Here is a 53,180-nt window from a genome sequence, read left to right as displayed (position 1 = left end):
GCGTAGGTGGCGTTGTTGAAACAGAGGAGTACTATAGGATAATGTTCCCTAAGGGTAAGGAGTTTAGGTACGTATTCACCGCCCTAGCTAATCTACTTCAGGAGTCAAACCTTGTCATTGATTCTGAGGGCATTAAGATGAAGTCCATAGACCCGAGTAAGGTTTCCCTAGTAATACTTAACATACCTGGCTCGGGCCTTGAGGAGTACACGGTGACGAAGGAGCTTAAGGTTGGGATCAGCTTCGACCTTATTAAGAAGATTCTGAAGAGGGTTAAGGCTAGGGAGAAGGTTGAGTTGGGCGTTGATACGGCTAAGAATAGGTTCTTCATAACGATATACACGAAGAAGGGTAGGGAGGGCGGTTTCTACAGGAGGTTTGGCTTACCAATAATTAACATTGCCGAGGAGGAGGTGCCAGAGCCTAAGCTCGAGTACCCTGTGAGGATTAGGATGGACATGGACATATTCGTCGACGTACTTAGCGCAGCCAGCGAGTTCTCAGACTCGGTGAGGTTCATAGCTAAGGAGGACTCGTTGTCCATAGTTGCTGAGGGTGAGGGTGGTAAGGCAATCGAGACGACTTACTCCAGTAGCGATGAGGTTTTCTACGAGTACTCAGTACAGGGCTCACATGACTCCACGTACTCTGTCGAGTTACTGCTCGATTTCATCAAGCCCATGAAGCAGATTGGTGAGACTGTAACAATCGAATTCGATAATAATAAACCGTTGAAACTAACGATTGATTTCGCCATTGGATCCATTCAATTCTACCTAGCACCCAGGGTAGCGTAATTACCCACAAATAAAAATTAAGCGATCACTCATGATCACACGCTGTATTTAATCGATACATAATCATGAGGAGGGACAATCATCGGTACTAATTGGGAGAGGTTGGCGTCAAGCGATAATCCCTTAACTGAGCCCTCCCTCGGTTTAAAGTCAACATTAAAGTCAACGGCATAATCACTCCAATTACCTATGAATATCAATCCATGACCATCGAGAGACTCAATCCTAGTTGCTATGTGTGTGGGCATTATGGTCCTGACCTCATAATCATTACTAAGAGTCACCCTACCACCATTAATATTAACGTTCAGGTCACTGATTACGTATGTGCGGTTTAGACTCAATATTAGGGCTATGAAGTGCTCATTAACGTATATAAGTACCCAATTGAGGTAAGGCATGACCTTAACATCCATGGTTATGTGCAACGGCCACGCCACTGGATTAAGCAGTGATAGGAAGGTTAGGTACTTCAGTTCCTCATTCGATGAGAGCATCAGTTCATCAAATACCCTAAGGCTTAGTAATGGCATGTTATACCTATTAAGTGCCACGGACAATTTAGATAGGTCCTCAGGGTCTAGCTCATGAATTCTCCTGTAATAACCATATAATGTGTTTACTGCCTTATCATACTCATATAACCTATTCGCTAGGCATATTAATTCATCGGGGCAATTCCTTCTCAACTCGTTCCTGATTTTCATAAGCTCCCTCTTTAGGTCTGTGATTAACTTAACGCTTCTCTCCCACCGTAACCTCCTATACGTATTTAAGTACTTAATTATTAATTCATCATCACCACAATGCTCCACTTCGGCATTAATTAACTCATAGGCGCTCCATAACCACGATGCGTAATCACACCTCAGCCTTAAGTAAGTACCTGCTCCCAGCTTTAAGGCGTAGCTTTGTATTGATGTGAATATTTCCACGTACATTCCACATCATTATTACTTCAGTATAGATAGCGGTGGTATGTACCTATTATGTTCTATTATTGATCCTGGGTAAATCACAGAGTTAGCACCCACCCTAGCCTTAGGCCCTATAATGGCTCCTAACTTAGCTATCGACTTACCCTTAATAATCACCGGGGATAGGTGCGAAACCTCAACACCACTCGGCAATACATTTAGGGTCACAACACCAGGCTCTATCGTGCTTTCATCACCGACTATGGAACTGCCTATGAATGAGCCCCTACCCACCGTAGCCCTATAACCAATGAGCGACTCTGTTATTTCAGCGTCAGCGCCTATCACGGACTCCTCCTCAAGCGATGTGTTATTCCTAATTAATGCATTATTACCGACATACGCATTCCGACCAATGTACACGGGACCCCTAATTATTGCGCCGTGGTCTATCCTGGCACCCTCATCAATGATCACAGGTCCCTCTATGACAGCCCTTGGTGAAACATCGGAATTCTTACTAATCCTAGTCTCCCCTAGGTCACTCAATAGGTACTTTATGGCACTCAATAGATCCCAGGGATAACTAACATCGACGAACCACCCACTCCAAAGAGCTATGTTAATGTTACCCCTGAACTGCCTCAGGGCATCGTTAATACTCCCATTGAAATCCTGGAGCGAGGTCAGGAACTCCTTCTCAGCAATTAATATCCCCGTCCATGCATAGCCCGATTTATGCTCACTCACCTTATTAATCATCACCACATCATCCGCCTGAACCTCAAAATAACCCTGTAAATCTGATAATGGCGTCATTAATATGGTCACGGGCTTACCTGAATTAACATGGCTATTCAACGCAAGTTCGTAAGCATCCTGCGGCATTATGACATCGCCAAATGATATTATTGTCGTACCCCTACCAACTACCTCATTAATCATCTTCAACGCACTGTCAATATCATCACCCCTCTGCCCAACGTTTTCCATCGAGATGCCACCAAAGTATTGACCAACTTCATTACCCACCTTATTTGGGTCTCTGGATATTACGTAAATTGTCTTCAACCCTAAACGAACCAAGTTATTTATTGGGTAGTAAATGAGTGGCTTACCTAATAACCTAATGAGTGGTTTATCAATGTAGGGCGTTAATGGCTCCATATTAGTGCCTCTACCGCCGCCAAGCACAACCCCAATGACCTCCCTATGATATGTCATACTGCTCATTCCACGGTCACCGTCTTAGCCAAATTCCTCGGTTTGTCTGGGTCATAACCACGCGCAACAGCCGTGTAATAGGCGAGTAATTGCATTGGTACTATGTATATTATTGGAGCGATCCTATAATCAATGTTTGGTAACTCAAATGTTACGCTCAATAACTCCCTAAACTTACCAACGTACTTCTCAGGAACAAAGCCTATGGTGTAAGCATCCCTAGCCTTCATCTCCATGACATTGCCGAGAAGCGCATCCACGTTGTCATCATCGAGTATTGAAAATACGACTGGATATCCCTCCTCAACCAGCGCTATTGGACCGTGCTTACTCTCACCGGCTGGGTATGCCTCCGCATGTATGTATGCTATCTCCTTCAGCTTTAGAGCACCCTCCATACTTAGCGGGACGCCAATGCCCCTACCCAGGTAATATGCGTTGTTCCTACTCTTCATGTACTCACTTAATGCCTTTACCCTGCCCTCTGTCCTGGCTATGACATTTTGAAGAAGCCCTGGCGCCTTATTGAGGGAGTCCATTAGATTTCTATACTCGCCCTGGTCCAACCTACCCATGGCAATACCAGCCTCAGCGTGAGTATTGTAAGGATTACCAACTGTGTGGTGAAGGTCTTCGTGGCAGCAACGCCTATTTCAGGGCCTGCCCTCGTGTAGAGCACGTAGTTTGACTCCCTGGGTATTGCACTATCAATTACGTTTGATACAGCGACTACCTTAGCACCCCTCTCCTTAAATGCCCTCACTGCAACTAACGTGTCTATGGTCTCGCCTGACTGGCTAATGGCTATTACCGCATCATCCTCATTGATGGTATTAACATACTTCTTGTACTCAGAGGATATTACCGCATGTATGTCGAGACCAAGCATTGTCGTGAGCAGGTAATCACCGATAAGGCCTGCGTGGTATGACGTACCAGCCCAATTATTAATACTCTCCTCGAATTTAGAAGAAGGTTGACCACATTATCAAACTCCCTCTCATTGATCCCAGCCAATGTGGAGCTTATTGCGAAGGGCTGCTCATGAATCTCCTTAAGCATGAAGTGCGGGTAACCCTCCTTACTCGCCATCTCCGGCGTCCAACTAATGAGCCTAATCCTCTCCTCAACATTGACTGGGACACCATCCTTCTCAATGTAGACCTTACCTGGCTCGATATACCCATACTCGCCATCCCTAAGTACTATCACCATATTCGTGAACTCCAGGAAGGCAGGTATGTCACTGGCAACGAAGTTGGCACCATTGCCGATACCGATGACGAGGGGTGACGTGTTCCTGGCGAAGTAAAGCCTATTTGGCTCCTGGGCTATTGCGACGACAAATGCGTAGGCACCCTTCAACCTCGACAATGCCGCCTTAAATGCGTCAAAGGGCTTATAACCAAGCCTTAGATACTCCTCGATTAGGTGAGCAACGACCTCAGTGTCGGTCTCGCTCTTAAAGACGTGACCCTTCCTAATGAGTTCCTCCTTAAGTTCCAGGAAGTTTGAGATTATGCCATTATGAACAACGGCAACACTGCCCGTGCAGTCTGTATGCGGATGTGCATTTTCATCACTTGGCTTTCCATGGGTAGCCCACCTGGTGTGCCCAATGGCCGTGGTGCCACTGACCTCATCAAAGTTCAACCTCGCATTAACCTCCACGATCTTACCCTTACCCTTCCTAACCTCTATGGAATTACCCTTAATAACGGCAATACCCACGGAATCATAACCCCTATACTCAAGTCTCTCAAGGCACCTCCTAACTACCTTACCAATGGGCTCCCTAAGGTTATTCGGTAGCGACGTAATACCAATGATACCGCACATAACTCAAGCACTTAATCTTGAAATAAAGTATCTAGAAATAAATATTTAGTCTCTAGGTAATGAGCCCCAGTTCAATCTCGAGCACAGTCAGCAATCTGCACAGTATTGATGATGTATCCATGACATACTTGCCAATCTTCACAACATCATCAGCAAGCCAGTAAGTACGTTCCTCAAATGATCCCCTGGGAAATGCGCCAATCATTACCAAGGGTCTCTTAAAATTCCTCACATAATCAATGAATGACCTAAGGGATAATTCCTTACCCCTTACATCATCAAGGAGTATCTTACGGTCTGGCAACTCCATACTTAGCACATAATTGATTCCACTCACGATCTTCATTAATGGTTTACCAACGGGTGGTACCCTACCCACCTCAAATAATTGACTCATTAAACCAATGAAGTTGTCATAATTACGTGGTGGGCGTATTTCAGGGTCAACATCAATTACCAAATCATTTATTGTATGTATGTATGTCTTAACTAACTTATTACGTGCAAGTAAACTACCCTGAATTAGGAGAAGAGCTTGATGAACTATATCGGGTCTTCCCCTCTTCTCGGCGTTAACTAACCTAATCATCGCCCTATGATGCCTAGCCCTATCAAGGATCAGGTACTTCGGGTTCACGTCTCTTCTTTTTGCATCTTTAATTATTACAGGGTCATTTAATAATTCCTTGGGCACTGTCTCGAGAGAGGACTCGGTAAGTAGCAATATTATCTTTTCCACGGTATTGTATTAAGCGGCGCTAATTTAAGGACTGACCAGCGTCTACGCTTTGGAGGTTAAATACTGTCGTACACTCACTATACATGCATTTTATAATTCCATGGAACTTCTTAGATATGGCTAATATTCTATAATTATCCGGGGTAGTATACGCAACCAGCGTCTTGGCGCCCCTTCTCTTTAGGTCATTTATTGCATAGGCAACCAGTCTTGTGCCAATACCCCTGCCCTGATAATCATCCTTAACCACGATGGCCATTTCATAACAACCATCACTCAGGTAAACAGTCTCCAAAACACCAACCAATTCATTGTTTAGGAAGGCACCGTAAACGATGTTACGCGGGTCTGAGAAAACGGATTTCACATACCTCTCGAAATCCTTAAAGAAGCCCCTGAATCTATAGTAGATGCTTTCATTACTTAATGAATTATACAAATCAATAACCATCTTCATATCACTGCTCCTTAACTCCCTGAATTCAAGCTTAACCAATTGCTTCACGACACTCATTCCTGATCATGCTCAATTACCATTGATCCTTTAAATTTCTTTCTCTTCAAGTGTAAAACATGCCTAGTAGAAGTATCATATGCAAAGAAATGATGATGAATACGCACGAACATTATTACATGGAATAGAATTGAATACTTAAGAATATGATACAAAGCCACTAACATTAAATATTGATCATGCAATTATCGAGACACTTAAATAAAATATTAATTTATGGCTGAGCCCTGCCTTATTTACTACCGCCTCCAGCTCCTCCACCACCAGCTGTCTTACCCTTCGTCACGCCTACTGTTAAGCCTAACCTACCCGTTGTCCTGGTTCTCTGACCCCTAACCTTAAGTCCAAGGTTATGCCTAATGCCCTTCCAACTCCTCAGCTTCTTCATCAGGTCAATATCCTTCTTAGCCACTAATACCAAGTCCGCACCCAATAAGTGCATGTTTCGCCCAGTCTCTGGATCCTTAGGCCTATTCACGAACCAGCCAGGTGCAAATTGATTTAGGTTTCTCACGGCCCAGTCAAGCTTCCTAATCGTCTCATCATCAAGCTGGCCCAGTCTGATTGATGGGTTTATCCCTAGGTACCTACATATTGCATATGCCGTTGATATGCCGATACCCCTTATCTTAGCTAGGGCATAGGCCACGGGCTTAAATCCGTCTAAATCAGTGTCTCCAACCCTAACTATCTGCCTGACTTCCTGGGACATTCGGTTCTGGTGCGCCTATGGGTATTTAAATTTTAGTTTATAGTATAATCTCGCCCTCCCTGTATATTGGTTCCATTACCTCCCTATACGGCCTATCTTCGTATTTTTGGCTATGAATACGGAGTCCTTTATGTAAACACCATCCCCAATCACAGACCCATCCTCAACCCTAGCCCATTTACCAATGTACGTATTACTACCAACAATACTTCCTGCTACGTAAGCACCATCGCATAACGACGATCCCTCAAAGATGAGTGAATTCACGATCTTGACAGTATTTCCAATTTTAGTGTTCCTATGTATTATGGCGTTTGGTCCAATCTCCGTATTATTCCCAATAGTGACACCAGGTCCTAGGTAAACGGGTGGTTGTATCGTAACCGTTGATGGTAAGTCAATGTTTATGCAATTATTGCTACCACCTCCACACCTACTTGCTAAGACACTAAAGTTTGCCTTCATGTAGTCCTCAGGAGTCCCAATATCAAACCATAAACCATTATGTATATATCCATAAACCTCACCCATCCTGAGTAGCCTTGGTATAACATCAATAGCGAGCTTAACCTGGTTCTCCGGGTTTTTCAGAATTAACTTAACAACGTCCTTAGTAAAGACGTAGAAACCGGCATTTATTAAGTTGGAACCAACGTACTGCTTAGGCTTCTCAATGAAGTTTATTATCCTATTAGTCTCGTCTAATTGGGCAACACCATACCTGGACACATCATCCACCCTGGTCAGGGTTATTGTGGCTATGCCGCCCATCTTCTCGTGGAAGTTCACGAGGGCATCAGCATCTATATTGCTGAGTATATCCCCATAAACCACGAGAAAAGTATCCGAGAGTTCATACTTATCATTAATTAATGCTATCGGACCCGCATCACCAAGTGGTTTGTTCTCCATCACGAATATTAACCTATCCTTAAAGTTGCTCCATACCCTCTCCATGTGTTCCCTTATTAAGTCGCCCATGTACCTTATTGATATGAAGATCCTGTTCAGGGATATCCTGGTTATGGACTCCATGATCCAATCAATAATCTCCTTATCGAGTACCGGCAGCAGGGGCTTTGGGCGTGAATAACTAAGGGGTCTAAGCCTTGTTGCTAATCCGCCAGCCAGTATTATTACATCATAACTCTTCATATATAACATCTCGTTGCCTAGATATTTATTTTTTTATTGTATCATCAATTAGACCAAGGTTAATAATAATTAATATTAATAAGGCATGTTTACAACCTAAAGGGGTTGGTGTGAGTACGATACCTGATGTCTGTCATTGGGATCATGAGTGCGTAACAAATTCTGTGGCATTAATCCTCATGCAATTACTGAAGGGGTTTGTACCCAGGGACTTGGCAGGTAATAGCGCATTTCGTAACTTAGTGTCCTGTACAGACGATAAATGCACCTTAACCCTAAGTGATTATTACTCAGTAATTAAGGGCTTGGATGATGCGAGTATTAAGGATGGTGTCGCCAAGGTCGTTAGTCTCATAGACCTGGGTGATGTGCCAGGTCTAATACAATTATTAATTAATATGGATTTAGAGCCAGGTATTATCACTGTTGATGAGAATGTGAGCATTAACATAAAGGGTGAATTGGGCGCTAGGGTTAATGAGGCCCTTGGGATAGCCCTATACTCAATAGCTGCCTATGACAATGCCATCACCAGGTTTAGCGCTGCTGCCGCGATTTATGAGGGTCTTGGTAATGTTAGTAAGGCGCGCTTTATGGAGGCTATGTCGAAGATAGCGAGGGCTGAGGACCTTAGGGTCAAGGCCTCAAGGCTTCATGAGGAGGGTAAGCACGATGCGGAGAAGGACATGATTGAGGACGCATCTAAATTATACGCATCATCTGTCGTGAGCTTTAGGGAGGCTGTGGGTATTGAGGAGGCGAGGCTAATGAGGTGTTGAGTATGATGGATTCCTCGGAAGTTCTTGCTAATTACTACTTCACACATGGTGATATAGCCAGGGCCATGCAGTACTACGACGCGTGCAGGGGTGTCTTAAATAATGCTCAGGGCTTGGGTGAGGATTACCTAAGTGCCGTGAAGGTGAAGGGTGATTTGTGCTCGGCATTTTATCTGCTGTGTAAGGCTATTGAGGAGGGTGATTGGAGGATTTATGAGGAGGCTGGTGATAAATTCCTTGAATTAATAAATGAGGGCTTGATTGATGAGCTAACCACCGAAGGCGCAGTAATGTCATACAGGGGCGCCATAGATGGTGTTGAGGAGATTGAGGATGCTGTTAGGATATACTCAAAGTACGTTAAGGCCGTGAGTAAGTACTTTGACAACATAGTTAAGGATAGGTATGGCGACTTTAATGCATTCATTGAGGAGTTTCGTAAAGGCGATTACGAGGGGCTTGCCCATGCACTTAATACTGATGTTAGCACACTTAAGCTGTATGTCGTTGGTAAGGTAATAATAGACGTGGTTAAGGAGGAGGGTTTAAGCGAGGATACAGCCCTCGAGGTCCTCGCCTACCTGGCCGGGCTTGGTTTAAACCCCCTCGACATGGGTATCGATGAGATGATTGAGGAACTGCAGGGCTTCGTCACGAATGAGGAATTCCTCAATAGGGTTAGGGACTTATTAACTAAGATTAAGGATAAGCTCAACAATATTATTGGCAATTAAGGTGATTAATAGGGGAGTGGCTTTATTAATCCATGACATTAATCCCACATTGTGAATATTGAAGAAGTCTTGTCAGAAGCCATAAGGATTGTTACACCAAGCCCTGAGGAGAGGGTTAGGGTTATCGACACAGCAAATGAGGTTGTTAAATTACTGACGAATGGGTTATCAAGGCGTGGTTACAGGGATTTTACTGTATCAATACAGGGTTCCATAGCAAAGGACACGTGGTTACCCGGCGATAGGGATATCGATATCTTCATTATTTTGCCCAGGGATTACATTGATAGGATTAGGGATGGTAGCATAACCAATGATTTAATAGGTATAGCCGTCGAGAATGATATTAAATGGAGTATTAGGTATGCTCAGCATCCATACATTCAACTACTAATTAATGAATTTGAAATAGACGTAGTTCCATGCATACGCATAAGCCCTGGTGAAAAGCCATTAACCGCAGCCGATAGGACACCATTACATACAGAGTTCGTAAATGGTAGGCTTGGCCATAGGGCTACCGACGTCAGGCTATTGAAGGCATTCTTCAAGTCAGTGGGTGTTTACGGTGCCGAGATCAAGGTCCAGGGATTTAGCGGCTACGTGAGCGAACTATTAATAATATACTATGGTTCATTTCTCAACACAATCAAGGCCATTAGTAATTGGTCAACAAGACACGTATTCATAGACATGACAGGCGCGTACAATGAGAGGGATGCCATAAGGAAGTTTAAGTCACCTGTCATAATAATAGACCCTGTCGACCCAAGTCGAAATGCCGCAGCATCAATAAGTAGGGAGGTACTAGCCACGGCCATAGCAGCGTCACGGGAGTTCCTTAGGAATCCACGGGTGGAGTTCTTCATGAGGGTGCATAAAGCCGTGAAGCCCACTTGGGTATTACCAACGGTGGTCATGAGAATGCCTTACCCAGGGAATACATCTCCGGACGTTGTATGGGGTGAAATTAGGAAGCTTTTGTCATCATTAAATAGGAATCTTAAGAAACTTGATTTCGAGGTTATCCGATCAACGGCTTGGAGCGACGATAAATCAGTAATCCTCCTAATAATAACCCTAAGCGAGCTTGAGCTCCCACCGTATGAATTGCATGAAGGCCCGCCTGTTAATTCAAATGCCGTTGATGGATTCATTAGGAAGTATGTTAATGAACCAAGCGTTGTTGGTCCATTCATAAGGGGTTCACGCTGGTTTGTGGTTAGGAAGAGGAGGTTCTACGATGCTGTTGATGCAATTAAGTACTTGGTATCTACCATATCGTTAAAGCATTTAAGGGCTTCCATCACTAATGCGATGTACGTAAAGATAAGGTCGGTTGATGACTTAAACAATTTTGAACAGGGCGAGAGGGCTATAATTGAGGAGTTTCTTTGGTCACGTCCCTGGTGGTTAACCTAATTTTCTCTCAATTTTTTTACAAGCGATATTTTTTTTAAGCACTTTGGTAACAAATTAATGAGTATGTCAAGCACGCCCGACCTCGAATTAATGACCTTTAATGGAGTTAAGGAGCTGCTCAACTATGTAAATAGCCAAATAAGCGATCTTGAAAGGAGGATTAAGGATATTGAGGGAATGATGAGCGAATTAAGGGTTAAGGCCGATAAGTACATGGCGTTAATGAAGATGATTGAGGAGATTGTTGGTAAGGGTCAGCAATTATCATTATCAACGGCGATAGAACTCACGGGCCTTAAGATAATCTTCGACCCAAGGCCAATCGATGAGTATGAAACATTAGATGAGAGTAGGAAGGCGATGGCCGATAGGTTAGCTGCATTAATGAGGGTTAAGGACGTACTTGACATTATCGCTAGCAAGCTTGGCGATAAGGCTGACGTACCCATACTCGTTGAGTTAAAGATGGGTATTCCAGTTAAGATAATATTCAGGAGTTGGTGAGTCTAGTTGAAGTTGCAGGTGGCGTTGGACCTAACGGAGCCCAGTGCGGCCATTGACTTAGCACGTAAATTATGCAGTGCAGAGGTTGTTGATATTGTTGAGGCGGGGACTCCCCTAATAAAGGCGGCGGGCGTATTAACCGTCAGTGCATTAAGGGTTGCCTGCCCAAATGCGGAGATAATGGCTGACCTGAAGACCATGGACGTAGGCGCTCTTGAGGCCAGGTTAGCCATTAACGCCGGCGCAAGCATAGTGAGTGTCCTTGGGGCCGCGGCTAATGAGACAATTGGTGAGTTCATTAATGAGACAAGGAGATTTGGTGCTAAGTCATTAATTGACATGATAAGTGTTAAGAACCCTATGGCGAGGGTCGAGGAGTTGGTTAATGCGGGGTTAAGGCCTGACTACGTTGGTCTTCACCTTGGTATTGATGTCCAAAGAAGTAGGGGTTTAACAGTTGAGGACTTAATAAGCGAGGCCGTAAACATTAGGAATAATTATGGATTGGCAGTCGCAATAGCGGGTGGTATTGATGAGAAGGTGGCGCCTAGGATTAAGGGTACCAACATCGACATAGTGATTGTCGGTAGAGCAATAACGCAGGCCCCAGACCCTGTAATGGCTGCTAAGAATATTAGGAGATTGCTCGGTATTGATTAGGGCTTCTTAAAAACGTAGATTAACCGCGTCAATCCACCATGAACATACTGCAAGCCACTAATCACTAATTCAAAACCTATATTCAGGAACCAGTCAAGAGAATCAACGTAGGTAGGGTGTGAAAAAGCCACATAGCCGCCATTCCTTAATACCCTGAACGCTTCCTTAGCAAAACCCCTGTATAATGAGTCTAGGTCCACATCGCTTATTGATAATCTATTATATGGAGGGTCTGTGGCTATTGCGTGAATCGACCCATCCTTAATGGGACTTAATAATGAATCAGAATTCACGGAATCGGCATGCACATTGTTGTTTAATGAACCTAAGTACTTCGGGTTAATGTCCATCCCAATCACATAAGCGCCAACTAACATAGCCTCCTGGGCAATCACTCCGGTGCCAACGAATGGGTCAAGGAAAACCCCATCTTCTTCGGTCCTTGCTAAATTAACGAGGAGTCTTGCAATGTGTAGATCGATAACGGCAGCATCACCCTGCCTACCCCTCTTCAGGACTCTGTACCTTGACCTATCAAGTTCTATAAGGGGTTCTTCACTAATGCCATTACTGATAAAGACGCGCTTTATTAATGCCGCCCTACAAATCCTCCTCTTTAATGCCTCAAGATCGCCCCTATAATCTACCACTAAATCTCTAGAATCGTCAATAAGGTCCGGGTAACCACCTGATAGCTCGGCTATTGCCTCTAACTCACCGTACGCTAACGCCTTTAGGTCCTGACTTACCTCCACCCTTAGCCTTACCATACCTATTTCTTAAAATACCCAACGTAATTAATGTTATTAACCCTACCACAGTGTAGATCATCAAATCGAAGAGTAGGGTGTACGTACCCACCTTACCAAACATGTAACCTGCCAAGTCGCTAGCCACCATTAGTAGGAATACGGTCAAGAGCACGTCAGCCGCTATCCTACCGAAGGCTTAATCCTAAACTTTATGTAAACCTCAATTACATTAACCGTGAGTATTGCCCCAACTACAAGCCCAATTAAATCAAAGGCATTCAATGTACCCCAGAGTGGTATTGTCTCGTGTAGCATGTAGTACGTGGATAGTGAGTATATTATTACGAAGAATATCGAGAGGGCTGATATGAAGAACGTGGCCTCATACATCCTGAGAAATCGAAGGAGGCTCTCATGAAGATTAAAGCCGTAGAGTATAAATGCGGCACCCAGCAGTATCGTTATGCTCGCTATAATCATCGTCCTAACCACGGCGGGTATGTACGGCCACACGCTATAAAACGCGCCATAAATCAGTAATAGGGCTCCAGGCACGCCAAGTGCGTACCTCCTATACCTAGGCTCACTAAATAACTTACCAATGTAGTACCTGGCTAGCACAGCAAACTCCTCAAAACCCCTCGTCTGCTTAACCACAATCCTCCTAACAGAGACCACAGGTCTCCTTGACTGTATAAGTGGTACAACAACCTCATCAGATGGTCCATCGGAAACTACGATAAATCCATCAGCATCAAATACCTGGAGCACTCTATCGACTTCATTGAGTATTTTCATGTCTGCGGTAACGTCTTCTGAACTTGTCCCCGTAACCACGGCTATCTCTACGTTTTCGGCGCCAAACGTTGAAATTAACGTGTCATAGAGCTGTATTGCGCCAAACATGGCGTTGGCATCAGAATCATCTGGATACCTAAGTATGTACTCAGTGGCCACCTTGAGCACGTTATTCCTACCAATTATTGGCGTGGGAACGCCAAGTCTCTCGCCTACATCATTATCCCTATCAACGTAAAGTACTATTAGCCTTCTAACGAGCTTAGACATGGCTTACTTCTCATTATCTTCCTCAAACTCCAGACCTAATAAATCATTCAGTGATACTCTCTCACCTCTCATCAATTTCTGAAGACCCTCTTCCGCCCTCTTCTTCGCCTCCTCCTTAATTTTCGCCTCCTCCTGTTTCTTCACGGCTAAGTTCTTCGATTTACGCGCCGCAGCCAATAGTAGTTGGTACTTATTCAATTCATCATTTAACTCCCTTAAACGGCCCTTAACTCCTTAATTTCAGCCGACTTACTCAATATTGTCTTTTTCAACTCATCTCTCCTAGCCTTAAGTGAATCTCTCTTACCCTTTAGCTGAACAATCTCATTCACAATGGACTCCCTCTTCTTCTTCAATTCCTGTATCCGGGCCTTAATGTTAGTAAGGGCATTATTATAGAGATCCCTCATTTGCTGGCCCAACTCCATCCTCTCCTTACGCATCTTCTCAATCTCCTGAGAATCACGACCTATATACTCCTTAATTCTCGAGAGTACCTCGGCCGCACTCAACTCCTTCTCCAATTGCTGTATTGTCCTGAAGAACTCCCACTCCTTCTCAGGATCCGTGGGTGATATCTCATGCTCAAACTCGAGCTTATCAATCAACTCTTTCAATTTCTCCCTATCAACAGGTTTACCACCAACCAAGTCATTAATCATTTTAGCCAACTCCCTATACTTCCTTACTCTATCAATCAACTCCTTAATCCGATTAAGCAACTCGGTCCTCCTCTCCTTAAGCTGCTTCAATGTATTTACCACATCATCCCTATTCTTCCTCAACCTAGCAATCTCATCCTTGATACTCTTTAACTCAGTCCTCTTACTATTGAGCTGGTTTATTATGGCGTTCAACTCCTCCCTAACCTTATTCAACTCATTACGAAGGCCCTCCCTCTCCTTCTCCTTGGCCTCAATTTCGTTCCTAACCTTAAGAATTTCACCACTCAACTCCCTAATCTTACCCTCTAATTCCTCCTCATTTAAAAACGCCATTCAGGTAAGCCACATTAGGAAGGGTATTAATAATGCTTATCCCGGGTCTGTTAAACTTCAATAAGGGAAGAAAATATAAATCACTTATGTAAAACGGGTTAGAGTATGGTTGAAGTACTTAAGTACGATCTAGTGATAATTGGTTCCGGCCTAGCCGGTTTAAGGGCCGCATTTGAAGCGGCTAGGGTTTCCCAGGGCAAGATAAGAATTGCAGTATTATCAAAGGTCCACGCAATGAGGAGCCACTCCGTTAGCGCCGAAGGCGGTGCAAGCGCAGTCCTATACCCAAAGGAGACAGGTGATAGTATCGACCTACACGCCTACGACACGGTCAAGGGTAGCGACTTCCTGGCAGACCAGGACGCAGTTGAGCTACTGGTTCAGGAGGCGCCTAAGGAAATAATATTCATGGATCACCTGGGCGTTCCCTGGTCGAGGATGATAAGGGTAGGATACTTCAGAGACCATTTGGAGGCATGTCGATCCCGAGGACGACCTTCGCTCAGGATAAGAGTGGCTTCTTCTTAATGAGCACGCTATACGACAATGTACTCAGGTTCGATAATGTAGAGATGCTCCACGAGCACTTCGTAACGTCACTGCTCATGGATAATGGAGTGTTCAGGGGCATCACGGCCATAGACCTAAGGACTGGCGAGTTCAAGGTAATACTGTCCAAGGCAGGTATAATAGCCACCGGCGGTAATGGTAGGGTCTACAAATTCACGACAATGGCCTGGTCCTCAACAGGCGATGGATACTCACTGGCCTACAGGGCTGGGTTACCACTCGCTGACATGGAGTTTCCGCAATTCCACCCAACGGCCCTAGTACCTAACGGCATCCTAATAACCGAGGGTGCCAGGGGTGAGGGTGGCTACTTAATCAATAAGGAGGGTGAGAGATTCATGAAGAGGTACGCACCAAGTAGGATGGAGCTAGCGCCAAGGGACATAGTTAGTAGGTCAATAATCACGGAGTGCATGGAGGTAGGGGATTCATGGATGAAGAGTCAGGGCTATGCTACGTATTACTAGACCTTAGGCACTTAGGCGAGGAGAAAATCAACAAGAGGTTACCGATGATTAGGGAGATAGTAATTAAGACGCTGGGTATTGACCCAGTCGATGAGCCAATACCGGTTAGGCCAGCGATGCACTACATGATGGGCGGCATACGCACTGACCTATACGGTCAGGTCCTACTCGATGGTGTGAATACTAGAGTTCCAAACCTATGGGCCGCCGGTGAGGCAGCAAACGTAAGCGTCCACGGAGCAAATAGGCTAGGTAGCAACTCACTAAGTGAGTGCCTTGTCTGGGGTAGGTTGACTGGCGCAGCGGCGGCTAAGTACGCAATGTCTGCACCAGACTCAATGCTTGAGTACAGCGGCGACATAGCTACTAAGGTGGCTAATGAGGAGAGTAGGATATTCGATAAGCTATTGCATAAGGAGGTTGGTGCCGAGAACCCATACGCCATTAGGGAAGAGTTGAATAGAACAATGGACACGTACGTATACGTCTTCAGAGACAAGAGCGGCCTAGAGGAGGCATACTCAACGATTAAGAGATTGAGGGAGAGATTCTCGAACGTGAGGATTGAGGATAAGGCAGGTACTACAACACGAACCTAAGGGACATACTTGAACTCGACTTCCTACTCGAGCAGGCGGAGTTAATAACCGTCGGTGCACTAACGAGGACGGAGTCAAGGGGCGCCCACTACAGGCTAGACTACCCGAAGAGGGATGACGCCAACTGGCTAAAGCACACACTATACTTCTACACGGTAGACGGGCCAAGGCTAAGCTTCGTACCAGTAAGGATAACACGCTGGAAGCCTGAGGAGAGGAAGTACTAAGGACTCAATAAAGAGGTAAAAGTAATTAAAGGGCATTGACTAATCCTCTTCGTGAAGTATAGACTAATGGATGTTTTGGCATGCCCGTACGATAAGACATTCCCGTTAACACTGATCGTGCTTAAGGAGAGGGAATACCCTGAGAGGAAGTATGAGTGGAATAAAAGACCATTCTGCGAAGAATACTGCGCGCTTAAGAATGTCTTTATCAAAAATCATCCGAACCCACAGGAACTACCCTGCGACGAATGCATTAAGAAGGAGGTTGTTGAGGGCATACTATACTGCCCCAAGTGCGGTCGTTGGTACCCAATCAAGGATGAAATACCAATACTATTACCCGACGAGCTAAGGAATAAGGAGGAGGATAAGGCCTTCCTGGATAGGGTTAAGGATCAATTACTTAAGGTCAATCCCGAGCTTGGGAACAAAATATTGAGAGAGGGAAAGCCTATCAATCTATCGGCATAACCATTAACTTAAATAATAGTGCCAACAAATGATATTACTATACCAAGCATTATGTAAAGGACCAGCCACAGAACAGCATTACCCCTAAAATACCTACTCATCAATGTACCGAAGACCCCAAGCATCAGCACCGGATCACAGGTATCCAAAACACCCTTACCAAATACATCGTGAAGTCTGTGACTAAAGCACCCAGCAACGACACAGCGCCAAAGATCAAACCCTTAATCAACGCATCATAAATAGCCCTCCTGTGCAGGCTAGTCCTCAACAACGAACCCCTCCTCATCAACATAGACCTCTCAATGTGACTCAGGGAACTCCTCTCCTCGATGTACTCAGCCATGAATGCGGTCACCAGGTTAATCACGGTAACAATGGTCACCAACTTAACAGTGCTTCGCATGCTCTCGCCTAGTATAAGCGTAGTTAATACGCTGTCAAGGAATCCGAGCACCAAGTACCTACCGTCAATACTCGCCATACCTACCTCTCCTTAAGTAGCTGGGGATTGAGCTCAAGTATGTACTCACCAACGATTACCTGGTCAATACTCCTAATGGCACCGCCAAGGTCCTCAATAACCCTCCTCGCATCATCGTAATTAATGTCATCACCCTCGATAACGATTACCAAGCCCAGCACCTCAACATCCGTGTCGGTCACGGTTACGTTGACAGCCTTAACACCACTAACCCTACCCAACCTATTCGCAAGCTCCACCGTGGAGACACTACTCGGTATGTCAACGTCGAGCACGACCCTACGTAGACCACCCAATTTAGATCAGGAATAATAAGAATAGCCCCTACTTAAGTGTTTAACCCAATGTCGAGAAATAAATTTTAAATGAGGCACAATTATTAATCATAATATGTCTTGGAGGCCAAGTGAGGACGTAGAACGGGATAAGGAACGAGCGGCGGAGTATGAGAAACTATACAGTGGATTCACATTCCAGGGGCCATTAACCGTCGAATTAAGGACCGGGATAATAATTGCGGCGAGGTTCGCAGACAAGCTTAGGCGTGCGGCCTTCGCGGCGTTTTCAAAGACCGTTCCTGAGGACGTAATACTTAGGGATATCGCCGAGCTGAATAAGGCGGTATATGACGAGATGATAAAGAGGAATATCGATAAATTGGCCCTGGTTAGGATTAGCGTGGTTGTCTCATATGACCAGAAGGCGAATAAGCTTAACTTCTCTGACTTGAAGATTGAGAGGTTGTACGCTGAGGATGAGGTTAATAAGATGATTGAGGAGAGGTGTGGTGAGTTGGAGAGGAAGATTGAGGAGATTAGGAATATACTGAGCTCCGTATAAATCGCGATTGATAATACCTCCATTAAAAACCACGTAATCCTCACTAATAAGCACGGAAATACCCAATATTTGGATTAACCTCATGATGAATTAAACCCTTAATGACTTTAGCACCAATGATCAATGATTATAGACCAGGTACATACCTACGTGGCACCTTAAAAACGCCGATTAGGGACTATGCTGGTCATTGGAAAAGCTTGGCTTGGCATGGTCTGCATGATACAGACAACAACGGGAATGCGTAATGACGTCCTACAGAACATGTCATTCACAATAGTGCTTGGCGGAAACGATGCATACGTAGCATCAATAAGCCAGGCCCTACAGCTGACTCAGGAGGACGCCAGGTGGTTAACAACGGCACTACTACCGCACATGCAGGGACTAACCACGAAGGCCCTAATAATCACGGGACCAATCAAGCGCCTAGGCTACATAGAGCTGGAGCCAACCGTGAAGGGGATCCAGTAATTACAATCTTAAACCAGGATCATCCACATGCATAGTACCAGGCTATGATATGAAGATATTGTTTAAACAATATTTGAGGATCATGAGACAATAAGCTTTAAAAATGATCAAAATGCCTAAATGCATGATGAAAATATGGTGAGAGACTCAATGATCAGACACTCCCGGTCTTAATACTCCTAGCCATGCTCATAGGCCTAAGCACACCAGCAATAATACATGCAGAGTCAAACAACACAAACATAGGATACGTAAAATACACCCTTCTTTGTGATAACGAACTTCAAAGCGGACCGCTTAACTATACGGTACTCTGTGCCACCTCACCTAGAGGTATTATTTACGACCCACTTAATGGTTATATCTACATTGCGGATGATTATGCCAACACGGTTGACGTGCTTGACCCTATGAATAATAGTATAATAGCTACAATACCGGTTGGGCTATATCCATACTATATTACCTATGATCCTAAGAATGGGTACCTATACGTCACAGATAACTTAGTAGGTGTTAGTATCATCGCGACGAAGCCTATGCCGACTAGTAATATTATTACGCCTGTAACTAAGCCATCAGTCATGTCCACGGCATTGGTTGTCGGGGTGGTGGTTGTGGCCATTATCGTAGTAGCGGCTGCAGTGATGTTGAGAATGAGAATGAGGAAGTGAGGATGCACTAAGCATTAAATCAAAATCATTAAATTATTCCTTAAACATACTCCCTTTAAACAACCCACACAGACACATTGATGGGCCAGGAACTCTTCCTAATACCGGGCTTAGTATTTATGCGCAGGTACCTAAGGCGGAGGAAACAACTAAGGAGAGGCCCTGGCTCTCTAATGTTAGGTTGAGCCCACCCCTTGGGGAGGATGGTTTCATACACATTAAGCTCTATATAGCCAACGACAGGGCCTGGTCGGTAGCGCTAACATAACTACGGCATTATGGAAAAACAACATTGATATGCTAATACCCATTGACGTGGAAACTTCCACGAGGTTAAGGGCAAAATAACCATATTGAGGGCTTGGGAACTGAAGCAACCGCATGAAGCCCTAAGGCATGAGGAGACTCATAAACGAGTTAACACAGCCATAACCACACCCCTTTTAACTAATCACCTTTTAAACCATGATGTACTTACTAACTGAACTACTTGAGTATGCAATAGCCATTGAGCAATAGCCGTAATTGCCTATGGCATGATTAGGGGCGGGATTGAGGTCAGGAGGTTCATTGCTGTCGGGGCAGCCCTAATACTGGCCTACGTATTACCAACACTCCTCGGCCTGGCACCGCCCGGATCCCCAACGTACTTAGTCCTCTACCATGACGTCGAGAAAGCCGAGGAGTACTGGGGCTTGGTGTTCATGGCTACGGCTAAGGCTGGGTTTGCCTGGGCAATAGGCATGACCATACTCAACATCATAGAGGCAATAAGCAGCTTTGGAATCGGCGTGCTCCCGCTTCAGGAGTTTGAGGTCCTGCAAAGCATGGGCTTCATTATTGACCCAATTGCCGACGTGATATTCGCAGTGATGCACGTAAGCCAGGTAATGATTGCAGTCCTCCACACAATAGCCTACCTGGCCTGGTTCAGCTACGCAATAGCCCCAATTGTTATTGGGGTGGCGATAATCCTAGTGGTTGTTGATGAGTTAGTTTGCCTGTGCTTTTATAGTGATGGTGGTTGGTTGTTTAGGGTATGGTGGGTTTTTCGTGTTGTTTATGTGATTATGTGTTTATTTTGTTTAATTTACATATTTTTATTTATTGTTAATTATGGGTATTTAATCAATACTTATTGTTTGTTCTTTCTATTTCTAGTTCAATTACTTAATTATCTGGTGAAAGCTTATATACGCTTACCTCATTATCAGGCATATGGCACATTTCAATTTAGGAAGTGAGGTTGGTAAGTTACTGTTAAATATTGTCAATACTACCATGGACCAGATACCACCGCCAGCTAGGTTTAGTGATTATGATGCCCAAGTGCTTGTGAAGTATAGGCCGTTGCTCGAGTCAATGACTGAGGACGTCGTTAAGGGTTTCTACGACGTGTTGTTCTCCCATGGACCTACGGCTGCCGTGTTCCAGCCTGGCGAGAGACCATTGCGCGAGAGGACGCTTAGGGATTGGTGGGTTAGGACGCTGAGGGGGCCGTTTGATGAGGATTATTGGCTTTGGCAGGCTTACGTGGGCATCATCCACTATAGGAGGGGTGTTACGCCGCCTATGTTCATGGGCATGTGGGGCTGGATCATAGATAATGTGATAAGGAAGTTAAAGGTGGACCCCGAGCTCGTCTCAGCGCTTGTTAAGCTTGGCGTAACCCAGTCATCGCTTATGGTTGGTGGTTACTACGATATTGTTGAGTATGCGTTGAGTAAGGTTGATATAGGTAGTGACTTGCTTAGGAATCTCACTATTTCAATTCTTGAGGAATTGACGGCAAGCACTAAAAAGCAGTAGGGTTTCCCGTTTCTGTTAAGTAATGTCTCATTAGGAATCTATAAACGGTGTCGAAATACTTGCCCATGAGTTTCTTGAACATGTGCAACACCTCACTGGGTATGGCGTCCCTTAACACCTCATCCTTACACATGAGGATTCAGTAAAGAATATTCACGCTTTGATTTAAACTCTAGCACTACATTATTTCTACGGTTACTCAGCGGGTAGATTACCCTCCCTGACCTGCATTATCTCCTTAGTTTCAAATCCCTGTTTAACGGCCACTACAAAGAGTATTACTGATGCGACCAACGCGATTATGTAGTCCCATGGGTATTGAATATAACCCGCACCCAGGGAGCCCACGTATGATAAGGCACCGAATATTATCATGTAGCTTACGAACCACGTACTCGCCCTAACCTCCTTACCTACATACCCACCCCTCGACCTGTGGTATAGATATGCAATACTACCAATAAGTAATAATGCGAATATGGCCCAGTAAATGTAAAACGGCAGCGCGCCATTACGAATCCATAATACATTATTAATATCAACACGAGCCAGTAAATCAATGAGAATAAAATGGCCTCAGTACGGCTAATACCAGCGGTCCTGCCATAACCTAGGATTAGCAGTGGTAAGCCAAAGGCCGTTATCACAAATATGTAGCCCAGGTATGGCCAGCCAGTCCAGTAGATAAGCATTGATGATACAACGAAGCTCAGTAACCCAATCAGTAATGGTGTTGGTGCCTTATACGGCCTATCAATATCTGGCGCCGTCCTCCTTAGTATGACCAGTGCTGGGCCTCCGGCTAGGTAATTTATTATTGTTGCTGTTGTCGATATATTGACTATTTGGTACCAGGTTGGGAATGGCAGTAGGAATAGTACGGCTATTAGGTAAGTAATTATAAATGAGAACCACGCGTCTGGAATCTCCTGTGCAGATTGCTGAATATGCTGGATAATAACCTTGCCTTGAAAGCCCATAGAAACTCCTCGCTGTTGTGCCGATATAAACACCCATGGTGCCCGCAGGCGATATCCATGCATCAATCAGTAATACTATGGCCCACGATATTAGTAATGCGATACCGCTTGCATATAGTTCTGAGTAGAATGGTGAACCTGCCCAATTGGAGTTTATTAAGTCGCTCCAGTCGCCAGGCTTTATTGGAATTACATACTGACCCTTACTATTGGCAGGTATATCTTACCCCACTCGATACCTCCAATGAATGCCACCTCCAACGCCATGTATAGTATTGCCACGAGTATTATCGATAAAATCAGCGCCAGCGGTACATCACGCCTTGGATTCTTAGCCTCACCAGCATACTCAAGGGCCTGCCTAAATCCCTCATATGCCCAAATAATACCGCTGGGGATCAATGCCGTGAATACAGCCGCCCAACCCAGGGGTGCGAACCCACCATATGCCGTGAAATTACCTGGGTGTAGATATAGCGTCATTAGGAGTATTACCGTGATTGTCGGCACTATGAACTTCCAAATCGTTATTGCGGTATTAACCTTACCAAACACGTTAACACCAATTACCTGTATGATCGTGAAGACGCCTATTAATGCGGCTGCCGTTAAGATACCCAGCGGTGTTAGATAGCCAGACGCGGTACTGAATAATGGTAGGTATTTATTCGTGTACATTATTATTGCCTCGGCCTCCATGGATATGGTGGTGGCTGATCCAATTAGGTACGCCCAGCCAAGTAGGTAGTTAGAGATTGAGCCATGCACATAGTGGTCAATGCGGACGAGGGAACACTGAATGGGAATATTGAGCCAAGCTCGGCGTATGAGAGGCCTATGAATATGAAGAAGACGCCGGCTATGAGCCACGATATTAATGAGGCTGGGCCAGCATATGCAGCGCCGGCTAGTGCAGCGAATAACCAACCGCTGCCAACCATCCCCGATATTGACAGGAACAGCAGGTCCCAGAACGTTAAGGCCTTTCTTAGCTTTATACCCGTACCTATTGCAGAACTTTGTTCATTTCCTGTATTTCCGGTGAAGGGAGGTCACGATATTGGTGAGTTTAGAAATTTTTTTAAACCTTATCCCGATGAATTGCTTTCGCCGGAATTCTTCGATTGTTGTTCTGGGACTGCCTTAATGTTTAGGGTCTTGTAGAATATCTTCTCATTAAGCCAGTTTATGTTTGATGCCACGTAGTCAACCTTCTTCCTCATCTCGTAATCCCTGGGCTCCAGGCTCAGCAGATCGAGGTATAGCTCCTCCATCACCTGCTTAGCCCTTAATGCGAAGTCCAGGTTATTCCTAATCATCTCCTCAGTAGCCTTCCTACTGAGCTCACCAGTGAAGTCAGCAATACCGTTTATATATGGCTCAGCATCAACGCCCAACTCGCCTGGGCTCGGTATCCTATTTTCGGTTATGAAGAACCACATGGTCATTGCCTCAACATACTCCTGGAGACTGATCACGGCGTTATTATAGTACATCGGGTACCTGGCAATTAAGTCCTGAGCTTACTAGTGAGCTCCTGCATTTCTCCAATGTACTTACGCGCAGTCTCCACGTCACCCCTAATCAATGAATATATTACAGACTTCGAAAGCCTATTCACCCTAACCCCAGTCTCGATAACCTCGTCCTTAACCTCCTCAAGCTCTCTTAACCTAGCCTTTAGGGTCTCGGTATCAATCATACGGCAGTGACAATAACTCAACCCTTATAAAAATCAATTGCCATTAATAATCAATGGTATTTCCCGTATTTGGCGGTGACATACTAAGCGACATACTAGGTCTGATCCTCAAATCCTCCGACCTATACCTAAGGGTTTCAAAGGCCATTAGCGTTGTCGATGGTAAGGTTAGGGTGATGGGTCATGAGGTTGATAATTTCTACGTAATAGCCATTGGTAAGGGCTCAATAGGGATGGCCAGGGCTATCGAGGATGTGGCCTATGATAAAATTATTGATGGGATTGCGGTTGTTCCCAAGGGAACGCCAGGTAATCTGCGGAAAATAAGAATTATCGAATCAACTCATCCATTACCAACTGAGGCTAGCGTTAACGCCGGGTTGAAAATACTTGACCTAATAAGTGATGTCAGGAGTGGTGATTATGTACTATTCCTAATAAGTGGTGGTGGTTCAGCCTGGTGGAGGTACCCATGAAGGTCTAAGCCTTGAGGATATTAGGGAAGTCAATGACTTACTCCTGAGGAGTGGTGCCACTATACAGGAGATCAACACCGTGAGGAAGCACCTATCAATAACCAAGGGTGGTAGGTTGGCGAGGGAGGTGATTAGGAGGGGTGGTAGGGTAATAACCCTGATCGCCAGTGATGTGCCTGGTGATGACCCGGCAACTGTAGCCAGTGGGCCCACGGTGCCCGACCCTACCACGTATAAGGATGCAATAACCATACTGAGGAACAGGGGTCTCTGGGATAGGGTGCCTAGTGCGGTCAGGAACGTCCTGGAGCAAGGCCTTAATGGCTTATTGAGGAGACGCCTAAGGAGTTAATTAACACGTGGAATTACGTAATTGCGAGCAACATGGACGTGCTCACTGACTTGGCAAATTACGTGAAGTCGCTTGGCATGGAGTCGTTAATACTTACGTCTAGGATGGATGGAGAGGCGAGGGAGGTCGGCAGGTACCTGGCTAGTATAGCTCTTGAGGCTAAGTTCAGGGGCGTCCCAATAAGGAGGGGCTTCATACTGAGTGGCGGCGAGCCGACAGTGACTGTTGTGGGTAATGGCAGGGGTGGGCGCACCACGGAGATGTGTGCTGGCTTTGCCCTGTCCGTCAGGGGCGTTGAGGGTGTCTCCATGATTTCTGTAGCCACTGACGGTATTGACGGTAATATGGATGCCGCAGGCTGCGTTGCTGATGGGCACTTAATTGATGAGGCGGTGAAGTTCGGTATAGACTCCATCAGCGAATTGCGCAATAATAATACCGCTGTAATATTTGAAAAAAACGAATACCATAATACGAACGGGGTGGACCGGGAGCAACCTAAACATAGTCACGGCAGTATTTATCTCAGGTTATTAAAGTAATGGGAAGGGTTCGACCTCCTCAATTCTCCCTGGATCAACGCGTAATTTACCCATGACCACCTCGTCGAAGTAATCCGTCGTAACTACGGCATTCGCAACACCCTCCTTAAGGTTAAACTCCTTAATTATGCCAAAGCCTGCCAGGAAACCCCTACGTGATAATCCAACGAATATATTACTAAAGAGCCTAGAGGGTATCTTAACCACGCCACCCTGCCTGGCGACCTCAGGTACGTCATCAATGACGTAATGGCCACAATTGTTAATAATGCACTCAATCACCGAATTACCCATTATCCTGCCCAACTCAACATTCATGTTGATCAATTTATCACCCAAGTACCTGCGCAGGGCCTGGTTCCTGAGGAGTCTTCTCTCATCCTTACTCCTAGCCCTAACGTATTTGGGCCTGGAGACGTTGATGACCTTAACCCCAGACCTTAGGCGCACGTCAGTACCTATGGATATTACGTAATCCGCCCCAACGGCATCGGCCACGTTCCTAATCAACTCAACACCACCATCACCAACCCAGCCAGGCATGTCAATGAGGACGAGACCAGGCGTTCGGCTGAAGGCTTCTCTAACCATGGCACTAACCCCACTAATAAACCTGCCAGGGCATTGAGATGGGCTGTTGCAGCCGACGAAGTACCCACTCATCATGTGTAGGTCCTCGAGCGTTGGCGTTGGCAATCCAACGCAGGAAAGCCCGATAACACCTGGTGGACCTATTGAGGATTGACCAATATCCGCGTCAACAACGCACGTGCTCAAGCCATTGGTCACATGCTTATTTAGTAGGTATGTTGTTAACGTGGTCTTACCCGAGTCTATTTCGCCAATAATTAGGGCAATACCCTCAAGGTTGATGCATCCCAATCACCCGGTATTGTACTCCCATTAACATACCTAATGGAGCCACCATTAACAGTTAACGTACATGAACCCCTGGCTAGTATTGGCAGTGCCTAAACCTCTCAACACTTAACGAGCCACTAACTGGGCAACCTAATACCTCGCACTGACCATTGATCACGGTCACCGTGGCTGGACCCTCGACAATTAAGGTACCATCACTGAAGCTCAGGGTTAGTGAGCCCACAGGATTAGTTATGGGGTGTGCTTAAGTGCATTATTTCAGGAAGGTTAAATGTGTGTAAAGGTTATTAGTTGCCATGAAATAACCAGTCATTAATGATCAATAACTTATTAATTAGGAGGCATCGTCTAGCGATATCAGCCAGATTATCGAGTTTACGAGGAATACATTTCCGTGGGGTGATTACGTGCCTCGCGCTATTAATGACTGGGTTAATGAGGGCACTGCGTACGTGGCGGTTGTTGAGGGTAGGGTTGTCGGTGTTATTAATATAGTGATGGTTAAGGAGATGGGCGTTGTTTGGCTTGAGGGTATTAGAATTCACCCAAGCTATAGGAGGATGGGTATTGGCAGGGCATTGACGGAGTATGTGCTTAATGAAGCATTGAGGAACAATGCTAGATATGCGTCGTTAATGATTGCTGAGTGGAATGAACCGAGTCAACGCCTGGCCAAGTCCTTGGGATTTTACGAAGTACTTACCCTACATACCGGTGTGGCGAGACCAAGCCAGGTAAGTGTGGTTCGAGGAGACCCTATGAGGTATATCGTTAGAGAGGCATTGAGGAGAACAAACGGTTATTTCTGTATGACAGAGAGACATTGGCTTTGCACGAGGGCTAATGAGGACTTCGTAATGGCAACAATAAGTGAGGTGTACGTGGGCAGGGGCATCGGCTTGGGCAGCTTCTCCGTGGGTCCGCCAACAACACCTATGAAGATGGAGGTCCTGGCTACGGAGGAGGGGGATTTTGAGAATTACTACGGCAGGTTCATAGTTTATGAAAAAGAGTTGGTTCGGTCAGGGTAAGACCGAACTTCGCATTAAACACCTATATTGTCTTAATGACCGTTCAATATCCTTAATTATTAAAGGCTTATATTAATTATTACGTTGCAAATCTCAATGAATCGTGAGGAGTTAATCAAGTTATTAATGAGTAAGGGCATCGATGTGCTTGCCGAGAAGTACATGGACGAGGCCAAGGATTACCTGAGCAGGGGTGATGCTGTTCAGGCTAGTGGGAAGGCTTACAGGGCTGCTGAGGAGGTCGTTAAGGCGTTGGCTGAGAAGTATGGTACGCCTGAGTACCAGGAGTTCCTCAGGAAAGGTAGGTGGCACACGTACCTACTGGGCAGGGCGAGCAAGACGTTGTCTAGGAAGTTCGGTGATTGGGTATTGAGTGGGTGGAGCGTTGCCTATGACTTACATGTTTGGGGATTTCACGAGATGAAGTATGGCGTGGATCACGTGGCCGCGGGTATGGAGGTTATTGAGAGGATGGTTAAGGAGGCTAGGAGAATTGTCCTGGGAGGTAATGAGTAATTCTATTACCCATAATGGTGTAATGATCTTGGTGGACCGGCCGGGATTTGAACCCGGGATCTCCCGCGCGCCAAGCGGGCATCCTTCCAGGCTAGACTACCGGCCCGGTTAGTGTCATTTCATGGGCAATTTTAAGCTTTTAGTCTCGTGGATTTATTACTGACTCTATGCATTGTGGTGGTACATAGCTTGTTAGCCTTACTCTATCCGTCGCAATTAACACCTGCTGGCCACTCTTCCTTAGGCAATCTGCATTTACCTTTAGTATTACTACGTCACTGCCATGCCTCAGGCAACCTCATAAGCATCCCTTAAGTCCAGCACTAGGTGCACGTACTTCCTATTCATCGGCTTAATCCCCTCACGCATTATCCGCGTTAATGCTTCCTTGGTAGTGCCATGGTATAGGACGCTAACCTCATTATCAACATCATACCTAATGTCTACGTTGAGTGACTTGTTATGGCCGTACCTCGCCCTGATCATTCCATCCCTAACCTCAAACCTGCCCTTGGGGTCCATTAACGCCACCGCCAGGACGTGTTCCGTGGTTAACCATGAGTATGCCCCTGGGTTCCACCGGTCCTTATTGCGTTAACCAACTTATTAATGCCCACCCAACCCTCCCTATCCATTGATAGCCCAACGGCGCCTGGGTTATGCCTTAGCAAGTAAGTCATTAGGTGGCTTAATCTATTCCTCAATTCACCATTAATTACTAATTTGGCTGGCTTACCGCAGTGGGTGCTATCCTCAGTGAATGTGCCACAAACCACGCACTTGTAGATATTCCTCATCTACAGGGTATTGGCTTATCAACCTCCCTCTTTATTTTTCTTTTATCTTATGTGATTGATTACTTTCAATTTTAAGCGTAAGCGCCTGGGCCAACCTGCTTAGGATGATTAATGCAAAGGCCATTCGCAAAACTCCATGACCTGGTAATGGCAATACAGGCGGTGCATTCATAATACACCCAGCAATGCCCAATGAACTAGGGAACCCTGGGCAGGGTGTTAACCACGATAGAGGCTGCCACAGGCCTAAACCTACTACTGGCCTATGCCTATGGCTGGCCGGGTGAGGCTATTGGCTATGCCCTACTTGTCTATCCAGCTGAGGGTGGTGATGAGATAAGTAAGAAGCTTGTTGAGGCGTCGAAAATGGCTAGTGCCATAATACTTGGTGCGTATAAGATTGAGAATAAGATGCTGTGATTAATTTTTATATGAAATTGACTAGGAGTACCTGATGCCGCCTGGGTCCAGCTTATTTAGGAGCTGTAACTCATCCTGTGTTGCTGGTTCAAGCATGCTCAGGGTCTCCCTAACCCTTGGCTTAAACGCCATATTATTAACCACATCATCAACCGTGACGCCAGGAAAGACTCCAGCCACAACTAACTCGCCAAGTTCATGGTCAAACTCGAACATAGCCTTCGGAGTGCATATTACAAGGCGTGGACCCTGCTTTGTGGGTCCAGGAGCCGTTATAAAGTCAACCCTCTCCACGAGGGTCCTTCTTGAATGCTCCTTAAGCCACATCACTACCTACGGGCCCTCCTATACAGGTAAGCTGCTGCAGCACCACCCGGTAACCTAACCCTTGGCTTATCATAATTACCAATGACGGATAAGTTCATATTGCCACGACGATCAACCTGGGCCGCTGAGAAGAACATAACGTCGAGTTGTCCACGTCTCGCCAGGTCGAAGGCGTCTAGGCTTGTCATAAATCCAGCACCACCAATGAAGGAGTATGGGTCCCCAGACGATGGCGTTATCGCAATACCCCTTGGGTCGTAAATCTCGGTCACGTTTATGAACCAAATGTTCAATCCCCAATACCTAGCTAGGGCCACGGCCAACACCGCAGGGACTGAGGCAAGGCCCGTGTAAACGATATCCCCATCCCTCAACTGCCTAGCCATGCACTTGATCACGTTATCCATGTCAGCCATGGGTAAACACCTCAAGGACCTTCTCAATACTCAACCCAGCCCTGACACTATCGAAGTACTGCTTGATGACATTATAATCGGCATTGTAATAACCATACATCGACGTTGGCCACGCACCCCTCGGTGAGTGGACCACGGCAGTCACCATGAAGCCTGGCACGGTTAAACGTTCAGGGTGCTCCCGGAAGTAATCCTCACCGACTATCTCCTCCGCCGTGATTATGACCTTCTTAGCCGCCTGAATCTTGAGCACATCCTCGTACTTAGGCCCGTAAATCTCCACATCACCTCTCTCATCAGCCCTATGCACGTGTATTAAAGCCACGTCAGGCCTTATGGCCTTAACCGCTACTAACTCCTGCTCATTAAATGGATCCTTAATTACTTTCCAAATACCCCTCCTAACATTCAGCGGGACTAACTCGCTATCTAACGCAATTGCTGATGGCATGAAGGGGAGGCCGTAAGCCCCTGCACGAAGCCCCGCCATAACGCCTTCACAGACGTCCTCAATGAACTCCACCTCACCACTCTCCACCATCCTCCTAAAGCCTGGTGCTATCCCGAAGTGCTCGAAGGTAACCATCGCGGCCCTAATCCTCCTAACCCTACCCGAAATAGTCAGTAAGTCAAAGGCAAGCCCTGGCTCCCTATCTATCAACGCCAAATCCCTCTTATTCGACCTAGCTATGGCTATCGCCATGGATATTGGGTTACGGTGCAGGGACATGCCCCCAATCGCTATTTCATCGCCATCATTGATTAGGTCCAACGCCTCATTAATTCTCATTAACTTACTCTTAGCCATTCACTATCACAAATATTAAAGGCGCGGGTGGAGGTATTAAGTTTTACGATATGAATGCCTTAGGTGCAATCAATACCTCATCACCATCATTGAGAGCTGTGAATAAGCCCCTTAACCAATGTATGTCCCTACCGTTCACAATCACTATGTAATTCTCATTAAGCTCGTCACCCCTAAGTAGTATCCTCGGAATCTCCGGATTCAACTCACCAAGCCTAATTATTAAATCCCTAACCGTACACCCATTTGGCACATCCAACGTGATACTCACGGCATTGGCTAGTTCATGCAGATTCGCCGATAATATTAACCTAACCTTCATATTCATCAGGAACAAACAGAGTCAACAAATGCCCTCGCCAGCTCCCTGGCGCGGTCTATCGAGTTCGTCTCTTCTATACACGCATTTTCCTCATCCTTCATGTACACTATGTACTTATTACCAACATCATATATCATACTCCTGCCAAAACAATTCTCCTCGAGTAGTGTTTGATAAGCCTCGATAGGTTCCTTATCGGATAGGCTCTCGACCACGTTCCTCACCTTCTCATTATTGCACTCCATTGGTTAGCAGCGGATTTAAACTCTCTTTTAAATGTGGCGTTAATGCTTAATTAATCTGGGCTATGCAGGGTTTACTAAAATGAGTAGGGAGTACCCAAGGTACCCATTGGTTGGTGTGGGCGCCATAGTCATTAAGGATGGTAAGATACTCCTAATAAGGAGGGGTGCGGAGCCTAACAGGGGTAAGTGGTCAATACCGGGTGGCATGGTTGAGCCAGGTGAGGACCCTGACAAGGCGGCGCTGAGGGAGTTGCAGGAGGAGACCGGCATCATTGGTAGGGTATTGGGACTCTTCGGTATTTACCAATACGTGGAGAGGGACGAGAGGGGCAGGGTTAGATACCACTTCCTAATGCTTGACTACCTAGTGGAACCCATCGGTGGTGAGTCCAGGGCCTCCAGCGACGCCATGGAACTTAGGTTTACTGACTTAAGTGAAGCGTTAAGCCTTGATTTAACGGATACGGCAAGGCAATTAATAATGGACCTACTTGACTCGGGGCTTAAACCGTGTGGTGGCGGCTTGATCAAGTATGTTAATAAAGAATCGCGAAGTCATTGAACTCATTCTTAGGTTCCTCGTACTCAATATCGACATCCTCCACAATAGCGCCTGGAGGTCCTTTACGAACTATACTTATTAATTGTTCAATGGCGTCATCGGGTCCTTCAGCCACGATCTCTACCGTGAAGCCATCGGGTAAGTTTTTAACGAAGCTTTAACGCCCAATTTCCTGGCGTGCCTCCTCACGAAGGCTCTAAACCCAACTCCCTGGACCACGCCTCTAACTAGTACGTGAACCCTCTTCATTAGGCATCTGAAGAGTTGTACTAACTTATTTACTTTGACTCACCTGCCTTAACGCTGTTGATAGGTATTCCCGGTCGATATCTAGGTTCGTGGACGCCTCTCACGATTAGTTAGGGCTTGATGCCTACACTCGTGAATATCGCCGTGATTAATCCCTACGTAATTCATGACCAGGTATAATACGCCTTATCCCTTCGCAACACACTTGTCGTTATCCATCCTGCGGAAACGTTTTTATTAAGGGATTTCAGGGAGATAATTAACGTGTTAATTACCGATGTTAATAAGGTGATTAAGGCGTTGCCCGGGATCGTACTCTTCATAAGCCTATTATTTCTAATCGGCATTAATATTGTGCGGTTATTAGTCGCGGTTTCGCTATTCGTGTTATTCTATGAATTGTTTAGGAAGTACCCACTGAGGAATAATTGGCTTCTAATACCATTAATTTCGGAGATTATCCTCGTACTATCCATAGCCTTCATAATAAGTAGTGCCTACGTCTATGATGTACTAGCCATATTTTTAGGAGTCCTGATACTCATCTTATCATTGAGGGTAGTTGATCTAAGGGCCATGATCATACTAACAATTGCCTATGTTCTATACCTATTCTACAGGGGTTACGTGAACCCAGCACCTCCCCCGTTTTACTTACTGATTAATTCACTCCTTATATTCGCATCGTCGCTCGTAATCACGATTAGGAACTCCATACTAATGTATAGGATTGACTTTCCTGAGGATGTTATTGATAGGGCAATAACGTACCTAGGCGTATTCCTGATAATACCTGCAGCCATATTTCTCCTAATGCTGAATCAACCCTACGCATACATGGTGTTGGTGCCATCCATAGTGTCGGCAATACCAATGATGAGGAAATTCCCTGGTTATGTATCGGCAGCGGTGCTAATAGTGACGCTGGTTTACGGAATATACCCAGTGATTAGGGTATATTGGCTGGGCATTACAGCTCTAGTGCTCATTTTTATAATAATGTACTTGAGACCAACCAGACTTAGGTTCGTTAAGGGATTGAGACCACCACTGTCCTGGTTAGGCACGTGGTTAGATGGTAAGTACTTAATTGATAGCGTGGTTGCGATGGGTGGTTTTAGTTACGTGCTTAGGGGTAGGGATGAGTGGGGTAGGGTCTACGCCATTAAGGTCCTTAAGGATAAGGATTCAAGGGGTAATCCCCTGGCTAACGACCTAGGGTACTCTCATCATTTAAGAAGGAAATGAGTGAGTACCTATCATCGAGAGTCCACACATCGTTAAGGTATTCGAGGTTCACATACCACCCGATGAGAAGCTTCCATATAAGTCGCTCGAGGACTACCTAAGTGAGCCACCTTACGTGGTCATGGAGTTCATGGAGGGAGGATCACTCAGGGACTTAATGAGGGAAAGTGGACCGTTAGAGCTTAGTGAGTTCCTGAGGTTGGCATACTCAATAACGCTGGCGTTGTCTGAACTACATAAAGCAAACATAGTGCACTTAGACCTCAAGCCTGAGAACATATTATTTAAGGATAAGGATAGAAGGATTGTTAAGATAGGCGATCTAGGCGCGGCTAAGATAATGGTTGGCGGTAAGTCCTACGTATCCCAATTTTCAATAGCCTATGCAGCACCCGAGGTTAGCAGGGGAGTTGCTGATGTTAGGTCGGACATTTACTCACTATCATGCATATTCTACGAAATGTTGACGGGAATAAACCCACACATCCATAGACTAAGTAGTGGGCAGGTCCTCATACCTCCAATAACGAGTTATAGACCTGACGTACCACCTGAAATCGCATCCCTAATAATGAGGGGGCTCGAATTAAATCCATCACTTAGGCCATCAAGCACGGGCGAGATACTAGCCGTACTCAGTAAATACGTGAATACGCAAGTTACTTAATACTATGGATTCTCCCCTGTTATTACTGATAATTTAATAATTGTGTAGTAGCCGAGCCTAACAACGACGTCACCATTAAACCTATACTCGCTTATTCTTTTGAAGGTTCCGCCGTCAAGCACGTACGTGCCATTCGTACTATTCAAATCCTTAATTAATAATTCACCCCCAACCATGGTTATTATGGCATGCTTCCTCGAGACCGTCGGATCAGGTATTATGACCATGTTCTCAGGCTCCTGCCAAGCGTTATCTCTCTAATTATTGACAGGTCGAATACGACCTTAAAATCCTTCATGAAGTCCCTGGGACTTTCAATAAATGTTAACTCAAGCTTACTTGGGTTCCTCCTTTCCGTCTCCGTATTGGCTAACTCCACTCTCCTAGTTTCCTCATTACTCTCCATTATGCGTTAACATGGGCTTAAAATGACTTATAAGAGTTACTGCTGTGCATTCATCATTTGAGTTTAAGGCTTTGCTGGCGCACCCTGGGTGTTCTGCGATGTTGATGGCGCCGGCGCTGTGTCTGGGTTGGCTTGGTTGCTGGTGGCGTTGCTATTGCCTCTCTACGCACTGGCGCTTTTGTCAATGAAATCTTCCTCTTCCTCTCATCCTCGGCCCTAACCTTCAGTATGCCTAGGTAAATGGCGCAGTTTATGCAGTAGGTCTTGGTGACGTAATACCTAGGCACGATTGCGCCCTGCTTCTCAAGCTCTCTAGCAAGGTCACCAGGCACTGGCGAGTATGGTACAGTGACCCTAACAGCCTTAGACCTAGGCACTAACTTACCGCAATTATCACAATAAACCATTGGTTCCTTACCCTTATCACCCTTATGGCGTCCCCTATTCTTCCTCTTCTTCGGCATACCCGGCTTCATATAACAAGCCACTTAAAAAAACATACCCCCTCCGTAATCACGTACTAATAAATGAAACTTGCTTACCTCATAAGGTTTTTAATCATGAATTAATGATTAACAATGGGTTTAATGAAGGAGGCAACATTGTATAGGGCATTGCCGGACGGTAGGGTTGAGTGTACGGCATGCGCAAGGAGGTGTAAGCTCTCTGATGGTCAATATGGATTTTGTGGTGTTAGGTGGAACCTGGGTGGTAAGCTGTACCTAATGGTTTATGGTAAGATCTCGCAATCGCCGTGGACCCAATCGAGAAAAAGCCTCTTTACCACTTCAACCCAGGTTCGATGGTTCTCTCCTTCTCCACGTACGGCTGCAGTTGGGCATGCCAGTACTGCCAGAACTTCGACATAAGCCAGAGGAGGGTTCTCGAGGGGTTTGAGGTAACTCCAGAGAAGATCATCGAATTAGCCGAGACATACGGAGCCCAGGGAATTACGTACACGTATAATGAACCCTCCATCTTCGCAGAGTTCGCATATGACGTTGGAATCCTAGCCAAAAAGAGGGGTTTGTTCAACACATTCGTCACTAACGGGTACATGACTGATGAGACGGTTGATTACATATCTAAGTTCCTCGATGCAGCCACCGTAGACTTCAAGGGAAACGCCGAGCCCAAGTTCCTGAGGAGGTTCTCAATGGTCCCAGACCCAGAGCCAATATTCCAGACGCTCGTTGAGATGAAGAAAAAGGGCATATTCATCGAGGTAACAGACCTGGTGGTCCCCGAAATAGGCGATAACCTTGAGTACGCACGCAAGCTAGCCAGGTGGATCGTGGATAACCTAGGCCCAGAAACACCCATGCATTTCCTGAGGTTTCACCCCGACTACAAGGTTGATTACCTACCACCAACACCCATAGAGACCCTTGAGAAGCACGCTCAAGTGGCTAGGGAGGAGGGTCTCAAGTACGTCTATATTGGTAACGTACCAGGTCACAAGCTCGAAAACACGTACTGCCCAAACTGCGGTAGGGTTGTGATTAGGAGGAGAGGCTTCGACATACTGGAGGTCAACCTGACGGAGGATGGTAGGTGCAAGTTCTGTGGTGCCAGAATTAATATTGGCGGTAAGGTGTGGCCAACATGGAGATTGAGCGATAGGTTCGCCTATGTACCAATTGACTTACTATCTAGGTACGTTAGGATAACTAGGGAGCAGATAGAGGAGTTCAGGAGGAAAGTTCACGTTAAGACCCAGGGATAGGTTAAATTACGGCCTTAACTCTAATGCTAGAGATGCAGAGTACCCTACCTGATAAGGTAACGGTGCCCCCATCAATCAACATTGTTATTCCTGAAACCTCATCAGCAAGGTTAAGTTGGCTAATGGGAAATACCATGCTTATGGCGCCAATGCTAACGTAGATCTTAACTACATACTCCCTATCATGATTATCAATTAACGTTAATACAAAGAGTGATGAGTGATCGCTGATCTTACGTTCCTTCCAACCCAATAACCAGTAATCATCACCGTACTTATTATTAATACTCCTTAACAATGAGACAAACTCAAAATCATCAAAGCACCTACCCACGGTTAAGTCCATCCTCTTCAGGAACCTCCTTAAATTCCTGGTAGATCCCTTGGCAACTTCTACGACCATTTTAACCCGTTAATGTGCATTGCTTAAAAGCATGTCCCTAAAAATAATAACTTCATATTGCGAGGTCAGGTTATTTACTGACTTATTAATCACCGTAAATAATGTAAAAATAACTTGACCACCCAATAATGGGTTGGCAAAATATTGCTAATTGCCCACGACCTTAACCCTAACCCTGACTCCATTGAGCATCGGTGTGCCTGCGTACTTACCCTTAATGCGACCTGTAATACTGTTTATCGGCTTACCATCAAGGTCAATGAGACTACTCTTATAAATCAACGCCACACCTGGGGGCACATTACCATCCCTAACAGCCCTAACCCTAACACTGCCAAACTCACTCTCCAGCACCACAATACCCTCGTAATCATGGGTATAGACCACGGGCTCTAGATTACCGTAAACCTCACGGAACTGGGTATTTGTGTAGAGTGGGTGCGACGTAAACACTAGGCGGACCTCATTAGGACCTAATTCACCGGGCTCGGTTGGGTTTGGCAGCGGTAATGCATCAGGTTCATTGGTGGGTAGGTATTTCGGCTTCATCTTAACGATCTTCCTCACCCTAAGCTCCTCCAGGGTAACACCTGCGGGCCTTATGGCCCTATCCACGGCATCCCAGGGATCCTCAAGGAGCAGTGGGTGCGTAATCCCAAGCTCCTTGGCCAACCTCCTTACTAAATCAACCTCCGCTATACCCCTAGGCGGCTTGATCGGCTCATTGTAAATGAGGTAGTCATGCCAATAACTGTAAACCACGTCATACTTCTCGAGGAATGTGGGTGCGGGGATCACGACATTCGCCAACTTAGCCGTCTCGGACCAGTACGGATCATGAACTATCAATGTAACCCTGCCCTCACGAACAGCCTTAATCAGCTTATCACCACCTGGCAGGGTAACCACGGGATTCTCATTCCAAGCATAGATTATGTCAACCTCACCACGTTCAATGTAATCCCCAAACTCAGCCATGGGTATGACCCTCGATGACCTAGCCATATGAAGACCCCTGAGGTAGTCAAAATCGAGTCCCCAACCGAGGGAGTTCGAGTAGTAATAACCCCTCTCCAAGCCTATGAGGGCGGGTATTAGCGAGATCATCCCAATGGCATCACCACCATTCTGGGAACGACCAAGGGCAAAGCCTATCAGGGTCAAAGGCTTATACTCATGGTAAAACTCGGCAAGCCACCTAATATCGCTAATACCTACACCACTGACCTTTGACAAGTAATCAAGTGAGAAGCCCCTGACGTAATTAACCAACTCCTCAAAGTGCCTGACCTTACCCTCAACAAGACCCTCCTCAATCAAGACCTTAATGACACCAATGGCGAGGTATACGTCTGTGCCAGGTCTAACAATTATTGCCCTATCAGACTTCCTAGCCGTGTCGCTGACCCTAACGTCGATTGACACCTTCGGCTTCTTAACAAATAAGGCCCATATATGCGGTGATGATGTGCTGGCTGGGAATGCCCAGAAAACAGCAGCCCTGTACTTAGTGAAGTCCTCAGGCAGTGCGCCCATGCTCGTGCCGTAATGAGCCCTAATGGCTGCATGACCCTCCGAGGAGCATATCGACCTATCGGTCTGAGACGCACCAATTACATTAAATATTCTATCTGGGTAATACCATGTCAAAAGTCCTTGATTACCGTCGTAGTCCGTACGCAGTATCCTGGCGGGGTTCTTCTTCATCGTCTCCTTGAGTAGCTTGGTCACGTACTTAATGGCCTCGTCAATAGTGGTCTCCTTACCGTCTATGTAGGCTGTGGTCACCCTGTTCTTCTCATTCCTAATTAGGTCGGCCCTGCCCCTGGCGCAGGTGAAGCCGTTGATGGGGAATATATTGAGTGGTTTGTAATTCTCGTTGAATATGCACGTGTCGTAGCAATCCCTGGTGCATGCGATGACCATGTCAGGTTAATGGTCATTCACGTATTAGTTATAAATTAATTCCCCATGATAAGTTGGGGTTGATCATGGCTAGGGCTTATGATGTTGTTGTGATTGGTGCCGGCTCCACGGGAACCACAGTGGCTTATTACCTGGTCAGGGAGGGCTTCAAAACCCTGGTCATTGATAAGCGCGGTGTTGCCCAGGGAATGACCGCATACTCCCTGGGTCTCGTCAGGAGTTACTACGCCAATGAGGATGTGGCTAGAATGTCGCACTACAGCCATGAATCTTCATGAACTTTGAAAAGGAGTTTGGCGTCGACGTATTTACCAGGACGGGCTTGATAGTCATTGGTAATGACGTGGACGGCATGAGGAGGACCTTCGAAATGCTTAGCGGTATCGGCGCCAATGTCAAGTTCTTAAGTGGTAATGAAGTTCGTGAAATGCTCAACGCCGATGTGGCAGATAACGAGGTTGGCATTTACGAGGAGGACGCAGGCTATGCCGATACAGGCCTATACACAAACACGGTAATGGCCAGGGCCAGGGAGTTGGGCGCCGAGTTAATCATTGATGAGGCCCAGGTACATGTCGAGGATAACAAGGTCGTCGGTATTAGGCTCGTTAGCAGGGGCGAAGTTGTTAGGGCTGATCACTACGTGGTTGCCACTAATGTGTGGGTACGCAAGACCCTACCCCAGCTAGACCTGCCAATTAAGAACATTATTGAGAGGATAGTTAGGGTTGACATGGGTAGGTCCCTACCCAACGTGTTTGACTACACGAATAACTTCTACATAAGGCCCGAGGGCTCAAGCAACGGACTAATGGGCCTACTATACCCACCAGAGGACACCTGGCCAGACCCAGACAGCTTTAATCCATTAGCCGAGCCTGAGTTTGAGTATGCCGTTAACGTGATGGAGAATGCTGCCAGAAGAATGCCCTGGTTCGTGAACGCGAAGTACTTGGGTGGTTGGAGGGGCCAGTACGACGTGACGCCGGACTGGATGCCCATAGTCGATGAGCCAATTAAGGACCTAATAATCGTCGTCGGTTTAAGCGGCCACGGCTTCAAGCTAGCCCCAGCCTTCGCCTTAATGGTTACGGAATTGATTAAGTATGGGAGGATGAGGACGTTTAAGGACATCTTTAGATTGAGTAGGTTTAAGGAGGGTAGGATGGTGAAGGGGACTGTGCAGGAGAAGGCTGCGTTTTGACGGTGTTGTTCATGGGTGTATCCTTTCGCCACCCACGTAGGTCTCTAGCACCTTTATGTCTTTCAGTTCCTTATCACTAACACTTAATGGGTCTTTATCAATTATTATGAAGTCGGCTAGGTAACCGGGCTCGAGCCTACCGAGCTCGTGCTCCTCATGGAGTAGGTATGCGGAGCCGTAGGTGTAGTAGTGAAGCGTCTCGGCAATACTAACCGCCTCACCCTCAGTATACTTAAGCAACTCAATACCCTCATAACGACCCCTGGTCACCGCCGCGTACACGGTCTCCCAGGGATTAAGCGGCTCAACTGGTGCATCAGTGCTGAAGCCCAGCATTATGCCATTATCTATCAGGGTCTTGAATGGGTAGACGTACCTAGCCCTATCAACACCAACCCTATCCACAACCCACCAATCACTAATTACGAAGTGTGGCTGAACAGCCAATGCAACACCCAACTCCCTAATTCTCCCTATCAAGTCCTCCCTAAGTACTGAGGCGTGCTCGATCCTATGCCTAAGCATTGAGGCATCACCCAACCTGCCATAAATATCGAGTATTGTCTCGATCATTTTAACCGCTCTCCCGAGAGCGGTATTTAACCGCCCTTGGGTTCATTGCGGTCTCCCTGGGCACCCTCACCGCGGTGGCGGTTGCCCCACGGCTCTCGGAAACCCAGGGTAACCAAAAGGGTTAATAAGCCAGGGCCTTATAAGTATTGCCTGGGGATTCCCCATATGAGCTACATAACCATTACATTACCATTTAATGTTAATGGTAGTGAAGCTAGGAAGTTATTTAGTACTGCATGGTTGTTTAAGATTGCCACTCATAGACTGCTTGATTTGGCTAAGCAAACGCCCATACTACCTGCAACCGATATTAGCTGGAAAAACACCTTCAGGAAGATAATCTATGAAATAATACCTAATCGTAGGTATACTGATGGGGTTATCACACTTGTACGTGAAATTTACGAGTCTTGTAGGCAATTAGGAGTAGACTTCAAGGAAGTAGAGCTAGGTCATTGGTTAATGTTTCAGCAAAGTGAGATGGAATACCCAGTGAGGAGTATAACTCTCAAAGACGGTTACAGCTTCCACATAACCACAATAGACTATAATGGGAAGGAGAATAGGGTAGTCATTAGGCCAACAATACCCAAGAACTATGGAGTTTTACTTAATAAGATTCTTGAGGAGAAGCAGAAGTACACAGCGAGAGTAGTCATTGAGGACTACGGTATAAGAAAGAACGAGTTATGGGTTCACGGGGAGGTGCAGTTAACGGTGCCCATGGACTTCTACTATAGGCACATGATAAGGTACGGGAGGAATTATGGCAGGCTCTATGGTGGTGTGGATGTCAATACTGATAGAATTAACTTGGCCATAGTTGATGATGGGGGAAACCTTAGAGACACATACACCTTCTGGTTTAGGGAGGTTACGGCTAGGGGTTACCCAAGGCGTAGGGCTTGGAGCGTCATTGGTATGGCCGTGCACGAGATGCTGGATTACGCCTATCACCATGGTGTTAGGATATTGTTCCTGGAAAACCCGGATGTACTGGGGAGGCTAAGGTTACTTTGGATTAGGAATGGTAGGAGGTTGCATGAGAACTACAACTACAGGGTATCAATCTTCAGAAACTCCATAATAGAGATGATTGCCATGAAGGCACCACTATACAGCATCGAAGCCAAGTACGTGAACCCAAGGGGCACCACAAACTCGAGGGAACATGACGAGGCAATGAGGAAACACGGACTAGACAGACACACCGCATCAGCATACCTCATCGCCATAAAGGGAATCAAACAACACTAAAAGACCCCAACCATTGTTACTGCCCCTACCTACTATCCACCCGGTCTTAACGCTTCTCGCGTAATCCCTGAGCCTCCTCTTCAACTCCTCGATACTCGGGACACCCCTAAGGTCGAGCGTTGATAGGTTAATGCCTATTGAGTCCAGGTGCGCGTGGGCGTCAATGAAGCCAGGCGTCACAACCCTACCCCTTAAGTCCACAGTATCGAGGCCTAGGGCATCGGCGATCCTCAATGCCCTGGACTCATCACCGACGTAGACAACCCTATCACCAACGATCACGAGAGCCTCAGCCCTAACCAACGGCTTAAAGGAGACGTAAACCAACCCATTAAACAAAACAAAACCACCAACCATTACTTAAGACTGCTAAAGGCACAGTATGTAAGGATTACCCGCAGGGGTTTAACGGCATTTAATGAGGTCATCATCTTCGGCTCCATCAATCTCTAAATTTAAAATAATGAAGACCAATGCTTCAGCAGCTCATTAACCAAGGTATGTTGGTGGGCATCCCTGGGCTAATTGACCGCCAGCCCAGGTCTCGTTAAGCTCAACGCCGGGCGTGGGTACGGCATAGGTCTGGCCATTATAATTTACGTAGCTAATGCCAGGAACCACATTGTAATAAACGTATTGACCACTTTGGGTAAAGCCTATACTCACGGCATAGTACTCAGTGTTCGTAGTATAGTATTGCTGTAGATTCGTCATTTGGCCCATATCCGAAAGTACGTTGGTGAGCCATTGAGCCCACGTTGGTAAACCACCGGTCTCCACAATGGTATCAACAACCACGCCACCCTCAAGTGCGGAGGCTAAGGCAGATATTACCTGCAGCAATGGAACATTGAAGATATTGGCCACATACTCAGATATCAATGCGCCATTCTGTATTGATGTGCCATTTGGGAAATAGAAATAATAAAGCCCCTGCTCATCCACTGCACAGCCGACGTACTCTGCGTCGGTAGGTTCAAGCCGTAATAGCTCAAGAATTGGAATATAGCCGATACCGGACCGCTGCCAGTGTCTGGGCCATACACTAAATTATTCTGGAGGTTGAACCCTATTACGTAGTAGTAATACTGGTTAGTAGGTACATAACCGCTTACGCACGTTCCAGTGTGTAAATTCAGGTCTGGACAATACCAATATTGGTATTGAGCCATGCCATAGGCGCCTGGGGCACCGACATAGTATATATTACTTGGTAAAGACCCTAATTGCCCAACGCTTTTTAGAGGCATTTGTAATTGTAAGCTTGATGAATTGAATGAGGAACCTATCACATCGGCTATTACCTGTCCACCGCTTGTCTCTAGTTCTTCTGCATATATGTAAAATGGCTCTGAAGAAGATGCTGAAATACTTAGGGCTATGTTCAGTGAGGCACTACTTAGTGTGTTCCTCACGTTTTGGCTCCATGAAATCCATAGCAATGGTATTGTCCCGTTATAGCCGGTGCAGTTAGCTAGAGCCAAGTATCCACCTGGCGACACCACTGATCCAGGAGCGTACTCAGGCGCCTGACTCATGCAGTCGTATAGTTGGCCTGGTTGGTCTGTATTGTTGGAGAGCTCGAGTGGTGGTTTCGTGACTGCGGGACCTGCTGGCTTTAGTTGGCTTATTGGTATGTTTGGTGGGGCTGTCGTGTTTATTTGGGCGTTAACCGTTATTACGTAGGTTTCATCGCCAATGTATAGTGGTGCTGGTGCGTAGGGTATTGTGAATGACTTAATGTAGACTCCGCGTGGTGTTTGGTATGTTATGAATACGAGGAGTGCCGTGTATAGGCCGGGCTGTATTGAGTGCCAGGTGCTCCTCAGCATCCAGGAGACCCACCTATTCACGGCGTAGGCTATGCCTGGCGTGTCCATGGGTATCACGACCCTCGAGCCTACGTAAACCCCAACCGGGACTATGTGGTATGGCGTTAGGGCGAATACGGTCACGGAGGCATTGCCCAGTGGTGCCCCACTTACTGACTCAATGTTTATCACAATCCTCGAGTAGTTAATGCCGTTCGCGGCGACCCTATAGACCTGGTACTCCTCACTCACGTCCCTGATTGGCGAGTATGTCCAGGACCTGTATAGCGTTGGTTGTTGGCCCGTGGTGACTAGTACTGTGATGATTAACGAAATTACTACGGTGAGCATTAGGGCGGTTATTACCCGCGCCCTGGCCATACCCATCATGTTTATGGGGATTAACGGACTTTTTTTACTTCGCCGCCTATTCATAAAAGGTGAGTCGAGCAGGGTTGAAAACCAAAGGCATATTTAGTACTGGGTCTACTCACTAATGTATGGCTAATGTTGACGAGTTAATCAGGAAATTGGTGAATAAGGGAGTTGATGTGGCGGAGTTGTTGCTCGATGCATTAAGCGTGGTGGATCCGCAGGAGGGTATAAGGGAGAGGATTAGGCTCGCTGAGGAGTATTTGGAGGAGGCGAGGCAGTACGTCGATAAGGGTGATGCCGTGCAGGCTAGTGGGAAGGCGTATAAAGCCGCGGAGGAGGTCATCAAGCATTAGCGAGAAATTTAACACGCCAGAGTATCAAGAGTTTGTTAAGGTTGGGCGTTGGTACACATACCTACTGGGCATGGCCAGTAAGACCTTAGCTAATCGGCTTGGTTATTGGGTGGTTGACGGCTGGAACGCAGCCTACGACCTACATGTATGGGGTTTTCATGAGAGGAAGTACTCGGTTGAGTATGTGAAGATCGGTATTGCCAGGGTTGAGGAGTTGGTTAGGGAGGCGAGGAAGGTACTGCAGTGATTTTGGTGGACCGGCCGGGATTTGAACCCGGGATCTCCCGCGTGCAAGGCGGGCATCCTTCCAGGCTAGACTACCGGCCCAGGAAAAGCCTAAGGTAATGGTCTATAAGCTTTTCTAGTTAATCAAGTACAAGCCCTTTTCAGGTTCAGCGGCTGCTGCCTATATGGAGTTAGCTTTTTGTTTTGTCCGCTACCTTACTGTCGATGTTGCTGTGGTTGTTGGGTGTGGGCTTCGGCCTACTGGGCATTTCCTGGCTGATCCTTGAGTATACCTCTGCCTCAAGGTTTAGTGTTGATTATAGGTTGTCCTACATTAAGGAGAGACTGAACTACTTAATACCGCTATATCTAATTGGCGTCGCTGCCGTTGCCCTAACCCTGGTTTCATGGGTTGAGCCTGGTATAGGGCCTATATATCCTACGTCACGGTTCTCGGCTTAACCGTTGGTGGTAAGGTATTCCTTAATAGGGCGAGGAGGGGCTTCATGAGGGTTCTCGATGTTTATGACCTAGACCTTGACCTGCCCATAGTCTCCGCGGCCGTATCGTTAGTACCGCTTAATTCCATAATTGACATACTCATCATTAACCTCGCATCCATGGCAACGTTATTCCTCGAATCAATCATCATGTACGTTAGGGCGAGCAGGAAGTTCTTCGATGTTGGTCGTACGAATGCGCTACTTTACTCATTACCCCTGTTGGTAATTGCCTTATACGCGCTTTACGTTTCAGTGAGGTCCATAGCCGTATTTGCGATAGCGCTGCTCACGTTGGTGTTATTCATCAGCGATTTAATGCATTTAGTAATTAAGGGTCCCTAGTGGGTAAGCCTTATTTCATTAATATTTTATGAAGTACTTAAGTGATGAGTGCTAGACCAGGATGATGTGGTGATTGATAGAACCCGGGCTGAGGCTTCTGGGTATGGTTTTTAAATGGTGTAACACTCTTATGATTACTTAGTATATGCATCATAGGAAATTGAAAAATTACATACTCCTCCAAAACCTTGCCAATGGACTTGTATCGCCATTCATGAGCTTCCTAGCCGCGGTAATAGGAGTACCCAGTATCGGCATCAGCCTGGTCTCGTCCGCCACATCATTCTTCAGTGGTGTCGTTCAATTACCATTGAGGAGGATTAGGCGTATTGAGTTACTGCTTAAGTTATCGACGTTATTGCTGGCGGTTCTGTGGCTTATAATGGCATTCATCGCCTATGGAAATCCACTGGCCTACCTAATAACGTACATACTAATAGCCGGCGTCGGCGGTGCAAACTCCTTCGCGTGGGCCCTGATAATGGAGAGGCTCAGCCGCGGCTGCCCCCTTTGTGGGTGTTGCTAACTTCAACAAGTGCATAGCAATTATTTTTCTCTTCACCTCATCCTTAACTTTACGGTATTTTTGGCACAGTACCTTCACAACCTGTATCCTAACCTCAATATGTTCTTCGATGAACTTCATGGGTAATCTAACAACACATTTACCATGGCTACGATTAATGCGGGCATGAACATCATCATACACAGCTCTCAACATCTCGATAATCCTCTTTGCCTCATCCTCATCCTTAGCCTTGAGAGCCAACCTAACAGTGCCTTTTTGAACATCCACTGTGCATCTGTAACCTAACACACTCACCTGCATCTCGCCCTTTCGCCATCTTACCTCCATCTCGGCAATTCGCTTAATTCTTTCCCACTTCTCAAAGCCTAAAGCGTCAAGGATGTCCTTAAGGATTGATGGCGAGACATCAATCATAGCCCTTGCCAAATTAATGGCATTACTGCCGTAAAACCTCACTTCAACCTTATTGCCCCTTGTTATCGGTTTACCGCTCCTAAAACCCATTTCTCTCAACTTCGCTAACAACGACGACCCCCACGCTTTAAACTTCTCATCCAACATTGTAATTTCAAGCACAGTCACATCATAGCCGCGATCCTTCCTGATAAACGCGCTACCATCGCCGAGTATCGCTGTGAATGTGAATGCCAAAACCTCTTCCTTGCTGAGCTTCCCAATATCATTGTGGATTCTGCCCCTGATTGACTTGTGGTTAGACCGCATGAACCACGTAATAGTTACATCGCCCTCATTGATATTGATGGAGCTCACATACGTATGTACCCTACCAGGGTAAAGTAACGACCATGCGAGAACTTGCCATATCTGCGTCGTCCCCATTGCCGACAAGCCTTTCTGTACGTCTCCATCGGTCTCCTCTAAGCCTCTCCTCAACGCCCTAAGCACTTTCTTAATGAACCTCCTATACTTCTTCTTGTCCATTATTTCCTTAAACACGTCAGGCACCATGATAACTATGCCACCGAGCCCCTTAAGTACTAACTTAACCGTTATACTGTCTCCACTCGCTTTACTCACCTCCAGTGTTGTGTGCCTTCCATATACACTCACCCCTGATACGTTCTCACCCCTAATCACGACCACGGTTCTACCTCTCGCTAAGGCATTAATTAGCTCCCTAACCTCGTAACCAACCACATGCCAGTAATTCATGAATTCCTCACTGTAGCCTATGAACCTATCGATCATCCCTAAAAGACTGGTTGTGATCTTGTCGCTGTACTTACCCCGTAATTGCATTTCCAGCCTATCCCTTGTTATTAACCACTCGTTCATCCATTCCTCAACCCACCAAGAATCCCAAACACACCAGCGTTGTATTCGATTGATTGCTTCGCTCAACAACTCGATGGCCTTATTTACGGCGTTTTCATCAGCCTCACCACCACAGACGTACTTCTTACCCCTCTTCACGCCCATGCAGAACCTATTCCTCCTCAATAGTCCTATGTCGAGCTCACTAGGCTCACCCAGAGCACTATACATACCAATTGCTGAATCCTCAACTAGATTAATAAGGCACTACACAACGTGACCCAGACCTAAAATCCCCGAGCCACTCAACCCTAGACTCGGCAATTGCTCTATGCTCTGGTTTTGAGTAATCAACCACGAAGGTAACGCTCGGCCTTAGGTAGTCATAATCAATAGCCAACCTAACATTCACGAGAAAAGCCCTCGAGCCCCTGAGACCATACGTGATACTCGCCAAATTAACCATGAGATAGTCATAAATGCCGTTAACCAAGTCAGGAAGTACGCCACAGGCAACCTCAAAGACACACCTCGAGTAAGCCCTCCTAAGCCTAGGTCCACGGTAATTAGTAAATAAAATAAGTTGTTTTTAAGGGCTGTTCGCTGATTTAACCGTTAATCGCCATAGGCAGTAAATGACTAAGCGTAAAATCGATTGCGCGAAATTCTAACCGGTTTAATTACTTTACTCAGTAGCTACGAAGATTAACGCAACAAGCATAGTCATTAATAAATAACCAATATTTAAACACACTCAGGTTTTAAAGACTATTCCCATTGGCTCAGGTGTATCTGCTTAACATGAATGTTGAGCAGTTGGCCATTGTTAACGTGATTAGTGGTGTGTCGACTCTAGCCCTGCAGAGGTTTGTGGGTAGGTGGTTCGATAGGAATAGAAAGTTGATCATGTTCCTGGGGAGGTTCCTGCTGGTTACTTTTCCGCTGTCATATGCTCTCGCCAATAATGTTTATGTGATTTACCTCGCGAATACCGTGGCTGGGTTCACAAACTCAGCATCTAACATTGCCTACATAGGCTTTGTCTATGATAATGCTGAGGATCGGAGGACGCTGTCAGCCTATATACCTATTCTATGGTGTGGGCACGTTAATTGGTTCGTTGATTAGTGGGTCATTAGTGACGGTGGTGGCGGGCTACGTGGGTTTGAGGAATAGTATTAGGTACATGCTGCTTGGGGAGCTGCCGCGAGGGCTGTTACGGCTACGCTGTACATGGGTGTCTAACGCAGTTCGGAAGTTTTTTTATTGAGGTCCTTAGTACATGCATTGGATGTTCACAGTATTTATAGTGGGCACGGCTGGGTCTGGGAAGACTACGTTGGTTAGTTCATTCGCTGATTGGCTCGAGGATAATCAGTATGACGTGGCCATAGTCAACCTGGACCCGGCCGTAGAGTACGTGCCGTACATACCGGACATAGACATTAGGGATGTGGTCTCGGCCAGGGAGCTAATGAGGAAGTATAAGCTTGGCCCGAACGGCTCGATAATAGCCGCCATAGACATGCTTGCGGTCAGGGCCCAGGAGATTAAGAGTCAAATAATGGATATCGGGGCTAACTACGTCTTAATAGACACGCCTGGCCAGATGGAGTTATTCGCCTTTAGGAGTGTTGGTTCGGTATTAATTAATAGGTTGAGCATGGATAGGTCTGCCGTGGTCTTCGTGATAGATGCAACCCAGGCCCAGACACCGAGTGGTTACGTATCATCAATGCTCCTAGCCCTCTCAACGCAGTTAGGTTTAATATGCCTCAGGTTAACGTGCTTAATAAGGTTGATCTACTCGACAGGTCCGTGGTTGATCAAATACTTGAGTGGGGTGAGGAGACGGACCTACTCAGGGAGGCATTAATGTCTAGCCAGGCGAATAAGTTAGAGGCGGACTTAAGTGTTAGATTATCGGACGTGCTAACGGCCATTGGGACCATACCAAGGCCAATACCAATAAGTGCTAAGACGGGTGAGGGCTTGATGCGCTTTACAGGGTGTTGCATAATATATACGTGGGTGGTAGCGATTACGATTACCTGGAGTAAACCTCACCAGTGTTCCTAAGCATTACATAACCTGGCCTCGCACCTACCTGTTGATCCTGCGTATGAATTCCCTAACCGCTGGCTTGTTAAGGCTAACCCTGGAGACTACGATGTCAAATTCCTCAAGAGCGATGGGCCTGACCGCGAGGCCCATTGAAAGCGCCTGCCCGGCAATTGCAATGCCGTAATCAGCGAGCCCCCTGGCAACCTTCTCAGTAACCTCTACGTGAGTCTTAACAACATCGTTATAACCCTTCACAATCCTCCTTATCTCATCCGTACCATACCCAGTGTGTCTGGCTACCCCGTTTAGTAATAATTCCGTTGCCAGTCTCGTGCCTGAGCCTGGGTTTCTATTAACCATCCTCAGCCCAAGTATGTCCGTTAAATCACCAATGCTTAGGTATGGTCTATGCACGATGCCCAACAGTCTCATGTAACCCCTTATTAGGACGGCGTTGTCCCAGGCGCCCATTGAATTCATGTAGGGTATGTTGTACTCACCACTCATTGGGTCAATTAGGTGGATGCCGGCTATGTCGGCTAACCCGCTGATAACCATGCTTAATCCATTCATTGAGCCAACCCAGTAGGCGTCGATGCAGTAGCCCTCACTACGCATCTCATTAATCACATCCCTAACTATGCAATCATCACTCCCCGCATACACGGTATCACACACGGTACCATCGGGGTTCCACACATACCTATTCACCATTGATTTATACGTACTCAGTAATTCCCTGCCCTCCGTGGTTAATGACATGCCACCTCTATAACCCCTCCTTGAATTAATGACCTTAACATTCAACCCACTTTCCAGCCTATTAATTAATTCCCAAGCCCTTGAGTATGGTAGCCCAAGGTCCTTAACCACCGATAATAGGGAACCCCTCTTCTCGAGAATCTCGAGAAGTCTCGCCGTTAAATTATCCATTATGACCTTCCCATCCTGTTCAAGGAGCACCTCGATCTTGAACCTGGGCTTACCCACTATGTACTTGGGCTATAGCTTCCCTTAATAAGTGTTTTACCTTTCCATTGATTATAATAGAATGGTTTATTAATGAGTTAGGAATAAGGCATTCTCCCATATTATGGTCATCAAAGCCATTATACTAGATCTAGACATGACCCTCGTGAATACATTACCCAAGTTCCTAAACATACTCAGGGAGTGCGCGGCAAGACATGGTAAAGTCGTAAGTCACGATGTGAATCAACTACTCAGCATTTACTATAGGGATCCATCACTTAGTGAGGTGCTTGGTGACTTATCGAGGAATTTCTGGTTTTGGCATGAGTGTTGGTTAACGTACTCGGAGAGGAGGGATTATGGTGAGGTGTTCACGGGAATTCTTGATGCCATGAAGGCCCTACGCAGCATGGGTAAGAGGTTGGTAATAGCCACGGGCAGGGAGCTGGAATGCGCACGCATAGTGGATGAGCTTAGGTATTACGGATTTACCGAGTTCATAGAGGGGTGCGTATCATTAGGTGATTTGGGGCCTGGTCATGATAAGCTCGACCTGGTTAGGAGGGCGCTTGATATTCTTGGGCTTCCACCGGGCGTTGTTGCTTACGTTACTGATCATCCAAGGGATATCCTCCTAGTTAATGGGTTGGGTACGATAAATATAGGGGTGGCGACATGGACTAAGGGCTTCCCATCAAAGTTTGTGATTAAGAGCGTGGCTGAGCTACCAAGCTCATTGTCATGCTTGACGGAACTTCCTGTTAATGATCATGCCTATCGATACGCCGAGGGCTATTGGTGCTAGGTAAGCGAGGAGCATGTACCAGGGTATCCCAAGGAGGCCTGGTATCACCGTTACGTAGTAAGGCCCATACATGCCTGGATTTACATAATCATTACCAGGGTATTGTATTAACACCGCATAAACACCGGGCTTGGGGAATGGTATGGAGGTCCTTATGTAGTGACCTGTGATTGGCACGCCATACATACTCACAGTCTTATTTCCACTCCTGATCAATATCGTTAGATTTCCACTAACGTAATTAATGGGTATGTCAGTCGCAATACCTATGTTAAACGTTTCATAACCACCCGCGGCAATTAAGTTACCGCTTCCATTTACGTAGAGCATTAACGGGGCCTTCATCACGTTTAACACATAGGTTGCGCGGCATCCCTGGTAATTAATGTTTCCAGGCCAGGACACAATTATTGAGTAATTACCCGGTATCTTTGGCGTGAATACGTACGTGCCGATACCACTTGAGTTAATGTACATTGTTCCACTTATTGATGAGGTATTGCTCTTTATTAATACGTTAAGTTGCGCATTTATAATTATGGGCGTCATACGGCTTTGTATAATGAGTCCATGAAGTACCTCTGGCGTTCCGCTGACGGTTATTATGAGTGAGCAGGGGGCCTTGTTAACGGTTATTGTGAGGTTCGTGGAGCTTGGCTGATAATTGGGTAGGTTTGTATAATAAATTTTTATCACGTATGTTCCGGCCTGGGGCGGTATCCAGGTTACCTGGACAGTGCCGTTCACGGGAGTATAACTGCCTATTGTTATTGCTGGCGTAAGTCCATTAATTTCGTAACCTATAGTTAACGTTCCACCTGAGATCGGCGGCGAAAGCTTTACGTAAATATTAACCGCGCTTCCGTAGGTTATGTTTGTGCTGTTTACATAGGCGATTATGTACACGGTGCCCGGTAATACGAAGAATGTATAATTAATGATGGCTTCTTGGAAGTATGTGGTGTTTGTGAACATCACTGTTAATACGTGGTAACCAACGCCATAATTAACCAGCATGGTGTACTGGGCAATCCCATGGTTATTGGTTGTTACTGACGTTACGTAATCATTATCAACGTAAATACTTAATTGCTGATCCTGTAGGCCCCACGGGTGTTGTTGCGTTTATGGTTATGGGCATGTAATTCCCGTAATTAACAGTGCTCTGCATACTCAGGGTTAAATGAACGGGGGTTGGCACTATGGTGAAGGTGAGTGTTTCATTTTCATTCCGCGTATAGCCTCCAGCGTCCGTATAACTAATTCTAAACGCTATTGTTGCCGTACCTAGTGAGTACGGACCTGGTATTATGGTTATACTCTCATTAGCCGGCGGCTTCACGCTAATCATGGTACTACTAATCACGGTGCCCGTCCCAATCATCACCATTAATGCTGAGCTTATTGGTATGGGCGTACTATTCGTTATCTCTAGCGTAATTACCTGGGGCACGCCGCTATAGAGTCTGGTTGTTGTGGTGTTTATGGTTATTCCAGGGATTATTGAGGACACAGTGAAGTAGTAATTCGTAGCATAATCCACCGTGGTTAATGATAGGGATGCGTTGTAATTACCCTCCGTTAGGGCTGGGTTGGTTATGTTGAATGAGTTCTCCCCTGGCTGTAATGTCCACGTGCCCTGGATTACGTAATCCCCTATGCCTAGGGTGTAGGATACATTAATCGGAACTGTTGCCTCATCATTAATATTAATTGTTATGGTGCTATTTATGCCGGCGCCCGTGTATATGTGCGTATAATTACTTATGGATTCGGCGTAGGATCCGTAGTACCAAGTGATTCCAGTGACCGTGAATGGTGCTGGTGGATCCACACTGAGTATCGCTAGTACTGCGTGTATTATCAACGCTATCATCATTTACGGAATCAAATTAATTACCCATTTAAAAATGCTGCTTACCAGCATTAGCGCATTTAGGTTTTTAAGGACTCAGGACTATTGCCCCTGAAGGTATGGGCAGCAGGTTCACCGTTATAACATTCGGCTGCTGGTTGAATAAGGCTGATAGCGACATAATGATCACGAAGCTCAAATCATTAGGCTGGGAGTACACGGAGGATGTTGAGTCTGCCGACACCATAATAGTGAATACGTGCGCCGTTAGAGAGGAGGCCGAGAGAAACGAACTTAAGCTCCTGAAGAAATTGAGCGAAGAGTATCCAGGCAAGAGACTAATCGTTGCTGGTTGCCTAACCAGGGTTAGGCCAGCTACTATAAGGGACGTGGCGCCCAACGCCGTACTCATTACATCACATGGAGCAGAGCTCATAGATGAGGTTGTAAATAGCAACGTTGATGTTCACGTATATGATGATAGGCCGATGAAGTACCTGCCAGTTATTACCCTGAGCTTCATGGGCATAGGTACGTCGTACCAATACAGGTTGGCTGCCTGGGCAACTGCAGCTTCTGCGTCACAAAGATCGGTAGGATGGGTT

71 protein-coding genes, 2 tRNA genes and 8 pseudogenes (3 of these 81 only partly in view) are annotated in these 53,180 nt (G+C 46.1%); 35 read left to right on the top strand and 46 right to left on the bottom strand.

Going from position 1 to position 53,180, the window contains the following annotated elements:
* On the top strand, positions 1 to 797 hold the 3' portion of the coding sequence (locus JCM14467_RS08735; RefSeq protein ID WP_054849832.1) for a DNA polymerase sliding clamp. 154 nt of this gene lie to the left of the window's left edge; only the last 797 of its 951 coding nucleotides appear in the window; the start codon falls outside the window, past its left edge; its stop codon occupies positions 795 to 797.
* Positions 798 to 832: 35 nt separating this feature from the next.
* Here JCM14467_RS08735 and JCM14467_RS08730 read toward each other — a convergent pair whose 3' ends face one another.
* The 7 genes and pseudogenes from JCM14467_RS08730 to JCM14467_RS08695 all read right to left on the bottom strand — a co-directional run bounded on the left by JCM14467_RS08730 (position 833) and on the right by JCM14467_RS08695 (position 7,897).
* Positions 833 to 1,738, bottom strand: coding sequence for a hypothetical protein (locus tag JCM14467_RS08730; protein WP_054849831.1), 906 nt, complete (start codon positions 1,736 to 1,738; stop codon positions 833 to 835).
* A gap of 12 nt (positions 1,739 to 1,750) precedes the next feature.
* Positions 1,751 to 2,947 (bottom strand): sugar phosphate nucleotidyltransferase, encoded by a 1,197-nt coding sequence (locus tag JCM14467_RS08725; protein ID WP_252901202.1) that lies wholly within the window; start codon positions 2,945 to 2,947, stop codon positions 1,751 to 1,753.
* Positions 2,944 to 4,777: pseudogene (gene glmS / locus JCM14467_RS20045) on the bottom strand (glutamine--fructose-6-phosphate transaminase (isomerizing)). The gene JCM14467_RS08725 and the pseudogene glmS overlap by 4 nt, the downstream one beginning before the upstream one ends.
* Positions 4,778 to 4,829: 52 nt before the next feature.
* Complete coding sequence (locus tag JCM14467_RS08715; RefSeq protein ID WP_054849829.1) at positions 4,830 to 5,516, bottom strand: ribosome biogenesis protein; 687 nt, start codon at positions 5,514 to 5,516, stop codon at positions 4,830 to 4,832.
* Between the two features lie 19 nt (positions 5,517 to 5,535).
* Positions 5,536 to 6,030: a GNAT family N-acetyltransferase gene (locus JCM14467_RS08710; RefSeq protein ID WP_054849828.1), complete on the bottom strand. Its 495-nt coding sequence runs from the start codon at positions 6,028 to 6,030 to the stop codon at positions 5,536 to 5,538.
* Between the two features lie 232 nt (positions 6,031 to 6,262).
* Positions 6,263 to 6,742 (bottom strand): 30S ribosomal protein S13, encoded by a 480-nt coding sequence (locus tag JCM14467_RS08700; protein ID WP_054849826.1) that lies wholly within the window; start codon positions 6,740 to 6,742, stop codon positions 6,263 to 6,265.
* Between the two features lie 75 nt (positions 6,743 to 6,817).
* The gene (locus tag JCM14467_RS08695; RefSeq protein WP_252901198.1) at positions 6,818 to 7,897 is read right to left on the bottom strand and encodes a sugar phosphate nucleotidyltransferase; all 1,080 of its coding nucleotides are present in this window, start codon (positions 7,895 to 7,897) and stop codon (positions 6,818 to 6,820) included.
* Positions 7,898 to 8,007: 110 nt separating this feature from the next.
* Between JCM14467_RS08695 and JCM14467_RS08690 the strand changes: the two genes are divergently transcribed.
* The 5 genes from JCM14467_RS08690 to JCM14467_RS08670 are packed head-to-tail and all read left to right on the top strand — an operon-like array spanning position 8,008 to position 11,996.
* A complete protein-coding gene (locus tag JCM14467_RS08690) occupies positions 8,008 to 8,676 on the top strand; it encodes a hypothetical protein (RefSeq protein WP_054849825.1) in 669 nt (222 codons plus the stop codon).
* Positions 8,673 to 9,410, top strand: coding sequence for a hypothetical protein (locus JCM14467_RS08685; protein ID WP_252901197.1), 738 nt, complete (start codon positions 8,673 to 8,675; stop codon positions 9,408 to 9,410). The genes JCM14467_RS08690 and JCM14467_RS08685 overlap by 4 nt, the downstream gene beginning before the upstream one ends.
* A gap of 51 nt (positions 9,411 to 9,461) precedes the next feature.
* Positions 9,462 to 10,832 (top strand): CCA tRNA nucleotidyltransferase, encoded by a 1,371-nt coding sequence (cca, locus tag JCM14467_RS08680; RefSeq protein ID WP_054849823.1) that lies wholly within the window; start codon positions 9,462 to 9,464, stop codon positions 10,830 to 10,832.
* Positions 10,833 to 10,889: 57 nt separating this feature from the next.
* Positions 10,890 to 11,336, top strand: a complete 447-nt coding sequence (locus JCM14467_RS08675; RefSeq protein ID WP_252901196.1) for a hypothetical protein — start codon at positions 10,890 to 10,892, stop codon at positions 11,334 to 11,336.
* Between the two features lie 6 nt (positions 11,337 to 11,342).
* On the top strand, positions 11,343 to 11,996 hold the full coding sequence (locus JCM14467_RS08670; protein WP_054849821.1) for an orotidine 5'-phosphate decarboxylase / HUMPS family protein: 654 nt from the start codon (positions 11,343 to 11,345) through the stop codon (positions 11,994 to 11,996).
* Here JCM14467_RS08670 and JCM14467_RS08665 read toward each other — a convergent pair.
* Genes JCM14467_RS08665 through JCM14467_RS08655 form a run of 5 tightly spaced genes read right to left on the bottom strand, consistent with a single transcriptional unit; the run spans position 11,993 to position 14,814 of the window.
* The gene (locus tag JCM14467_RS08665) at positions 11,993 to 12,766 is read right to left on the bottom strand and encodes a TRM11 family SAM-dependent methyltransferase (RefSeq protein ID WP_054849820.1); all 774 of its coding nucleotides are present in this window, start codon (positions 12,764 to 12,766) and stop codon (positions 11,993 to 11,995) included. The two genes, JCM14467_RS08670 and JCM14467_RS08665, sit on opposite strands and share 4 nt — an antisense overlap.
* Entirely contained in the window at positions 12,711 to 12,920 is a 210-nt protein-coding gene (locus JCM14467_RS17405; RefSeq protein WP_252901195.1) for a hypothetical protein, read from the bottom strand. Before JCM14467_RS17405 ends, JCM14467_RS08665 begins: the two co-directional genes overlap by 56 nt.
* Before the next feature lie 8 nt (positions 12,921 to 12,928).
* Positions 12,929 to 13,816, bottom strand: coding sequence for a DUF373 family protein (locus tag JCM14467_RS08660; protein WP_252901194.1), 888 nt, complete (start codon positions 13,814 to 13,816; stop codon positions 12,929 to 12,931).
* Between the two features lie 3 nt (positions 13,817 to 13,819).
* A complete protein-coding gene (locus JCM14467_RS17400; RefSeq protein WP_252901193.1) occupies positions 13,820 to 14,014 on the bottom strand; it encodes a hypothetical protein in 195 nt (64 codons plus the stop codon).
* A 17-nt stretch (positions 14,015 to 14,031) separates the two neighbouring features.
* Positions 14,032 to 14,814, bottom strand: coding sequence for a hypothetical protein (locus JCM14467_RS08655; RefSeq protein WP_252901192.1), 783 nt, complete (start codon positions 14,812 to 14,814; stop codon positions 14,032 to 14,034).
* 105 nt (positions 14,815 to 14,919) lie between these two features.
* Between JCM14467_RS08655 and JCM14467_RS08650 the strand changes: the two are divergent.
* Both JCM14467_RS08650 and JCM14467_RS08645 read left to right on the top strand, forming a co-directional pair.
* Positions 14,920 to 16,677: pseudogene (locus JCM14467_RS08650) on the top strand (succinate dehydrogenase/fumarate reductase flavoprotein subunit).
* A 51-nt stretch (positions 16,678 to 16,728) separates the two neighbouring features.
* The gene (locus tag JCM14467_RS08645; protein WP_054849819.1) at positions 16,729 to 17,148 is read left to right on the top strand and encodes a Trm112 family protein; all 420 of its coding nucleotides are present in this window, start codon (positions 16,729 to 16,731) and stop codon (positions 17,146 to 17,148) included.
* Between the two features lie 8 nt (positions 17,149 to 17,156).
* On the opposite strand, the gene JCM14467_RS19475 is transcribed toward JCM14467_RS08645, so the two are convergent.
* Genes JCM14467_RS19475 through JCM14467_RS08635 form a run of 3 tightly spaced genes read right to left on the bottom strand, consistent with a single transcriptional unit; the run spans position 17,157 to position 17,907 of the window.
* Complete coding sequence (locus JCM14467_RS19475; RefSeq protein ID WP_256359234.1) at positions 17,157 to 17,279, bottom strand: hypothetical protein; 123 nt, start codon at positions 17,277 to 17,279, stop codon at positions 17,157 to 17,159.
* The gene (locus JCM14467_RS08640) at positions 17,273 to 17,632 is read right to left on the bottom strand and encodes a hypothetical protein (RefSeq protein WP_252901191.1); all 360 of its coding nucleotides are present in this window, start codon (positions 17,630 to 17,632) and stop codon (positions 17,273 to 17,275) included. Before JCM14467_RS08640 ends, JCM14467_RS19475 begins: the two co-directional genes overlap by 7 nt.
* Before the next feature lie 2 nt (positions 17,633 to 17,634).
* Entirely contained in the window at positions 17,635 to 17,907 is a 273-nt protein-coding gene (locus JCM14467_RS08635; protein WP_444823186.1) for a DUF211 domain-containing protein, read from the bottom strand.
* Positions 17,908 to 18,022: 115 nt separating this feature from the next.
* Between JCM14467_RS08635 and JCM14467_RS08630 the strand changes: the two genes are divergently transcribed.
* The 5 genes from JCM14467_RS08630 to JCM14467_RS08610 all read left to right on the top strand — a co-directional run bounded on the left by JCM14467_RS08630 (position 18,023) and on the right by JCM14467_RS08610 (position 21,429).
* Positions 18,023 to 18,472, top strand: coding sequence for a DUF2258 domain-containing protein (locus JCM14467_RS08630; RefSeq protein WP_054849817.1), 450 nt, complete (start codon positions 18,023 to 18,025; stop codon positions 18,470 to 18,472).
* Positions 18,473 to 18,652: 180 nt separating this feature from the next.
* Entirely contained in the window at positions 18,653 to 18,946 is a 294-nt protein-coding gene (locus JCM14467_RS08625) for a hypothetical protein (RefSeq protein ID WP_054849816.1), read from the top strand.
* Between the two features lie 185 nt (positions 18,947 to 19,131).
* Positions 19,132 to 19,620: a YncE family protein gene (locus JCM14467_RS08620; RefSeq protein WP_054849815.1), complete on the top strand. Its 489-nt coding sequence runs from the start codon at positions 19,132 to 19,134 to the stop codon at positions 19,618 to 19,620.
* Positions 19,621 to 20,156: 536 nt separating this feature from the next.
* Positions 20,157 to 20,864 (top strand): hypothetical protein, encoded by a 708-nt coding sequence (locus JCM14467_RS08615; RefSeq protein WP_054849814.1) that lies wholly within the window; start codon positions 20,157 to 20,159, stop codon positions 20,862 to 20,864.
* Complete coding sequence (locus JCM14467_RS08610) at positions 20,839 to 21,429, top strand: protoglobin domain-containing protein (RefSeq protein ID WP_054849813.1); 591 nt, start codon at positions 20,839 to 20,841, stop codon at positions 21,427 to 21,429. The genes JCM14467_RS08615 and JCM14467_RS08610 overlap by 26 nt, the downstream gene beginning before the upstream one ends.
* 195 nt (positions 21,430 to 21,624) lie before the next feature.
* Here JCM14467_RS08610 and JCM14467_RS08605 read toward each other — a convergent pair whose 3' ends face one another.
* From JCM14467_RS08605 to JCM14467_RS08585, 5 genes and pseudogenes are all read right to left on the bottom strand, one after another.
* Positions 21,625 to 21,804 carry a hypothetical protein gene (locus JCM14467_RS08605; protein ID WP_054849812.1) on the bottom strand — a complete coding sequence of 60 codons (180 nt, stop codon included), beginning with the start codon at positions 21,802 to 21,804 and terminating at the stop codon, positions 21,625 to 21,627.
* Between the two features lie 38 nt (positions 21,805 to 21,842).
* A complete protein-coding gene (locus tag JCM14467_RS08600; protein ID WP_054849811.1) occupies positions 21,843 to 22,409 on the bottom strand; it encodes an APC family permease in 567 nt (188 codons plus the stop codon).
* 189 nt (positions 22,410 to 22,598) lie between these two features.
* Positions 22,599 to 23,177: an amino acid permease gene (locus JCM14467_RS08595; protein ID WP_252901190.1), complete on the bottom strand. Its 579-nt coding sequence runs from the start codon at positions 23,175 to 23,177 to the stop codon at positions 22,599 to 22,601.
* Positions 23,132 to 23,350, bottom strand: coding sequence for a hypothetical protein (locus tag JCM14467_RS08590; protein ID WP_054849809.1), 219 nt, complete (start codon positions 23,348 to 23,350; stop codon positions 23,132 to 23,134). Before JCM14467_RS08590 ends, JCM14467_RS08595 begins: the two co-directional genes overlap by 46 nt.
* A 147-nt stretch (positions 23,351 to 23,497) precedes the next feature.
* A pseudogene (locus JCM14467_RS08585) lies at positions 23,498 to 24,111 on the bottom strand (haloacid dehalogenase).
* Between the two features lie 53 nt (positions 24,112 to 24,164).
* Here JCM14467_RS08585 and JCM14467_RS20445 point away from each other — a divergent pair.
* The 3 genes from JCM14467_RS20445 to JCM14467_RS17390 are packed head-to-tail and all read left to right on the top strand — an operon-like array spanning position 24,165 to position 25,481.
* A complete protein-coding gene (locus tag JCM14467_RS20445) occupies positions 24,165 to 24,587 on the top strand; it encodes a DUF4147 domain-containing protein (RefSeq protein ID WP_444823185.1) in 423 nt (140 codons plus the stop codon).
* On the top strand, positions 24,559 to 24,939 hold the full coding sequence (locus tag JCM14467_RS20440; RefSeq protein ID WP_444823184.1) for a DUF4147 domain-containing protein: 381 nt from the start codon (positions 24,559 to 24,561) through the stop codon (positions 24,937 to 24,939). Before JCM14467_RS20445 ends, JCM14467_RS20440 begins: the two co-directional genes overlap by 29 nt.
* A gap of 32 nt (positions 24,940 to 24,971) precedes the next feature.
* Complete coding sequence (locus JCM14467_RS17390) at positions 24,972 to 25,481, top strand: MOFRL family protein (protein WP_252901189.1); 510 nt, start codon at positions 24,972 to 24,974, stop codon at positions 25,479 to 25,481.
* On the opposite strand, the gene JCM14467_RS08575 is transcribed toward JCM14467_RS17390, so the two are convergent.
* Both JCM14467_RS08575 and JCM14467_RS17385 read right to left on the bottom strand, forming a co-directional pair.
* Positions 25,473 to 26,363, bottom strand: a complete 891-nt coding sequence (locus JCM14467_RS08575) for a Clp1/GlmU family protein (RefSeq protein ID WP_252901188.1) — start codon at positions 26,361 to 26,363, stop codon at positions 25,473 to 25,475. The genes JCM14467_RS17390 and JCM14467_RS08575 overlap by 9 nt on opposite strands.
* Before the next feature lie 73 nt (positions 26,364 to 26,436).
* Entirely contained in the window at positions 26,437 to 26,586 is a 150-nt protein-coding gene (locus JCM14467_RS17385) for a hypothetical protein (RefSeq protein ID WP_252901187.1), read from the bottom strand.
* A gap of 133 nt (positions 26,587 to 26,719) precedes the next feature.
* On the opposite strand from JCM14467_RS17385, the gene JCM14467_RS08570 reads away from it, so the two are divergent.
* Entirely contained in the window at positions 26,720 to 27,394 is a 675-nt protein-coding gene (locus JCM14467_RS08570) for a GNAT family N-acetyltransferase (RefSeq protein ID WP_054849808.1), read from the top strand.
* Between the two features lie 96 nt (positions 27,395 to 27,490).
* Positions 27,491 to 27,910 carry a PaREP1 family protein gene (locus tag JCM14467_RS08565; RefSeq protein ID WP_054849807.1) on the top strand — a complete coding sequence of 140 codons (420 nt, stop codon included), beginning with the start codon at positions 27,491 to 27,493 and terminating at the stop codon, positions 27,908 to 27,910.
* 29 nt (positions 27,911 to 27,939) lie between these two features.
* On the opposite strand, the gene JCM14467_RS08560 is transcribed toward JCM14467_RS08565, so the two are convergent.
* The 3 genes from JCM14467_RS08560 to JCM14467_RS17375 all read right to left on the bottom strand — a co-directional run bounded on the left by JCM14467_RS08560 (position 27,940) and on the right by JCM14467_RS17375 (position 28,707).
* Positions 27,940 to 28,016: transfer RNA gene (locus JCM14467_RS08560), tRNA-Ala, on the bottom strand.
* Between the two features lie 182 nt (positions 28,017 to 28,198).
* The gene (locus JCM14467_RS17380) at positions 28,199 to 28,432 is read right to left on the bottom strand and encodes an RNA 2'-phosphotransferase (protein WP_252901185.1); all 234 of its coding nucleotides are present in this window, start codon (positions 28,430 to 28,432) and stop codon (positions 28,199 to 28,201) included.
* A 29-nt stretch (positions 28,433 to 28,461) separates the two neighbouring features.
* Positions 28,462 to 28,707, bottom strand: coding sequence for an RNA 2'-phosphotransferase (locus tag JCM14467_RS17375; protein ID WP_252901184.1), 246 nt, complete (start codon positions 28,705 to 28,707; stop codon positions 28,462 to 28,464).
* 216 nt (positions 28,708 to 28,923) lie between these two features.
* On the opposite strand from JCM14467_RS17375, the gene JCM14467_RS17370 reads away from it, so the two are divergent.
* Positions 28,924 to 29,127, top strand: coding sequence for a hypothetical protein (locus tag JCM14467_RS17370; protein ID WP_252901183.1), 204 nt, complete (start codon positions 28,924 to 28,926; stop codon positions 29,125 to 29,127).
* A 21-nt stretch (positions 29,128 to 29,148) separates the two neighbouring features.
* Here JCM14467_RS17370 and JCM14467_RS17365 read toward each other — a convergent pair whose 3' ends face one another.
* From JCM14467_RS17365 to JCM14467_RS08530, 5 genes are read right to left on the bottom strand one after another with little or no spacing between them, the layout of a single operon-like run.
* Positions 29,149 to 29,457, bottom strand: a complete 309-nt coding sequence (locus JCM14467_RS17365) for a hypothetical protein (RefSeq protein WP_252901182.1) — start codon at positions 29,455 to 29,457, stop codon at positions 29,149 to 29,151.
* Positions 29,457 to 29,870, bottom strand: coding sequence for a CoA-transferase (locus JCM14467_RS17360; protein WP_252901181.1), 414 nt, complete (start codon positions 29,868 to 29,870; stop codon positions 29,457 to 29,459). Before JCM14467_RS17360 ends, JCM14467_RS17365 begins: the two co-directional genes overlap by 1 nt.
* Entirely contained in the window at positions 29,863 to 30,678 is an 816-nt protein-coding gene (locus tag JCM14467_RS08540; protein WP_054849806.1) for a CoA transferase subunit A, read from the bottom strand. The genes JCM14467_RS17360 and JCM14467_RS08540 overlap by 8 nt, the downstream gene beginning before the upstream one ends.
* A 43-nt stretch (positions 30,679 to 30,721) precedes the next feature.
* Entirely contained in the window at positions 30,722 to 31,000 is a 279-nt protein-coding gene (locus tag JCM14467_RS08535; RefSeq protein ID WP_054849860.1) for a MoaD/ThiS family protein, read from the bottom strand.
* A gap of 5 nt (positions 31,001 to 31,005) precedes the next feature.
* The gene (locus JCM14467_RS08530) at positions 31,006 to 31,245 is read right to left on the bottom strand and encodes a hypothetical protein (RefSeq protein ID WP_054849805.1); all 240 of its coding nucleotides are present in this window, start codon (positions 31,243 to 31,245) and stop codon (positions 31,006 to 31,008) included.
* A gap of 79 nt (positions 31,246 to 31,324) precedes the next feature.
* On the opposite strand from JCM14467_RS08530, the gene JCM14467_RS08525 reads away from it, so the two are divergent.
* Positions 31,325 to 31,807 carry an NUDIX hydrolase gene (locus JCM14467_RS08525; protein WP_054849804.1) on the top strand — a complete coding sequence of 161 codons (483 nt, stop codon included), beginning with the start codon at positions 31,325 to 31,327 and terminating at the stop codon, positions 31,805 to 31,807.
* Here the strand turns inward: JCM14467_RS08525 and JCM14467_RS17355 are convergent.
* Positions 31,782 to 32,056 (bottom strand): annotated as a pseudogene (locus JCM14467_RS17355) (acylphosphatase). The gene JCM14467_RS08525 and the pseudogene JCM14467_RS17355 overlap by 26 nt on opposite strands.
* A gap of 264 nt (positions 32,057 to 32,320) precedes the next feature.
* Between JCM14467_RS17355 and JCM14467_RS17350 the strand changes: the two are divergent.
* Both JCM14467_RS17350 and JCM14467_RS17345 read left to right on the top strand, forming a co-directional pair.
* The gene (locus JCM14467_RS17350) at positions 32,321 to 33,304 is read left to right on the top strand and encodes a hypothetical protein (protein WP_252901180.1); all 984 of its coding nucleotides are present in this window, start codon (positions 32,321 to 32,323) and stop codon (positions 33,302 to 33,304) included.
* 121 nt (positions 33,305 to 33,425) lie between these two features.
* Entirely contained in the window at positions 33,426 to 33,971 is a 546-nt protein-coding gene (locus JCM14467_RS17345; RefSeq protein WP_342765507.1) for a serine/threonine-protein kinase, read from the top strand.
* A gap of 2 nt (positions 33,972 to 33,973) precedes the next feature.
* On the opposite strand, the gene JCM14467_RS17340 is transcribed toward JCM14467_RS17345, so the two are convergent.
* The 3 genes and pseudogenes from JCM14467_RS17340 to JCM14467_RS08510 all read right to left on the bottom strand — a co-directional run.
* The gene (locus JCM14467_RS17340; protein WP_252901179.1) at positions 33,974 to 34,198 is read right to left on the bottom strand and encodes an FHA domain-containing protein; all 225 of its coding nucleotides are present in this window, start codon (positions 34,196 to 34,198) and stop codon (positions 33,974 to 33,976) included.
* Positions 34,189 to 34,377, bottom strand: a complete 189-nt coding sequence (locus JCM14467_RS17335) for a hypothetical protein (protein ID WP_252901178.1) — start codon at positions 34,375 to 34,377, stop codon at positions 34,189 to 34,191. Before JCM14467_RS17335 ends, JCM14467_RS17340 begins: the two co-directional genes overlap by 10 nt.
* Before the next feature lie 182 nt (positions 34,378 to 34,559).
* Positions 34,560 to 34,841: pseudogene (locus JCM14467_RS08510) on the bottom strand (30S ribosomal protein S26e); the annotation flags it as partial.
* Positions 34,842 to 34,964: 123 nt separating this feature from the next.
* Here JCM14467_RS08510 and amrS point away from each other — a divergent pair.
* Positions 34,965 to 36,103: pseudogene (amrS, locus tag JCM14467_RS08505) on the top strand (AmmeMemoRadiSam system radical SAM enzyme).
* A 1-nt stretch (position 36,104) separates the two neighbouring features.
* Here amrS and JCM14467_RS08500 read toward each other — a convergent pair.
* Positions 36,105 to 36,506 (bottom strand): hypothetical protein, encoded by a 402-nt coding sequence (locus JCM14467_RS08500; RefSeq protein ID WP_054849803.1) that lies wholly within the window; start codon positions 36,504 to 36,506, stop codon positions 36,105 to 36,107.
* Positions 36,507 to 36,653: 147 nt separating this feature from the next.
* Entirely contained in the window at positions 36,654 to 38,432 is a 1,779-nt protein-coding gene (locus JCM14467_RS08495; RefSeq protein ID WP_054849802.1) for a molybdopterin-dependent oxidoreductase, read from the bottom strand.
* Positions 38,433 to 38,497: 65 nt separating this feature from the next.
* On the opposite strand from JCM14467_RS08495, the gene JCM14467_RS08490 reads away from it, so the two are divergent.
* A complete protein-coding gene (locus JCM14467_RS08490) occupies positions 38,498 to 38,710 on the top strand; it encodes an FAD-dependent oxidoreductase (protein ID WP_054849801.1) in 213 nt (70 codons plus the stop codon).
* Positions 38,707 to 39,636 (top strand): NAD(P)/FAD-dependent oxidoreductase, encoded by a 930-nt coding sequence (locus JCM14467_RS08485; protein WP_054849800.1) that lies wholly within the window; start codon positions 38,707 to 38,709, stop codon positions 39,634 to 39,636. The genes JCM14467_RS08490 and JCM14467_RS08485 overlap by 4 nt, the downstream gene beginning before the upstream one ends.
* A 9-nt stretch (positions 39,637 to 39,645) precedes the next feature.
* Here the strand turns inward: JCM14467_RS08485 and JCM14467_RS08480 are convergent, their stop codons facing one another.
* Entirely contained in the window at positions 39,646 to 40,209 is a 564-nt protein-coding gene (locus JCM14467_RS08480; RefSeq protein ID WP_252901176.1) for an amidohydrolase family protein, read from the bottom strand.
* A gap of 165 nt (positions 40,210 to 40,374) precedes the next feature.
* On the opposite strand from JCM14467_RS08480, the gene JCM14467_RS08475 reads away from it, so the two are divergent.
* The gene (locus tag JCM14467_RS08475) at positions 40,375 to 41,466 is read left to right on the top strand and encodes a hypothetical protein (RefSeq protein WP_054849799.1); all 1,092 of its coding nucleotides are present in this window, start codon (positions 40,375 to 40,377) and stop codon (positions 41,464 to 41,466) included.
* Here the strand turns inward: JCM14467_RS08475 and JCM14467_RS08470 are convergent.
* From JCM14467_RS08470 to JCM14467_RS08460, 3 genes are all read right to left on the bottom strand, one after another.
* On the bottom strand, positions 41,425 to 41,823 hold the full coding sequence (locus JCM14467_RS08470) for an amidohydrolase family protein (protein ID WP_054849798.1): 399 nt from the start codon (positions 41,821 to 41,823) through the stop codon (positions 41,425 to 41,427). The genes JCM14467_RS08475 and JCM14467_RS08470 overlap by 42 nt on opposite strands.
* Positions 41,824 to 41,955: 132 nt before the next feature.
* Positions 41,956 to 42,333: a hypothetical protein gene (locus JCM14467_RS08465; protein WP_252901175.1), complete on the bottom strand. Its 378-nt coding sequence runs from the start codon at positions 42,331 to 42,333 to the stop codon at positions 41,956 to 41,958.
* Positions 42,334 to 42,344: 11 nt separating this feature from the next.
* Positions 42,345 to 43,667 (bottom strand): hypothetical protein, encoded by a 1,323-nt coding sequence (locus tag JCM14467_RS08460; protein WP_054849796.1) that lies wholly within the window; start codon positions 43,665 to 43,667, stop codon positions 42,345 to 42,347.
* Between the two features lie 110 nt (positions 43,668 to 43,777).
* Between JCM14467_RS08460 and JCM14467_RS08455 the strand changes: the two are divergent.
* Positions 43,778 to 44,252: pseudogene (locus JCM14467_RS08455) on the top strand (PaREP1 family protein).
* A gap of 3 nt (positions 44,253 to 44,255) precedes the next feature.
* Here JCM14467_RS08455 and JCM14467_RS08450 read toward each other — a convergent pair.
* A tRNA-Ala gene (locus tag JCM14467_RS08450) sits at positions 44,256 to 44,332 on the bottom strand.
* A gap of 123 nt (positions 44,333 to 44,455) precedes the next feature.
* On the opposite strand from JCM14467_RS08450, the gene JCM14467_RS17330 reads away from it, so the two are divergent.
* The 3 genes from JCM14467_RS17330 (at position 44,456) to JCM14467_RS17320 (ending at position 45,601) form a co-directional block, all read left to right on the top strand.
* Entirely contained in the window at positions 44,456 to 44,692 is a 237-nt protein-coding gene (locus tag JCM14467_RS17330; protein ID WP_252901174.1) for a hypothetical protein, read from the top strand.
* A gap of 44 nt (positions 44,693 to 44,736) precedes the next feature.
* Positions 44,737 to 45,075 carry a hypothetical protein gene (locus JCM14467_RS17325; RefSeq protein ID WP_252901173.1) on the top strand — a complete coding sequence of 113 codons (339 nt, stop codon included), beginning with the start codon at positions 44,737 to 44,739 and terminating at the stop codon, positions 45,073 to 45,075.
* Positions 45,076 to 45,220: 145 nt separating this feature from the next.
* Complete coding sequence (locus JCM14467_RS17320) at positions 45,221 to 45,601, top strand: hypothetical protein (protein WP_252901172.1); 381 nt, start codon at positions 45,221 to 45,223, stop codon at positions 45,599 to 45,601.
* On the opposite strand, the gene JCM14467_RS08440 is transcribed toward JCM14467_RS17320, so the two are convergent.
* Together JCM14467_RS08440 and JCM14467_RS08435 are read right to left on the bottom strand one after the other, a co-directional pair.
* On the bottom strand, positions 45,509 to 47,110 hold the full coding sequence (locus JCM14467_RS08440) for a hypothetical protein (protein WP_054849795.1): 1,602 nt from the start codon (positions 47,108 to 47,110) through the stop codon (positions 45,509 to 45,511). The two genes, JCM14467_RS17320 and JCM14467_RS08440, sit on opposite strands and share 93 nt — an antisense overlap.
* A gap of 25 nt (positions 47,111 to 47,135) precedes the next feature.
* Positions 47,136 to 47,372: a hypothetical protein gene (locus tag JCM14467_RS08435; RefSeq protein WP_054849794.1), complete on the bottom strand. Its 237-nt coding sequence runs from the start codon at positions 47,370 to 47,372 to the stop codon at positions 47,136 to 47,138.
* A gap of 284 nt (positions 47,373 to 47,656) precedes the next feature.
* Here JCM14467_RS08435 and JCM14467_RS08430 point away from each other — a divergent pair, with 284 nt between their 5' ends.
* Positions 47,657 to 48,007 carry a hypothetical protein gene (locus tag JCM14467_RS08430; protein ID WP_252901171.1) on the top strand — a complete coding sequence of 117 codons (351 nt, stop codon included), beginning with the start codon at positions 47,657 to 47,659 and terminating at the stop codon, positions 48,005 to 48,007.
* Positions 48,008 to 48,161: 154 nt separating this feature from the next.
* Positions 48,162 to 48,958 (top strand): annotated as a pseudogene (locus tag JCM14467_RS08425) (PRK13768 family protein).
* 24 nt (positions 48,959 to 48,982) lie between these two features.
* Here the strand turns inward: JCM14467_RS08425 and JCM14467_RS08420 are convergent.
* Entirely contained in the window at positions 48,983 to 49,933 is a 951-nt protein-coding gene (locus JCM14467_RS08420; RefSeq protein WP_054849793.1) for a substrate-binding domain-containing protein, read from the bottom strand.
* Positions 49,934 to 50,036: 103 nt separating this feature from the next.
* Here JCM14467_RS08420 and JCM14467_RS08415 point away from each other — a divergent pair, with 103 nt between their 5' ends.
* The gene (locus JCM14467_RS08415) at positions 50,037 to 50,720 is read left to right on the top strand and encodes an HAD family hydrolase (protein WP_054849792.1); all 684 of its coding nucleotides are present in this window, start codon (positions 50,037 to 50,039) and stop codon (positions 50,718 to 50,720) included.
* Here the strand turns inward: JCM14467_RS08415 and JCM14467_RS17310 are convergent.
* Both JCM14467_RS17310 and JCM14467_RS17305 read right to left on the bottom strand, forming a co-directional pair.
* On the bottom strand, positions 50,655 to 51,737 hold the full coding sequence (locus tag JCM14467_RS17310) for an Ig-like domain-containing protein (RefSeq protein WP_252901168.1): 1,083 nt from the start codon (positions 51,735 to 51,737) through the stop codon (positions 50,655 to 50,657). The genes JCM14467_RS08415 and JCM14467_RS17310 overlap by 66 nt on opposite strands.
* A 55-nt stretch (positions 51,738 to 51,792) precedes the next feature.
* Complete coding sequence (locus JCM14467_RS17305) at positions 51,793 to 52,599, bottom strand: hypothetical protein (protein ID WP_252901167.1); 807 nt, start codon at positions 52,597 to 52,599, stop codon at positions 51,793 to 51,795.
* Positions 52,600 to 52,694: 95 nt separating this feature from the next.
* Here JCM14467_RS17305 and JCM14467_RS17300 point away from each other — a divergent pair, with 95 nt between their 5' ends.
* On the top strand, positions 52,695 to 53,180 hold the 5' portion of the coding sequence (locus JCM14467_RS17300) for a hypothetical protein (RefSeq protein ID WP_252901166.1). It continues 12 nt past the right edge of the window; the window shows 486 of its 498 coding nt (coding positions 1–486); the start codon lies at positions 52,695 to 52,697; the stop codon falls past the right edge of the window.
* Positions 53,120 to 53,180, top strand: the start of a protein-coding gene (locus JCM14467_RS08405; RefSeq protein WP_342765506.1) for a MiaB/RimO family radical SAM methylthiotransferase. The gene runs 872 nt beyond the window's last position; 61 of the gene's 933 nt are visible here — the first part of the coding sequence; it begins with the start codon at positions 53,120 to 53,122; its stop codon lies off the right edge, out of view. The genes JCM14467_RS17300 and JCM14467_RS08405 overlap by 73 nt, the downstream gene beginning before the upstream one ends.

It is taken from the genome of Vulcanisaeta sp. JCM 14467 (assembly GCF_001316245.1).
Lineage (GTDB): Archaea > Thermoproteota > Thermoprotei > Thermoproteales > Thermocladiaceae > Vulcanisaeta.
Note: the sequence above shows the minus strand (reverse complement) of the source record. Positions and strands in the feature narration are given on the sequence as shown.

Coding starts and splice junctions, on each gene's coding strand:
- JCM14467_RS08440 (WP_054849795.1), bottom strand. CDS start 47,110: ATGTATAGTGCTCTGGGTGAGCCTAGTGAGCTCGACATAGGACTATTG.
- JCM14467_RS08620 (WP_054849815.1), top strand. CDS start 19,132: ATGCTCATAGGCCTAAGCACACCAGCAATAATACATGCAGAGTCAAAC.
- JCM14467_RS17305 (WP_252901167.1), bottom strand. CDS start 52,599: ATGATGATAGCGTTGATAATACACGCAGTACTAGCGATACTCAGTGTG.
- JCM14467_RS08665 (WP_054849820.1), bottom strand. CDS start 12,766: ATGGTAAGGCTAAGGGTGGAGGTAAGTCAGGACCTAAAGGCGTTAGCG.
- JCM14467_RS08460 (WP_054849796.1), bottom strand. CDS start 43,667: ATGATGGGTATGGCCAGGGCGCGGGTAATAACCGCCCTAATGCTCACC.
- JCM14467_RS17390 (WP_252901189.1), top strand. CDS start 24,972: ATGGACGTGCTCACTGACTTGGCAAATTACGTGAAGTCGCTTGGCATG.
- JCM14467_RS08480 (WP_252901176.1), bottom strand. CDS start 40,209: ATGATCGAGACAATACTCGATATTTATGGCAGGTTGGGTGATGCCTCA.
- JCM14467_RS08730 (WP_054849831.1), bottom strand. CDS start 1,738: ATGTACGTGGAAATATTCACATCAATACAAAGCTACGCCTTAAAGCTG.
- JCM14467_RS17380 (WP_252901185.1), bottom strand. CDS start 28,432: ATGGACCCCAAGGGCAGGTTTGAGGTTAGGGATGGAATGATCAGGGCG.
- JCM14467_RS08695 (WP_252901198.1), bottom strand. CDS start 7,897: ATGAAGAGTTATGATGTAATAATACTGGCTGGCGGATTAGCAACAAGG.
- JCM14467_RS08660 (WP_252901194.1), bottom strand. CDS start 13,816: ATGTCTAAGCTCGTTAGAAGGCTAATAGTACTTTACGTTGATAGGGAT.
- JCM14467_RS17340 (WP_252901179.1), bottom strand. CDS start 34,198: ATGGTCATAATACCTGATCCGACGGTCTCGAGGAAGCATGCCATAATA.
- JCM14467_RS08600 (WP_054849811.1), bottom strand. CDS start 22,409: ATGGGCTTTCAAGGCAAGGTTATTATCCAGCATATTCAGCAATCTGCA.
- JCM14467_RS08675 (WP_252901196.1), top strand. CDS start 10,890: ATGAGTATGTCAAGCACGCCCGACCTCGAATTAATGACCTTTAATGGA.
- JCM14467_RS08615 (WP_054849814.1), top strand. CDS start 20,157: ATGATTAGGGGCGGGATTGAGGTCAGGAGGTTCATTGCTGTCGGGGCA.
- JCM14467_RS08475 (WP_054849799.1), top strand. CDS start 40,375: ATGAGCTACATAACCATTACATTACCATTTAATGTTAATGGTAGTGAA.
- JCM14467_RS08700 (WP_054849826.1), bottom strand. CDS start 6,742: ATGTCCCAGGAAGTCAGGCAGATAGTTAGGGTTGGAGACACTGATTTA.
- JCM14467_RS20445 (WP_444823185.1), top strand. CDS start 24,165: ATGGTATTTCCCGTATTTGGCGGTGACATACTAAGCGACATACTAGGT.
- JCM14467_RS08500 (WP_054849803.1), bottom strand. CDS start 36,506: ATGGTCGTAGAAGTTGCCAAGGGATCTACCAGGAATTTAAGGAGGTTC.
- JCM14467_RS08530 (WP_054849805.1), bottom strand. CDS start 31,245: ATGGAGTGCAATAATGAGAAGGTGAGGAACGTGGTCGAGAGCCTATCC.
- JCM14467_RS08590 (WP_054849809.1), bottom strand. CDS start 23,350: ATGGTTGGCAGCGGTTGGTTATTCGCTGCACTAGCCGGCGCTGCATAT.
- JCM14467_RS08540 (WP_054849806.1), bottom strand. CDS start 30,678: ATGGCTAAGAGTAAGTTAATGAGAATTAATGAGGCGTTGGACCTAATC.
- JCM14467_RS17320 (WP_252901172.1), top strand. CDS start 45,221: ATGCATCATAGGAAATTGAAAAATTACATACTCCTCCAAAACCTTGCC.
- JCM14467_RS08535 (WP_054849860.1), bottom strand. CDS start 31,000: ATGAAGGTTAGGTTAATATTATCGGCGAATCTGCATGAACTAGCCAAT.
- JCM14467_RS17360 (WP_252901181.1), bottom strand. CDS start 29,870: ATGGCTGACATGGATAACGTGATCAAGTGCATGGCTAGGCAGTTGAGG.
- JCM14467_RS08485 (WP_054849800.1), top strand. CDS start 38,707: ATGAACTTTGAAAAGGAGTTTGGCGTCGACGTATTTACCAGGACGGGC.
- JCM14467_RS08525 (WP_054849804.1), top strand. CDS start 31,325: ATGAGTAGGGAGTACCCAAGGTACCCATTGGTTGGTGTGGGCGCCATA.
- JCM14467_RS08565 (WP_054849807.1), top strand. CDS start 27,491: ATGAATCGTGAGGAGTTAATCAAGTTATTAATGAGTAAGGGCATCGAT.
- JCM14467_RS17325 (WP_252901173.1), top strand. CDS start 44,737: ATGAGGGTTCTCGATGTTTATGACCTAGACCTTGACCTGCCCATAGTC.
- JCM14467_RS08495 (WP_054849802.1), bottom strand. CDS start 38,432: ATGGTCATCGCATGCACCAGGGATTGCTACGACACGTGCATATTCAAC.
- JCM14467_RS08490 (WP_054849801.1), top strand. CDS start 38,498: ATGGCTAGGGCTTATGATGTTGTTGTGATTGGTGCCGGCTCCACGGGA.
- JCM14467_RS08725 (WP_252901202.1), bottom strand. CDS start 2,947: ATGAGCAGTATGACATATCATAGGGAGGTCATTGGGGTTGTGCTTGGC.
- JCM14467_RS08610 (WP_054849813.1), top strand. CDS start 20,839: ATGGCACATTTCAATTTAGGAAGTGAGGTTGGTAAGTTACTGTTAAAT.
- JCM14467_RS08655 (WP_252901192.1), bottom strand. CDS start 14,814: ATGGCGTTTTTAAATGAGGAGGAATTAGAGGGTAAGATTAGGGAGTTG.
- JCM14467_RS17335 (WP_252901178.1), bottom strand. CDS start 34,377: ATGGAGAGTAATGAGGAAACTAGGAGAGTGGAGTTAGCCAATACGGAG.
- JCM14467_RS17375 (WP_252901184.1), bottom strand. CDS start 28,707: ATGAGGAATATCTACAAGTGCGTGGTTTGTGGCACATTCACTGAGGAT.
- JCM14467_RS08640 (WP_252901191.1), bottom strand. CDS start 17,632: ATGGCGAGTATTGACGGTAGGTACTTGGTGCTCGGATTCCTTGACAGC.
- JCM14467_RS17310 (WP_252901168.1), bottom strand. CDS start 51,737: ATGCTGGTTAATTATGGCGTTGGTTACCACGTATTAACAGTGATGTTC.
- JCM14467_RS08415 (WP_054849792.1), top strand. CDS start 50,037: ATGGTCATCAAAGCCATTATACTAGATCTAGACATGACCCTCGTGAAT.
- JCM14467_RS08605 (WP_054849812.1), bottom strand. CDS start 21,804: ATGATAATATTCGGTGCCTTATCATACGTGGGCTCCCTGGGTGCGGGT.
- JCM14467_RS08710 (WP_054849828.1), bottom strand. CDS start 6,030: ATGAGTGTCGTGAAGCAATTGGTTAAGCTTGAATTCAGGGAGTTAAGG.
- JCM14467_RS17345 (WP_342765507.1), top strand. CDS start 33,426: ATGGAGTTCATGGAGGGAGGATCACTCAGGGACTTAATGAGGGAAAGT.
- JCM14467_RS17330 (WP_252901174.1), top strand. CDS start 44,456: ATGTTGCTGTGGTTGTTGGGTGTGGGCTTCGGCCTACTGGGCATTTCC.
- JCM14467_RS08630 (WP_054849817.1), top strand. CDS start 18,023: ATGTCTTGGAGGCCAAGTGAGGACGTAGAACGGGATAAGGAACGAGCG.
- JCM14467_RS08470 (WP_054849798.1), bottom strand. CDS start 41,823: ATGGTTGGTGGTTTTGTTTTGTTTAATGGGTTGGTTTACGTCTCCTTT.
- JCM14467_RS08625 (WP_054849816.1), top strand. CDS start 18,653: ATGCTGGTCATTGGAAAAGCTTGGCTTGGCATGGTCTGCATGATACAG.